The 55,070-nt window shown below is 64.6% G+C and carries 56 protein-coding genes and 1 pseudogene (1 of these 57 running past the window's edge); 24 read left to right on the forward strand and 33 right to left on the reverse strand.

What is annotated here, in order from left to right; genetic code table 11:
* Positions 1-98 precede the first annotated feature (98 nt).
* Positions 99-788 (reverse strand): YggS family pyridoxal phosphate-dependent enzyme, encoded by a 690-nt coding sequence (locus tag AC0L20_RS08730; RefSeq protein ID WP_473288208.1) that lies wholly within the window; start codon positions 786-788, stop codon positions 99-101.
* 108 nt (positions 789-896) lie between these two features.
* Between AC0L20_RS08730 and AC0L20_RS08735 the strand changes: the two genes are divergently transcribed.
* The gene (locus AC0L20_RS08735) at positions 897-2,594 is read left to right on the forward strand and encodes a diguanylate cyclase domain-containing protein (protein ID WP_027566259.1); all 1,698 of its coding nucleotides are present in this window, start codon (positions 897-899) and stop codon (positions 2,592-2,594) included.
* A 3-nt stretch (positions 2,595-2,597) separates the two neighbouring features.
* Here the strand turns inward: AC0L20_RS08735 and AC0L20_RS08740 are convergent, their stop codons facing one another.
* Entirely contained in the window at positions 2,598-3,644 is a 1,047-nt protein-coding gene (locus AC0L20_RS08740; protein ID WP_473288209.1) for a GGDEF domain-containing protein, read from the reverse strand.
* A gap of 192 nt (positions 3,645-3,836) precedes the next feature.
* On the opposite strand from AC0L20_RS08740, the gene leuS reads away from it, so the two are divergent.
* From leuS to holA, 3 genes are read left to right on the forward strand one after another with little or no spacing between them, the layout of a single operon-like run.
* Positions 3,837-6,461 carry a leucine--tRNA ligase gene (gene leuS / locus AC0L20_RS08745; protein WP_473288210.1) on the forward strand — a complete coding sequence of 875 codons (2,625 nt, stop codon included), beginning with the start codon at positions 3,837-3,839 and terminating at the stop codon, positions 6,459-6,461.
* Complete coding sequence (lptE, locus tag AC0L20_RS08750; protein ID WP_456766914.1) at positions 6,448-6,999, forward strand: LPS assembly lipoprotein LptE; 552 nt, start codon at positions 6,448-6,450, stop codon at positions 6,997-6,999. The genes leuS and lptE overlap by 14 nt, the downstream gene beginning before the upstream one ends.
* Positions 7,000-7,046: 47 nt before the next feature.
* On the forward strand, positions 7,047-8,075 hold the full coding sequence (holA, locus tag AC0L20_RS08755; protein ID WP_473288211.1) for a DNA polymerase III subunit delta: 1,029 nt from the start codon (positions 7,047-7,049) through the stop codon (positions 8,073-8,075).
* A gap of 300 nt (positions 8,076-8,375) precedes the next feature.
* Here holA and AC0L20_RS08760 read toward each other — a convergent pair whose 3' ends face one another.
* From AC0L20_RS08760 to AC0L20_RS08795, 8 genes are all read right to left on the reverse strand, one after another.
* Positions 8,376-9,260, reverse strand: coding sequence for a ParB/RepB/Spo0J family partition protein (locus tag AC0L20_RS08760; protein WP_473288212.1), 885 nt, complete (start codon positions 9,258-9,260; stop codon positions 8,376-8,378).
* Positions 9,261-9,442: 182 nt separating this feature from the next.
* Positions 9,443-10,297: a ParA family protein gene (locus tag AC0L20_RS08765; protein WP_473288213.1), complete on the reverse strand. Its 855-nt coding sequence runs from the start codon at positions 10,295-10,297 to the stop codon at positions 9,443-9,445.
* A gap of 29 nt (positions 10,298-10,326) precedes the next feature.
* The gene (gene rsmG / locus AC0L20_RS08770) at positions 10,327-11,100 is read right to left on the reverse strand and encodes a 16S rRNA (guanine(527)-N(7))-methyltransferase RsmG (protein WP_473288214.1); all 774 of its coding nucleotides are present in this window, start codon (positions 11,098-11,100) and stop codon (positions 10,327-10,329) included.
* Between the two features lie 7 nt (positions 11,101-11,107).
* The gene (mnmG, locus tag AC0L20_RS08775; RefSeq protein ID WP_473288215.1) at positions 11,108-12,988 is read right to left on the reverse strand and encodes a tRNA uridine-5-carboxymethylaminomethyl(34) synthesis enzyme MnmG; all 1,881 of its coding nucleotides are present in this window, start codon (positions 12,986-12,988) and stop codon (positions 11,108-11,110) included.
* Positions 12,989-13,438: 450 nt separating this feature from the next.
* Entirely contained in the window at positions 13,439-14,797 is a 1,359-nt protein-coding gene (mnmE, locus tag AC0L20_RS08780; protein ID WP_473288216.1) for a tRNA uridine-5-carboxymethylaminomethyl(34) synthesis GTPase MnmE, read from the reverse strand.
* Positions 14,798-15,108: 311 nt separating this feature from the next.
* Complete coding sequence (gene rho, locus AC0L20_RS08785; RefSeq protein ID WP_007598612.1) at positions 15,109-16,374, reverse strand: transcription termination factor Rho; 1,266 nt, start codon at positions 16,372-16,374, stop codon at positions 15,109-15,111.
* Between the two features lie 247 nt (positions 16,375-16,621).
* Positions 16,622-17,056 (reverse strand): protoporphyrinogen oxidase HemJ, encoded by a 435-nt coding sequence (hemJ, locus tag AC0L20_RS08790; protein WP_473288217.1) that lies wholly within the window; start codon positions 17,054-17,056, stop codon positions 16,622-16,624.
* 177 nt (positions 17,057-17,233) lie between these two features.
* The gene (locus AC0L20_RS08795) at positions 17,234-17,449 is read right to left on the reverse strand and encodes a hypothetical protein (protein WP_473288218.1); all 216 of its coding nucleotides are present in this window, start codon (positions 17,447-17,449) and stop codon (positions 17,234-17,236) included.
* Between the two features lie 66 nt (positions 17,450-17,515).
* Between AC0L20_RS08795 and AC0L20_RS08800 the strand changes: the two genes are divergently transcribed.
* From AC0L20_RS08800 to dnaQ, 4 genes are read left to right on the forward strand one after another with little or no spacing between them, the layout of a single operon-like run.
* Entirely contained in the window at positions 17,516-18,355 is an 840-nt protein-coding gene (locus AC0L20_RS08800; RefSeq protein WP_027514822.1) for a pyruvate, water dikinase regulatory protein, read from the forward strand.
* A gap of 18 nt (positions 18,356-18,373) precedes the next feature.
* The gene (locus AC0L20_RS08805) at positions 18,374-18,982 is read left to right on the forward strand and encodes a Maf family protein (RefSeq protein ID WP_473288219.1); all 609 of its coding nucleotides are present in this window, start codon (positions 18,374-18,376) and stop codon (positions 18,980-18,982) included.
* A gap of 23 nt (positions 18,983-19,005) precedes the next feature.
* Entirely contained in the window at positions 19,006-19,605 is a 600-nt protein-coding gene (coaE, locus tag AC0L20_RS08810) for a dephospho-CoA kinase (protein ID WP_247285461.1), read from the forward strand.
* A 28-nt stretch (positions 19,606-19,633) separates the two neighbouring features.
* A complete protein-coding gene (gene dnaQ / locus AC0L20_RS08815; RefSeq protein WP_473288220.1) occupies positions 19,634-20,350 on the forward strand; it encodes a DNA polymerase III subunit epsilon in 717 nt (238 codons plus the stop codon).
* On the opposite strand, the gene secB is transcribed toward dnaQ, so the two are convergent.
* On the reverse strand, positions 20,347-20,829 hold the full coding sequence (gene secB, locus AC0L20_RS08820; RefSeq protein ID WP_007598595.1) for a protein-export chaperone SecB: 483 nt from the start codon (positions 20,827-20,829) through the stop codon (positions 20,347-20,349). The two genes, dnaQ and secB, sit on opposite strands and share 4 nt — an antisense overlap.
* 414 nt (positions 20,830-21,243) lie before the next feature.
* On the opposite strand from secB, the gene AC0L20_RS08825 reads away from it, so the two are divergent.
* The 3 genes from AC0L20_RS08825 to AC0L20_RS08835 are packed head-to-tail and all read left to right on the forward strand — an operon-like array spanning position 21,244 to position 24,030.
* A complete protein-coding gene (locus AC0L20_RS08825; RefSeq protein ID WP_456766923.1) occupies positions 21,244-21,939 on the forward strand; it encodes a Tim44/TimA family putative adaptor protein in 696 nt (231 codons plus the stop codon).
* Positions 21,917-23,443: a murein transglycosylase A gene (gene mltA / locus AC0L20_RS08830; RefSeq protein ID WP_473288221.1), complete on the forward strand. Its 1,527-nt coding sequence runs from the start codon at positions 21,917-21,919 to the stop codon at positions 23,441-23,443. Before AC0L20_RS08825 ends, mltA begins: the two co-directional genes overlap by 23 nt.
* Positions 23,440-24,030 carry a Smr/MutS family protein gene (locus AC0L20_RS08835; RefSeq protein WP_473288222.1) on the forward strand — a complete coding sequence of 197 codons (591 nt, stop codon included), beginning with the start codon at positions 23,440-23,442 and terminating at the stop codon, positions 24,028-24,030. Before mltA ends, AC0L20_RS08835 begins: the two co-directional genes overlap by 4 nt.
* Here the strand turns inward: AC0L20_RS08835 and AC0L20_RS08840 are convergent.
* From AC0L20_RS08840 to hslV, 5 genes are read right to left on the reverse strand one after another with little or no spacing between them, the layout of a single operon-like run.
* Complete coding sequence (locus AC0L20_RS08840) at positions 24,027-25,151, reverse strand: hypothetical protein (RefSeq protein ID WP_473288223.1); 1,125 nt, start codon at positions 25,149-25,151, stop codon at positions 24,027-24,029. The two genes, AC0L20_RS08835 and AC0L20_RS08840, sit on opposite strands and share 4 nt — an antisense overlap.
* A 28-nt stretch (positions 25,152-25,179) precedes the next feature.
* Entirely contained in the window at positions 25,180-26,484 is a 1,305-nt protein-coding gene (hslU, locus tag AC0L20_RS08845; protein ID WP_473288224.1) for an ATP-dependent protease ATPase subunit HslU, read from the reverse strand.
* A 52-nt stretch (positions 26,485-26,536) separates the two neighbouring features.
* The gene (locus AC0L20_RS08850; RefSeq protein WP_473288225.1) at positions 26,537-27,154 is read right to left on the reverse strand and encodes a DUF2585 domain-containing protein; all 618 of its coding nucleotides are present in this window, start codon (positions 27,152-27,154) and stop codon (positions 26,537-26,539) included.
* Entirely contained in the window at positions 27,151-27,636 is a 486-nt protein-coding gene (locus tag AC0L20_RS08855; protein ID WP_473288226.1) for a GNAT family N-acetyltransferase, read from the reverse strand. The genes AC0L20_RS08850 and AC0L20_RS08855 overlap by 4 nt, the downstream gene beginning before the upstream one ends.
* Before the next feature lie 3 nt (positions 27,637-27,639).
* The gene (gene hslV, locus AC0L20_RS08860; protein ID WP_354172020.1) at positions 27,640-28,200 is read right to left on the reverse strand and encodes an ATP-dependent protease subunit HslV; all 561 of its coding nucleotides are present in this window, start codon (positions 28,198-28,200) and stop codon (positions 27,640-27,642) included.
* Positions 28,201-28,390: 190 nt separating this feature from the next.
* Between hslV and hisB the strand changes: the two genes are divergently transcribed.
* The 8 genes from hisB to AC0L20_RS08900 all read left to right on the forward strand — a co-directional run bounded on the left by hisB (position 28,391) and on the right by AC0L20_RS08900 (position 33,498).
* A complete protein-coding gene (hisB, locus tag AC0L20_RS08865; protein ID WP_106943953.1) occupies positions 28,391-28,984 on the forward strand; it encodes an imidazoleglycerol-phosphate dehydratase HisB in 594 nt (197 codons plus the stop codon).
* Positions 28,985-29,050: 66 nt separating this feature from the next.
* Positions 29,051-29,581, forward strand: a complete 531-nt coding sequence (locus AC0L20_RS08870; protein WP_473288227.1) for a DUF2628 domain-containing protein — start codon at positions 29,051-29,053, stop codon at positions 29,579-29,581.
* The gene (gene hisH, locus AC0L20_RS08875) at positions 29,578-30,228 is read left to right on the forward strand and encodes an imidazole glycerol phosphate synthase subunit HisH (protein ID WP_027514809.1); all 651 of its coding nucleotides are present in this window, start codon (positions 29,578-29,580) and stop codon (positions 30,226-30,228) included. The genes AC0L20_RS08870 and hisH overlap by 4 nt, the downstream gene beginning before the upstream one ends.
* Entirely contained in the window at positions 30,216-30,956 is a 741-nt protein-coding gene (gene hisA, locus AC0L20_RS08880; RefSeq protein ID WP_473288228.1) for a 1-(5-phosphoribosyl)-5-[(5-phosphoribosylamino)methylideneamino]imidazole-4-carboxamide isomerase, read from the forward strand. The genes hisH and hisA overlap by 13 nt, the downstream gene beginning before the upstream one ends.
* 10 nt (positions 30,957-30,966) lie before the next feature.
* Positions 30,967-31,743 carry an imidazole glycerol phosphate synthase subunit HisF gene (gene hisF, locus AC0L20_RS08885; RefSeq protein WP_007604055.1) on the forward strand — a complete coding sequence of 259 codons (777 nt, stop codon included), beginning with the start codon at positions 30,967-30,969 and terminating at the stop codon, positions 31,741-31,743.
* A 106-nt stretch (positions 31,744-31,849) separates the two neighbouring features.
* Positions 31,850-32,176 carry a phosphoribosyl-ATP diphosphatase gene (locus AC0L20_RS08890; RefSeq protein WP_007598445.1) on the forward strand — a complete coding sequence of 109 codons (327 nt, stop codon included), beginning with the start codon at positions 31,850-31,852 and terminating at the stop codon, positions 32,174-32,176.
* 20 nt (positions 32,177-32,196) lie between these two features.
* On the forward strand, positions 32,197-33,153 hold the full coding sequence (coaA, locus tag AC0L20_RS08895; RefSeq protein ID WP_027514807.1) for a type I pantothenate kinase: 957 nt from the start codon (positions 32,197-32,199) through the stop codon (positions 33,151-33,153).
* Positions 33,154-33,258: 105 nt separating this feature from the next.
* A complete protein-coding gene (locus tag AC0L20_RS08900; protein ID WP_085349253.1) occupies positions 33,259-33,498 on the forward strand; it encodes a hypothetical protein in 240 nt (79 codons plus the stop codon).
* A gap of 85 nt (positions 33,499-33,583) precedes the next feature.
* Here the strand turns inward: AC0L20_RS08900 and AC0L20_RS08905 are convergent.
* The 5 genes and pseudogenes from AC0L20_RS08905 to AC0L20_RS08925 all read right to left on the reverse strand — a co-directional run bounded on the left by AC0L20_RS08905 (position 33,584) and on the right by AC0L20_RS08925 (position 39,201).
* A pseudogene (locus tag AC0L20_RS08905) lies at positions 33,584-34,214 on the reverse strand (histidine phosphatase family protein).
* 100 nt (positions 34,215-34,314) lie between these two features.
* Positions 34,315-36,540 carry a PAS domain-containing hybrid sensor histidine kinase/response regulator gene (locus AC0L20_RS08910; RefSeq protein WP_473288510.1) on the reverse strand — a complete coding sequence of 742 codons (2,226 nt, stop codon included), beginning with the start codon at positions 36,538-36,540 and terminating at the stop codon, positions 34,315-34,317.
* 141 nt (positions 36,541-36,681) lie between these two features.
* A complete protein-coding gene (locus AC0L20_RS08915) occupies positions 36,682-37,149 on the reverse strand; it encodes a hypothetical protein (protein ID WP_063992229.1) in 468 nt (155 codons plus the stop codon).
* Between the two features lie 118 nt (positions 37,150-37,267).
* Positions 37,268-37,609, reverse strand: a complete 342-nt coding sequence (locus tag AC0L20_RS08920) for a hypothetical protein (RefSeq protein ID WP_473288229.1) — start codon at positions 37,607-37,609, stop codon at positions 37,268-37,270.
* Positions 37,610-37,662: 53 nt separating this feature from the next.
* Positions 37,663-39,201: a YifB family Mg chelatase-like AAA ATPase gene (locus AC0L20_RS08925; protein WP_456766938.1), complete on the reverse strand. Its 1,539-nt coding sequence runs from the start codon at positions 39,199-39,201 to the stop codon at positions 37,663-37,665.
* 226 nt (positions 39,202-39,427) lie between these two features.
* Between AC0L20_RS08925 and AC0L20_RS08930 the strand changes: the two genes are divergently transcribed.
* Both AC0L20_RS08930 and AC0L20_RS08935 read left to right on the forward strand, forming a co-directional pair.
* On the forward strand, positions 39,428-39,673 hold the full coding sequence (locus tag AC0L20_RS08930; protein WP_007598461.1) for a PilZ domain-containing protein: 246 nt from the start codon (positions 39,428-39,430) through the stop codon (positions 39,671-39,673).
* A gap of 80 nt (positions 39,674-39,753) precedes the next feature.
* Positions 39,754-40,539, forward strand: a complete 786-nt coding sequence (locus AC0L20_RS08935) for a tetratricopeptide repeat protein (RefSeq protein ID WP_473288230.1) — start codon at positions 39,754-39,756, stop codon at positions 40,537-40,539.
* Between the two features lie 23 nt (positions 40,540-40,562).
* Here AC0L20_RS08935 and AC0L20_RS08940 read toward each other — a convergent pair whose 3' ends face one another.
* From AC0L20_RS08940 to rsmI, 7 genes are all read right to left on the reverse strand, one after another.
* Positions 40,563-41,852: a CpaE/TadZ family protein gene (locus AC0L20_RS08940; protein ID WP_106943964.1), complete on the reverse strand. Its 1,290-nt coding sequence runs from the start codon at positions 41,850-41,852 to the stop codon at positions 40,563-40,565.
* Positions 41,849-42,583, reverse strand: coding sequence for a CpaD family pilus assembly protein (locus tag AC0L20_RS08945; protein ID WP_473288231.1), 735 nt, complete (start codon positions 42,581-42,583; stop codon positions 41,849-41,851). The genes AC0L20_RS08940 and AC0L20_RS08945 overlap by 4 nt, the downstream gene beginning before the upstream one ends.
* A 57-nt stretch (positions 42,584-42,640) precedes the next feature.
* On the reverse strand, positions 42,641-44,158 hold the full coding sequence (locus AC0L20_RS08950; protein ID WP_473288511.1) for a type II and III secretion system protein family protein: 1,518 nt from the start codon (positions 44,156-44,158) through the stop codon (positions 42,641-42,643).
* Between the two features lie 10 nt (positions 44,159-44,168).
* Positions 44,169-44,972, reverse strand: a complete 804-nt coding sequence (gene cpaB / locus AC0L20_RS08955; protein ID WP_473288232.1) for a Flp pilus assembly protein CpaB — start codon at positions 44,970-44,972, stop codon at positions 44,169-44,171.
* A gap of 373 nt (positions 44,973-45,345) precedes the next feature.
* On the reverse strand, positions 45,346-46,290 hold the full coding sequence (gene gshB / locus AC0L20_RS08960; RefSeq protein WP_211395035.1) for a glutathione synthase: 945 nt from the start codon (positions 46,288-46,290) through the stop codon (positions 45,346-45,348).
* Between the two features lie 10 nt (positions 46,291-46,300).
* Positions 46,301-46,693, reverse strand: a complete 393-nt coding sequence (locus AC0L20_RS08965) for a YraN family protein (protein ID WP_473288233.1) — start codon at positions 46,691-46,693, stop codon at positions 46,301-46,303.
* Positions 46,680-47,630, reverse strand: coding sequence for a 16S rRNA (cytidine(1402)-2'-O)-methyltransferase (rsmI, locus tag AC0L20_RS08970; protein ID WP_473288234.1), 951 nt, complete (start codon positions 47,628-47,630; stop codon positions 46,680-46,682). Before rsmI ends, AC0L20_RS08965 begins: the two co-directional genes overlap by 14 nt.
* A gap of 345 nt (positions 47,631-47,975) precedes the next feature.
* On the opposite strand from rsmI, the gene AC0L20_RS08975 reads away from it, so the two are divergent.
* A complete protein-coding gene (locus AC0L20_RS08975; protein ID WP_473288235.1) occupies positions 47,976-49,229 on the forward strand; it encodes a penicillin-binding protein activator in 1,254 nt (417 codons plus the stop codon).
* 101 nt (positions 49,230-49,330) lie between these two features.
* Here AC0L20_RS08975 and hemW read toward each other — a convergent pair whose 3' ends face one another.
* From hemW to rph, 3 genes are read right to left on the reverse strand one after another with little or no spacing between them, the layout of a single operon-like run.
* Entirely contained in the window at positions 49,331-50,515 is a 1,185-nt protein-coding gene (hemW, locus tag AC0L20_RS08980; protein WP_473288512.1) for a radical SAM family heme chaperone HemW, read from the reverse strand.
* A gap of 16 nt (positions 50,516-50,531) precedes the next feature.
* Positions 50,532-51,167, reverse strand: a complete 636-nt coding sequence (gene rdgB, locus AC0L20_RS08985; protein WP_473288236.1) for an RdgB/HAM1 family non-canonical purine NTP pyrophosphatase — start codon at positions 51,165-51,167, stop codon at positions 50,532-50,534.
* Positions 51,168-51,178: 11 nt separating this feature from the next.
* Positions 51,179-51,892, reverse strand: coding sequence for a ribonuclease PH (gene rph, locus AC0L20_RS08990; RefSeq protein ID WP_027514789.1), 714 nt, complete (start codon positions 51,890-51,892; stop codon positions 51,179-51,181).
* Positions 51,893-52,072: 180 nt separating this feature from the next.
* On the opposite strand from rph, the gene hrcA reads away from it, so the two are divergent.
* Together hrcA and grpE are read left to right on the forward strand one after the other, a co-directional pair.
* Complete coding sequence (hrcA, locus tag AC0L20_RS08995; protein ID WP_007598483.1) at positions 52,073-53,161, forward strand: heat-inducible transcriptional repressor HrcA; 1,089 nt, start codon at positions 52,073-52,075, stop codon at positions 53,159-53,161.
* A 96-nt stretch (positions 53,162-53,257) separates the two neighbouring features.
* A complete protein-coding gene (gene grpE, locus AC0L20_RS09000) occupies positions 53,258-53,872 on the forward strand; it encodes a nucleotide exchange factor GrpE (RefSeq protein WP_007598484.1) in 615 nt (204 codons plus the stop codon).
* A gap of 140 nt (positions 53,873-54,012) precedes the next feature.
* Here the strand turns inward: grpE and pncA are convergent, their stop codons facing one another.
* On the reverse strand, positions 54,013-54,735 hold the full coding sequence (gene pncA / locus AC0L20_RS09005) for a bifunctional nicotinamidase/pyrazinamidase (protein ID WP_473288513.1): 723 nt from the start codon (positions 54,733-54,735) through the stop codon (positions 54,013-54,015).
* A 125-nt stretch (positions 54,736-54,860) separates the two neighbouring features.
* Positions 54,861-55,070 carry the end of a hypothetical protein gene (locus AC0L20_RS09010; RefSeq protein WP_473288237.1) on the reverse strand. Its footprint extends 732 nt past the window's final position, so 210 of the gene's 942 nt are visible here — the last part of the coding sequence; its start codon lies beyond the right edge, outside the window; the stop codon is at positions 54,861-54,863.

Genomic DNA, 55,070 nt, shown 5'->3' on the forward strand with positions numbered 1-55,070 from the left:
AACCCCGGCAGAGGCCTTCTCCTCTCAACTGTTGCACTTCGAGTGTGAATCCACCTCCTGGCTTTCGCCAGGACGACCAAGAACAAATTCGCCTGTGATCACCGGTGCCCGAAGATCGCACTGCCCACGCGGACATGGGTGGCGCCGAGCATGATCGCGGTCGCATAATCCGCGCTCATGCCCATCGAGAGCTTCTTCAATCCATTGCGCGCGGCGATCTTGGCGGTCAGCGCGAAATGCGCCGCCGGCGGCTCGTCCACCGGCGGGATGCACATCAACCCGGAGATCGTCAGTCCATAGGTGTCGCGGCAGCTCGCGATGAAAGCATCGGCCTCGCCGGGGGCGATGCCGGCCTTCTGCGGCTCCTCACCGATATTGATCTGGACGAACAATTCCGGGTGCTTGTTCTGGGATTCGATTTCCTTGGCTAACGCCTGGCAAATGCTCGGGCGGTCGACCGAATGGATGGCATCGAACAGCGCGACCGCCTCTTTCGCCTTGTTGGATTGCAGCGGCCCGATCAGATGCAGCGCGATACCGGGGTAAACGGAAGTTAACGCGGGCCACTTGCCTTTGGCCTCCTGCACGCGATTCTCGCCGAATACGCGCTGTCCGGCGTCGATGACCGGGGTAATTGCATCCGCGGCGAAAGTTTTCGACACCGCGATCAGCGTCACGGAGGCACGTTCGCGCCGCGCATCCTTGCAGGCGCGCGCGATTTCGGCTTCGACCGCGGCGAGCGCGTTTGGTGAATGGCCGGTTAGCGGCGCGGCGTTGGCTTCGGTCATGATGTCGCATCGGAGCTGATTGTTGCGGAGCTAGTTCTAATTTTACCGAGTTCAAGAAAGAGTTTTTGAACCCTTTGCTTTACCTTAGCCGCGGGGTGGGCAGCGAAGATGGCAAACGTCAGTTTCAACCGCAAACGAGCGAAACTCAAGCAGGTTCTCGGAATCCGGGCGCGGCTTGCGTTGCTCGCGGTAATTCTGGTGACGCCTTTGATGTTCGAGCGCATCCGCTCGCTCGAAGACACGCGCACGCGGCAGATCGCGCAGGCCACCACCGAATTCACCACCGTCGCAAGGCACAGCGCCGATGCGCAGCGCGAGGTGATCTCGTCGGTCGAGACCATCCTGAAATCGGAAGCTTTCATCCGCGCCTCCGCCGGCGGCATCAGCAAGAGCTGCGACGTCCTGCGCGCGAGCCTGCCGTCGAATCTCCCCTGGATCCGCACGCTTCTGATCGCCGGCCAGGACGGACGCATCCAGTGCGCCACCAACAACATGTATGTCGGCCTCGACCTCAGCGACCGGCCTTACTTCCAGCAGGCGCAGGAAACCGGCCGCTTCGTGCTGAGTGACTTCATCCTGTCGCGCCCCGTGCCGACACCGACCGTCATGGCGGTTTACCCGGTGTCCGCCTTCAGCGGCGTAGCGGATGCCGTCGTGCTCGCCACCGTCAACCTCGACTGGATGTCGAAGGTCATGAGCAATCTGGGTGGTCGCGCCGGCATCACGGCCGTGCTGGTCGACAGCGCGGGTACCGTGCTGGCCGCACCGGCCGACCAGCACAGCGCGATCGGACGTCCGCTCGACAACATGCCGCTGATGTCCGCGATCGCCGACAAGGCGCTGAGGTCTGACCAGGACGAAGGCTCACTCTCTTTCCTCGCAGCCGATGGCTCCCGCCGCGCGGTCAGCTTTATCCGCATCGCCGGGACCAATGCCCGCCTGATCGCCAGCATCGACGAGGACAAGGTGTCCGCAGCCGTGAGCCGCGACATCCGCACCGCCTATCTCCAGCTCGCTTTCGTCGTGCTATTCGTGCTGCTCGGCGCACTGATCGCAGCCGAGAAACTGGTGATCAAGCCGATCAGGATGCTCGCCGACATGGCCAAGCGTCTGGGCGAGGGCGATCTGTCGGCGCGTGCCGCGCGCAATCGCCTGCCGTCCGAATTCGTGCCGCTGGCCCGCGCGTTCAACGCGATGGCCGCGCAGCTCAGCCAGCGCGAACGCGAGCTGATGGCCAGCAATGACCGCCTCACGGTGATGGCCTCGATCGACATGTTGTCGGGACTCGCCAACCGCCGCGGCTTCCAGAGCCGGCTCGATTTCGAATGGATGCGCGCGCAGCAATATGGCAGCGACCTCGCGCTTCTGATGATCGACGTCGACCATTTCAAGCTGTTCAACGACACCTATGGCCATCTCGAAGGCGATTCCTGCCTGACCAGGCTCGGCGAGTCGCTGTCCGGCATCGCCGCCGACACGATGGGCTTCGCGGCCCGCTATGGCGGCGAGGAATTCTGCCTGTTGCTGCCGAACACCGACGTCGCGCGCGCCGTCGAAATCGGCGAACAGGCGCGCGCGGCCGTGCTGAAGCTGTGCCTGCCGCACATCACTTCCGACCACATGATCGTCACCGTCTCGATCGGCGTTGCAGCGACAAAGCCCAACGAAAGCTTGCGTCCGGGCGATTTGATCGAAGCCGCCGACGCCGCGCTCTACGCCGCCAAGCACCGCGGTCGCAACAACGTCGTCGAGCACGGCATCACGGTGATCGACAACGGCGCGGCGGAAATGATGATGGCGGGTTGAGGGCTAACCCGCAGCTCCGGTGCGATCGAGTTCGCTCTCGGTGACCACGCGATTGCGGCCGCTGTTCTTGGCGAGATAGAGCGCGCGATCGCAGCGCTCGATGAAATCGGTGATCGCTTCGCCGGGCCGGTACTGCGCAACACCGATCGATACGCTGATATGAGGCAGGACCTCGCCGGTCGACCGGCGCGTGATCCTGCATTCCGCGATCGCGTGCCTGATGCGCTCGGCGATCTCGGCGCAGGCGGCGAGATCGGCATCCGGCAACACTGCGATCAGCTCCTCGCCGCCATAGCGGGCCGACAGGTCCTGCTCGCGGACCTTTTCGCGCAGCACCTTGGCCATCAGGCGCAGCACCTGGTCGCCGACACCATGACCGAAACTGTCGTTGAAGGTCTTGAAGTGGTCGATGTCGAGCATCAGCATGCTGAGCGGCTCGCCCCAGTCCGCAGTCGCCTGCGCCTTGCGCAGGAATTCATCGAGCGCCCGGCGGTTGGCGAGGCCTGTGAGCGTATCGGTCCGGGCACGCTCCTCGGATTTGGAAAGAGAGGCGCGGATCACGTCGAGTTCGCGGGTCTTTTCCGCAAAGCCTGCCTCGAGCCGCGTCGCGCGGGTCGCCGCACGTCCCAGCTCGTTCATGAGCTGGGCGACCAGCGCTTTGGGATCGACACCGGCCTTGCCCTGGTCCGCGACCTCGTTGATCGCCTGCATCTGGGAGTGATTGTCGGCAATCGCAGTCGCAAGAAAATCCTTCGCCGCGCCCATAAGGGTATGGAGCCGCTCGGACGTGTCGACGACGATAGCACTCACCTGGGGCGCGACGTAGGTCTCGAAGAGATCCTGATTGGTCCTGACGTCGAAGGGCCGATTGTGATCGATCAGGAGATCGATCGCGTTGCGCAGATCGTCATGGCTTCCCGCGAAATACTGGAACCAGACGGCGAAATTGGCCGGCGTGGCAGGGATCCGCTGTTCGGCCATGCTCCGCATCGCCCGTTCGGCAACGGACGCGGCATAGTCGTAATCGGGATCGTCGAAGCTGGCGTCCATCACAAGTCTTGAGAATTCTGGTTGGTCGCAAACTCGCATCGCCCCCTTAATCCCGCCCCAACGCGGCCTCAGTAGTTATGCGGTGCAGCACCGAAGGTTCCCAAATTGCGGCAACCCATTGACCCCTTGAGGACTTCTATGGCCTAGTCCGCCGTCTTTAGACGGCCAAATCCACGAAAACCCAACGATTCCATGACCTCCGAACGCTACAACGCCCGCGACGCCGAACCGCGCTGGCAAGCCGCCTGGGACCAACAGGCGATCTTCGTCTCCAGGAACGACGATCCGCGGCCGAAATACTATGTGCTGGAGATGTTCCCCTACCCGTCGGGGCGCATCCATATCGGCCATGTCCGCAATTACACGCTTGGCGACGTACTGGCCCGCTTCATGCGCGCCAAGGGTTTCAACGTGCTGCATCCGATGGGCTGGGACGCTTTCGGCCTGCCGGCCGAGAACGCCGCGATCGAGCGCAAGGTCGCGCCGAAGGCCTGGACCTACGACAACATCGCCGCGATGAAGAAGCAGCTCCGCTCGATCGGGCTGTCGCTGGACTGGAGCCGCGAGATCGCGACCTGCGATCCCAGCTACTACAAGCACCAGCAGAAGCTGTTTCTGGACTTCCTGCGCGAAGGCCTCGCCGAGCGCGAAAAGCGCAAGGTGAACTGGGACCCCGTCGACATGACCGTGCTCGCCAACGAGCAGGTGATCGACGGCAAAGGCTGGCGCTCCGGTGCCGTTGTCGAACAACGGGAAATGAACCAGTGGGTCTTCAAGATCACGAAGTACTCGCAGGAGCTGCTGTCGGCGCTGGATACGCTGGATCGCTGGCCCGACAAGGTGCGGCTGATGCAGCGCAACTGGATCGGCCGGTCCGAGGGGCTGTTGATCCGCTTCGCGCTCGACGCGGCGACGACGCCGGCCGGCGAGAGCGAGCTGAAGATTTTCACGACGCGCCCCGACACGCTGTTCGGCGCGAAATTCATGGCGATCTCGGCCGATCATCCGCTGGCACAGGCGGCCGCCGCCAAAAACCCCGCGCTCGCCGCGTTCATCGGCGAGATCAAGCGGATGGGCACGGCGCAGGAGATCATCGACACGGCCGAGAAGCAGGGTTTTGACACCGGCATCCGCGCGGTCCATCCCTTTGATCCCTCCTGGAAGCTGCCGGTCTATGTCGCCAACTTCGTGCTGATGGAATACGGCACCGGCGCCATTTTCGGCTGCCCCGCCCACGACCAACGCGACCTCGATTTCGTCAACAAATACGCTCTCGGCAACACGCCGGTGGTGTGCCCCGAAGGCCAGGATCCCAAGAGCTTTGTCATCACCGATACCGCCTATGACGGTGACGGCCGCATGATCAATTCGCGCTTCCTCGACGGCATGACCATCGATCAGGCCAAGGACGACGTGGCGAAGCGTCTCGAGACCGAGCTGCGCGGCAACGCGCCGGTCGGCGAGCGTCAGGTCAATTTCCGCCTGCGCGACTGGGGCATTTCACGCCAGCGTTATTGGGGCTGTCCGATCCCCGTCATCCACTGTCCGAAGTGCGACGTGGTGCCGGTGCCGGATGCCGACCTCCCCGTGGTGCTGCCGGAGGATGTGAGCTTCGACAAGCCGGGCAACGCGCTCGATCATCACCCGACCTGGAAGCAAGTGACCTGTCCGCAATGCGGTGGCAAGGCGCAGCGCGAAACCGACACCATGGACACTTTCGTGGATTCGTCCTGGTACTTTGCGCGCTTCACCGATCCCTGGAACGAGAACGCGCCGACGACGCCAGAGGTCGCCAACCGGATGCTGCCGGTCGACCAGTATATCGGCGGCGTCGAGCACGCGATCCTGCATCTGCTCTACAGCCGCTTCTTCACGCGCGCGATGAAGGCGACCGGGCACATCGCACTGGACGAGCCGTTTGCCGGCATGTTCACGCAGGGCATGGTGGTGCACGAGACCTACCAGAAGGCCGACGGCACCTACGTCCAGCCGGTCGAGGTGAAGGTCGAGACCGGCGCCAATGGCCGCCGCGCGACGCTGCTGACGTCAGGCGAAGACATCCAGATCGGCCCGATCGAGAAGATGTCGAAGTCGAAGAAGAACACAGTCGATCCCGACGACATCATCGAGACCTACGGCGCCGACGTCGCGCGTTGGTTTATGCTGTCGGATTCCCCGCCCGAGCGGGACGTGATCTGGAGCGATGAGCGCGTCCAGGGCGCCTCGCGCTTCGTGCAGCGGCTGTGGCGGCTGGTGAACGATTCCGTGGAACCCGGCAAGAGTGCGCCGGCGGCCCGGCCGGCCAGCTTCGGCCCGGACGCCATCTCCTTGCGCAAGGCCGCCCATGGCGCGCTGGACAAGGTCACCACCGGGATCGAGCGGCTGCACTTCAACGTCTGCCTCGCCCATATCCGCGAATTCAGCAATGCGTTCGCGGAGGTCTTGCAGCGTCCCGGCCAGCCGGCCCCAGATTTGGCCTGGGCGATCCGGGAGGCCAGCCAGATCCTGGTCCAGCTGTTCTCCCCGATGATGCCGCATCTGGCCGAGGAGTGCTGGCAGGTTCTCGGCCACAGCGGGCTGGTTTCCGAGGCCAATTGGCCCCAAATCGAACGCGATTTACTGGTTGAAGACAGTGTGACCCTGGTGGTTCAGGTCAACGGCAAGAAGCGGGGCGAGGTCACAGTTGCAACAGCGGCCGAGAATCCGGAAATCGAGGCTGCCGTTTTGGCCCTCGATGCGGTAAAACTGGCCCTGGACGGCAAGCCCGTCCGCAAGGTGATTATCGTCCCCAAGAGGATCGTGAATGTTGTCGGCTAGGATCCGCATCGCAGCCCGCTTGCTGGCGGTCGCCGCACTGGCGGCCATGACGGCCGGCTGCTTCCACCCGATGTATGCCGAGCACACCGACGGCACGCCCGGCCTGCGCGAGAAGCTGATGGGGGTCGATCTACCCCCGATCGCCAAGTCCAATGCCTCGCGCGAAGCCCGCGTCGGCGTCGAAGTCCGCAACGCTCTCGCCTTCAAGCTCTATGGCACCGCCACCGGCATGCCGCCGACCCACCGCCTGGAGATCCGCTTCTCGAGCGGCAAGTCGTCGCTGATCGTCGACCCCAACACCGGCCTGCCGAGCAGTGAAAACTACGGCCTCGACGCCCAGTACAATCTGATCGAGGTCGTCAGCGGCAAATCGGTGATGACCGGCACCACCTTCTCCCGCGTGACCTACGACATGCCCGGCTCCTATCAGCGTTTCAGCCGCAACCGCGCGGTACGTGATGCCGAGGATCGTGCCGCCAACGAGATCGCCGAGAACATCACGACTCGCCTCGCCTCGTTCTTCACCGCGGGCACTTAATTCATCCCGTCATCCCGGTTCGCCCGGACTGACGAATCCCAGGCACCATGGTCGCGCTGCGCGGAAAAGAGATCGACGCCTATCTCGCCCGCCCCGATGCGGGCCGTCCGATCATCCTGCTCTATGGTCCTGACGCCGGACTGGTCCGCGAACGCGCGGATGCGCTGATCGCCTCGGCTGTTGACGATCCCAACGATCCGTTCTCGCTGGTCAAGGTCGATGGCGACGAGCTCTCCGCCGAGCCGTCGCGCCTCGTCGACGAGGCCATGACGGTGCCGCTGTTCGGCGGCCGCCGCGCCATCCGCGTGCGCGCCGGCTCGCGCAGCTTTGCCAGTGCTATCGACACGCTGGCGGAGATGGGCCTCAGGGATTGCCGCATCGTGATCGAGGCCGGTGAGCTGCGCCCGGAATCGCCACTGCGCAAGGCCTGCGAACGCGCCAAGACGGCCGTCGCGATCGCTTGCTATCCCGATACCGAGCGCGACCTCGCCAAGCTGATGGAAGACGAGCTCCGCATCGCCAATTTGCGCATCGCGCAGGACGCCCGCGCGGCGCTGATGTCGTTCCTCGGCGGCGACCGGCAGGCCTCGCGCAACGAGCTGCGCAAGCTCACGCTCTATGCCCACGGCAAGGGCGAGATCACGCTGGATGACGTGATGGCCGTGGTCGCCGATGCGTCGGAGCTGAAACTCGATCCGATCGTCGATGGCGCCTTCGCCGGCCGGCCCGAGATCGTCGAGAACGAGTTTGCCAAAGCCATGATCGCCGGCACCTACCCCGGCGTGATCATCTCCGCGGCGCAGCGCCAAGCGGCGTGGCTGCACAAATCGGCGCTCGCGATCGCCGACGGCACGCCCGCTTCCGCCGTGCTCGACAGCGGTTATCCGCGCCTGCATTTTTCGCGAAAGCCCGCGGTCGAAACTGCACTGCGTAATTTCAGCGTGGCGCGGCTCGCCGTCATCATCGAGCAGCTCGCGACCGCCGCGCTCGACACCCGCAAGCAATCCACTCTCGCCGCCGCCATCGCCCAGCGCACGCTGATGGCGATCGCCGCGAACGCAAAGCGGCGGGGCTGAGCTTCCCGCTCTGTCCACATCATTGCAAGCGAGTCTCTCTCCCCTCGTCATTGCGAGGAGCCCTTGCGACGAAGCAATCCAGAATCTCTCCGCGGAAAGATTCTGGATTGCTTCGCTGCGCTCGCAATGATGGTGTAGAGGCAGCGCGCCAAGCTCTCCCCAAGGTCGTCCCGGCGAAGGCTGGGACCCATAACCACAGGGAGAAGTTTTGACGAAGGCTCGTGGTTCGGTACTGCGGGCTTCCGCAATCGATGGATCACGCAGTATGGGTCCCGGCCTTCGCCGGGACGACACCGTTAATCAGAGCGCGCCCTTCGCCAGCCGCCGCATCACCTCGTCGAGCTGATCGAGGTTGCGGTAGTTGATCTGCACGGAGCCGCCGGGGTCGCGGTGGCTCACCGTGACCTTGAGCCCGAGCGCGTCGCTGACGCGCTTCTCGAGGTCGACCGTGTCGGGGTCCTTTTCCTTCGCCCCCGTGCGTGCCTTCTGCGGCTTGCGCTCCGGCACGCCCTCTTCATGCGCCAGCGCCTCGGTCTGGCGGACGTTGAGGCCCTCCTCGACGATGCGCTTGGCAGCCGCGACCGGATCAGGCACGCCGATCAGCGCGCGGGCATGACCTGCGGTCAGCTCGCCGCTCGTGATCAACGCCTGCACCTCGGCTGGAAGCTTCGTCAGCCGCATCATGTTGGCGATGTGGCTGCGGCTCTTGCCGACGACTTTGGCAATGTCGTCCTGGCTGCGTTTGAACTCATTGGCGAGCGCGTGATAGCCGAGCGCCTCTTCCATCGGGTTGAGGTCTTCGCGCTGCACGTTCTCGACGATCGCGAACTCCAGCGCATCGCTGTCGCTGATGTCGACGGGGACGATCGGCACTTCGTGCAGGCCGGCCATTTGCGACGCGCGCCAGCGCCGCTCGCCGGCGATGATCTCGAAGCGGTCCTGCGCACCCTTTACCGGGCGGACCACGATCGGCTGGATCACGCCGTGCTGCCTGATGGAATCGCTGAGCTCCCTGAGCTCGCTTTCCGAAAAGGTACGGCGCGGGTTGCGCGGATTGGGCTTGATGAATTCGATCGGCACCTTGCGCTGCGCGCGCGGACGATCGACGTGCTGAGCCTCGCCGCCGACGTCACCGATCAGACTCGCAAGACCCCGGCCCAATCGCGAACGCGCTTCGTCGGCCATTGCCAGCTCCCTTGGATTCACGCTGCAGCACTCCAGAACTGAATATCGAATTGTAGAATCGTAGGGTGGGTTAGCCTGCAGATGCGCGAAGCGTATCTGCTCGGCGTAACCCACCATCGTTTCGTTCGAGGCAGTAGACGTGGTGGGTTACGCCTTCGGCTAACCCACCCTACAGCACCTTTCTAATGCGTCGTCCGCAGCTCGCGCTCGCGCTGGATCACTTCGGTGGCGAGCCGCAGATAAGCTTCGCTGCCGACGCATTTGAGATCGTAGACCAGCACCGGCTTGCCGTAGGACGGCGCCTCCGAGATGCGCACGTTGCGCGGGATCATGGTCTTGTAGACCTTCTCGCCCATGAACTGCCGGACGTCGGCAACGACCTGGTTCGAGAGATTGTTGCGCGAGTCGAACATCGTCAGCACGATGCCGTGGATCGACAGGTTCGGATTGAGCGTCGAGCGCACCTGCTCCACCGTCTGCAGCAGTTGCGACAGACCTTCGAGCGCGAAGAACTCGCACTGAAGCGGCACCAGGATTGCGTCGGAAGCCGCCATCGCGTTCACGGTGATCAGATTGAGCGAGGGCGGACAGTCGATCAGCACGTAAGTGTAATCGGCGTCGGGCGAGACGTTGTTGTTGAGCGCGCTGATCGCGTCACGCAGCTTGTACGCACGACCGGGCGTGGTGCCGAGCTCGAGCTCGAGGCCGGAGAGATCCATGGTCGAGGGCGCGATATGCAGTCGCGGCACTGCCGTCGACACCACCGCTTCCCGCAGGCTCGCCTCGCCCACCAGAACGTCATAGGTCGAGCAGGAGCGGTTGCGGCGATCGATGCCGAGTCCGGTCGAGGCGTTGCCCTGCGGATCGAGATCGACGATCAGAACACGTTCGCCGATCGCAGCGAGCGCCGTGCCGAGATTGATCGCCGTGGTTGTTTTTCCCACACCGCCCTTCTGATTCGCCAGCGCCAGGATGCGCGGATGGCCCTGCGGGACGGCGGCGGTCTGTTCTCGCTGCGGTTCGTCAATCACGCTCATCGCAAATTCCCCACTCGGCCCCTGACGCCTCACCCGCGCCGTTCGACGGAAGCCAGCTCGACGATCCAACCGTCGCCTGTACGGCTTTGGTGGAGCTGCGGCTGAATATTCCAATATTTAGTAGCTTCGGTCAATTCAGACTCTACATCTTGACCTTTGAGAAACAACGCTTTTGCGCCCTGGCGCATCAGCGGCTCCGCAAAGCCGATGAGTTGATGTAGCGGAGCCAGTGCACGCGCGGTGACGCAATCGACCGGGCCGGTGATTCTATCCACATTATCCCCGATCTCAGCGAGATGTACGACTCCCGGAGATGTAGTTATGCGGATGGCTTCGCGCAGGAAGGCTGCCTTCTTGGCGATTCGCTCGACCAGATGGACGCTCGCCCCGGCCGTCCCCGCCATGGCGCAGGCCAGGACGACGCCCGGAAAGCCGCCGCCGCTGCCGAGGTCGGCCCAGCGTTTGGCCGATGGGGCGAGAGCGACGAGCTGAAGCGAGTCGGCGATGTGCCGGGTCCAGAGATGCGGCAACGTCGAGGGCGCGACCAGATTGGTCTTGGCCTGCCACTCCCGCAGCAGTGCGATGTAGCGATCGAGCCGGGCCTCCGTTTCATGTGAAACGGCCGCGAGCTTGAGCGCCGCCACCTTGTCGGCTGCAATGACTGAGTCCAAAGACCGGTCGTTGGCGCTGGCCTTGTCGATCTTCGGTATGGTCGGCGCCAGTTCGGAGCGACGACCGACGTCTTCCCCCGCCGAGGGTTTTGCTGATGACGATCTGCCGCCGCCCGGCCCGCGCTGTTTCACGTGAAACCTATGCGATTGCTTTGGAAGTCTTCCGCGCTTCGCGGCGGAGATAAGCCGCAAGGATGCCGAGCGCAGCCGGCGTCATGCCGTCGATTCGGCCGGCCTGGCCAACGGTGAACGGCCGCGCCTTCTCCAGTTTGGCCCGCACCTCGTTGGAAAGACCGGGGACCTGCTGGTAATCGACGTCCGACAACACCATCCCCTCGTCCCGCCTGAAGGCTTCAACGTCGGCGCTCTGGCGCTCCAGATAGACATCGTACTTCGCGTCGATCTCGAGATGGGTGGCAATGATGGGATCAATGGCAGCGAGCTCCGGCCAGATCGCGCGGACCTGGCTCCAGCCGATGTCGGGATAGGCCATCAGCTCGAAGGCCGACCGCCGCTGGCCGTCCCGGTTCAGGGTGAGACCCTGCTTGATGGCCTCATTCGGGGTGATCGTCAGCGAATTCGAGAGCGCTCGAGCCGCATTCAGCGCGTCCATCTTGGCGCGATGATGCACCCTCCGGGCGCTGCCGACGCATCCCAACGCGATGCCCTTCTCAGTTAGACGTTGGTCGGCATTGTCAGCCCGCAAGGTCAGCCGGTATTCGGCCCTTGAGGTGAACATCCGATAGGGTTCGCTGATGCCGCGGGTGACGAGGTCGTCGATCATGACGCCAAGATAGCCATCGGCCCGGTCGAACACCGTCAGCGCGGCGCCGCTCGCAGCCAATGCTGCGTTCAACCCTGCAACGATGCCCTGGCCGGCAGCTTCCTCGTATCCGGTGGTGCCATTGATCTGCCCGGCCAGGAATAGGCCGCGCAAGCGCTTGGTCTGGAGGGTCGGATCAAGCTCACGCGGATCGACGTGGTCGTATTCGATGGCATAGCCCGGCCGGACCATCTTCACCCGCTCCAGGCCGGGAATGGTCGCGAGGATGGCGAGCTGGACGTCCTCCGGCAGCGAGGTCGAGATGCCGTTGGGATAGACGGTGTTGTCGTCGAGCCCTTCCGGCTCCAGGAAGATCTGGTGACCGTCGCGATCGCCGAAGCGAACGATCTTGTCCTCGATCGAGGGACAATAGCGCGGCCCGGAGCTCTTGATCTGGCCGGAGTACATCGGAGAGCGATGGACATTGGCCCGGATCACGTCATGGGTGGCGGAATTGGTCCGGGTGATCCCGCACTGGATCTGTGGCGTCGTGATCCGCTCGGTCATCACGGAAAACGGCTCCGGAGGCTCGTCTCCCGGCTGCATTTCGACCGCCGACCAGTCGATCGTCGAGCCATCCAGCCGCGGCGGAGTGCCCGTCTTGAGCCGTCCAAGGGTGAATCCGGCGCGCTCGAACGAGGCTGAAAGGCCCATCGCAGGCGCCTCGCCGACCCTGCCGGCCGGCCAGTTCTTCTCGCCAAGATGGATCAGACCGCGGAGGAAGGTGCCGGTGGTGACGACGACAGCCCCTGCCCGAAGTTCGCGGCCATCCGCCAGGCGCAGGCCGATCACCCGTCCCTCGACCACGATCAGCTCGTCCGCCTCGCCTTCGACGACGGAAAGGCCCTCGGTCTCCCGGATCGCCGCCTGCATCGCGGCGGCATAGAGCTTCCGGTCCGCCTGCGCACGCGGACCACGCACCGCCGGGCCCTTACGGCGATTGAGGACGCGAAATTGGATGCCGCCGGCGTCGCCGACCCGGCCCATCAGACCATCGAGGGCGTCGACCTCGCGAACCAAATGGCCCTTGCCGAGACCGCCAATGGCGGGATTGCAGGACATCGCACCGACCGTGGAGAAACGGTGCGTGACAAGAGCGGTAGCCGCGCCCATCCGGGCAGAGGCAGAAGCGGCCTCACAGCCGGCATGGCCGCCGCCAATCACGATGACGTCGAAGCTCTCTCGCTCTGTTCGCATGGGCGGACTTCTAGCTCAGAGACGGGGAAGCCGGAAGTGGAAACTGGTCAAGGAAGTCGTTTCACGTGAAACGGACGAAGCCGACCCAAGATATTGTCGCGAAAACAACCCCATGCACAGTAGAGCGGCCCTTGGAAACGTTGTCGTTTTTTGTGAGAGGAAAACGGGTCACGAGGGGAAAAGGCGTAGTCCGAAGGTCAAGACGGGTCGGCGATCGGACCACGACGGCAGGACCGTACCCCAAGGCCCTGCGAGCGGGCCGACGCAATCCAAGACCTTTCCGCGCACCCGCTCCTAAGGTGTTACCGCTTGCAGCGGTCCCCCGGCGCGCAAACCAGCGACTTAGTCGATGAGTGTTTCACGTGAAACCTCTCGGAACCGAGCTGGCCCTGTTTCACGTGAAACACCAAGAAGTGGAACAAAGGCTAGTTCTACAATGAAGAACTAGCGCTACTTTCCAACACAGAATTTCTGGAAAATGGCCCCCAGGACGTCTTCGACATCCACGCGACCCAGCAGCCGGCCCAAGGCATAGGCGGCCGCGCGCAGCTCTTCGGCGGCAAGCTCCTCGCCCTCTTCTACGAGCTCAAGACTCCGGCGCAAGCTGTCCGACGCCCGGCGCAGCAGATCCCGCTGGCGGGCCCGGGTCACCAATGCGCCCTCCGTCGTTCCGAAGAAGTCGGCGGCAAATTTCACCAGTGCATCGACCAGCTCGGGAATGCCGTCCCCCCGGCTCGCCGCAATTCCGAACTCACCGCTCGGTCGGACGTCCCCGACGCCGCCGAGATCGATCTTGTTGCGCACGATCCAGACCGAGCCGCCGGAGCAACTGCCTGCGTTGCCGGACTTCCCCAGCGACGGTATCGCGGCCGGATCGACAGCGCGCCCAGCCTCCACCAGCCACAACACGAGGTCGGCATCTTCGGCTCGGGCTCGCGCCCGGCGAACACCCTCCTGCTCCACCGGATCGTCGGTCTCGCGAATGCCGGCGGTGTCGATCACCGTGACGGGATAACCATCGAGATCGAGCTGCACCTCGATCACATCACGTGTCGTGCCGGCATGCGGCGAGACGATCGCGACGTCGCGGCGCGCGAGCTGGTTGATCAGCGTCGACTTGCCGACATTCGGCTCTCCCGCAATCGCAACCACGAGGCCGTCGCGCAAACGTTCAGCTTGTCCCTGTGCCGCAAGGACTTCTGCAATTTCGGCATGCAGCGCGCCGATCGCCTTGACCGCAGGCGCCATCAACTCGGCGGGCACATCGCCCTCGTCGGAGAAATCGATGCCGGCCTCGATCAAGGCCGAGGCGTCGATGATGCGCTCGCGCCAGTCGCGCGCGCGATTGCCGAGGAGACCCTGCAACTGCCGTAACGCCTGGCGGCGCTGGCGGTCGGTGTCCGCATGAATGAGATCGTCGAGGCCCTCCGCCTCGGTCAGGTCGAGCTTGCCGTTCTCGAAGGCGCGCCGGGTGAATTCGCCGGGCTCGGCGGCGCGCGTTTTCGGAATTACGGAAATTGCGGCAAAGAGTGCGGCCAGCACCGCGCGCCCGCCATGGACGTGAAATTCGGCGACGTCCTCGCCGGTCGCGCTGGCGGGCCCTGGAAACCACAGCACCACCGAATCGTCGATCGGCCGGCCCGCGCCGTCATGAAGGAGCCGGCGGCTGGCCTGTCTCGGCGCCGGCAGCTTGCCCGCCAGCGTCGTCAGCACCAGGCTGGCGCTTGGCCCGGAGACGCGCACCACCGCGAGCGCGCTCGGCGGACGGCCGGACGACAGCGCAAAGATGGTCTGGTCTCGCGGATGCATGGCCTATTTGTCCGGCTGAAAGAGAAAAGGCAAATATCCGTTTTGGCAGACAAATCGCGCGATTATGCTGCACCAATTCCCGCAGCAAAGCCGATGTTGCGATGCAATAAGTTCGCGAGCGTCTGCTGCAAGAACCACTTCCAACGGAATGGGATATGTCCCTCGATTTCGCTATTTTAAAATCATATCAATATGTTAGGCGAGATCCGCTCCAAGCGGCAAACACCCCGCCATGCTGCACCTTCGCTGCAGCAAAGCCGCACAACGAAAAAGGGCGCCCGAAGGCGCCCTTTGATCATGCTGCACCGCAATCAGGTGTTCATCGAGTCGAAGAACTCCGAATTGCTCTTGGTCGAACGCAGCTTGTCGAGCAGGAAGTCGATCCCGTCCATCGTCCCCATCGGATTCAGGATACGGCGGAGCACGTACATCTTCTTCAGGACCACCGGATCCGTGATCAGCTCCTCCTTGCGGGTGCCGGAGCGTGAAATGTCGATCGCCGGGAAGGTCCGCTTGTCCGACACCTTGCGGTCGAGGATCAGCTCCGAGTTACCGGTGCCCTTGAACTCTTCGAAGATGACTTCGTCCATGCGGCTGCCGGTATCAACCAGCGCGGTCGCGATGATCGTCAGCGAGCCGCCCTCTTCGATGTTGCGGGCGGCGCCGAAGAACCGCTTCGGCCGCTGCAGCGCGTTGGCATCGACACCGCCGGTCAGCACCTTGCCTGATGACGGCACCACGGTGTTGTAGGCGCGGCCGAGGCGCGTGATGGAGTCCAGCAGGATTACGACGTCGCGGCCATGCTCGACCAGACGCTTGGCCTTCTCGATCACCATCTCGGCGACCTGGACGTGGCGCACCGCCGGTTCGTCGAAGGTCGAGGACACCACCTCGCCCTTTACCGAGCGCTGCATGTCCGTGACTTCTTCCGGACGTTCGTCGATCAGGAGCACGATCAGATAGCACTCGGGATGATTATGCGCGATCGAGTGCGCGATGTTCTGCATCAGCACGGTCTTGCCCGTGCGCGGCGGCGCGACGATCAGCGCGCGCTGGCCCTTGCCGATCGGCGCGACGATGTCGATCACCCTTGCAGACAGGTCTTTCCGCGTCGGATCGTCGATTTCCATGCGGAAGCGCTGATTCGGAAACAGCGGCGTGAGGTTGTCGAAATTGACCTTGTGCTTGGCCTTTTCCGGGTCCTCGAAATTGAGCGTGTTGACCTTCAGCAGCGCGAAATAGCGCTCGCCCTCTTTCGGGCTGCGGATGTGGCCTTCGATAGTGTCGCCGGTGCGCAGGCCAAAACGGCGGATCTGCGAGGGCGAAACGTAGATGTCATCCGGGCCCGGCAGATAATTCGCATCGGGCGAGCGGAGGAAGCCGAAGCCGTCGGAGAGAACCTCGACGACGCCTTCGCCGACGATGTCGGTCTCGGCGAGCGCAAGCTGCTTGAGGATGGCGAACAGCAGCTCCTGCTTGCGCATGGTGCTGGCATTCTCGACCCCATTCTCTTCCGCGAACGAGACGAGCTCGGCCGGCGTCTTCGACTTGAGGTCCTGGAGTTTGATTTCCCGCATTGGGGTGGTCCTGTGGGGTAACCTGGGAGGGGGGTGCGAGGAGGCTCTGAAATGCGGACGCGAAAAGGTAAGGTCCGCAGGTCTGGCAAGGAGAGCGCCGGTGAGGCTTCAAACCTGATGGGGTGTCCGGCCTCTGGAAAGCTCAGACACGACCACATCCGCCTGCGTTGGGTGGGATATCGCTAATATAGAAAATCGCCTCACACTCCGCAAGCAGAAGCACTGAGCGATTGTTCGCTGCCCCTGCCTAGAACGGCTTCACGATCACCATGATGACGATCAGAATCATCAAGGCGGTCGGTACCTCGTTGATAATGCGATAAAATTTCTGGCTTCGGGGGCGCCGGTCCGCCGCGAAATCCTTCAACCAGCGCGAAAAAAAGCCGTGGATCGCCGACATTGCCAGGACCAGTGCCAGTTTTACGTGCAGCCAGCCGAAAGTGAACCAATGTCCAGCCCAGGCCAGGTAGAGCCCGGCGAGCCAGGTCACGATCATGGCGGGATTGATGATCGCCTTGAACAGCCGCCGTTCCATGGTCTTGAACGTTTCCGACTGCTTCGAGCCGATCTCGGCCTCGCAATGATAAACGAACAGCCGCGGCAAATAGAGCATGCCCGCCATCCAGGAGATGACTGCGATCACATGCAGCGCCTTGATCCAGAGGTAGACGTCTTCAAACATGTCTGGGGTCCGGATTCCTGCCCAGCCGAGGGGGAACGCTGGGGATAGTAAGGAGTCGTTAAGGTCTTGCCTGCACACATATCCGTCCGTAGCGCCCTTCTCCAATAAGAATCTTAGATTCTTAAGGTTTGAGTCTATGTGACGGTGAATTGGACTCACACATTTCCGTCCGCCCGTTCACACGCGCTTGTTCACATCCATCAACATATCCCTGATCGCTCTGGCCGCTTTCGATAAGTCGGTCAGCTTCAAAGGCTTGCGCGTTTCTGTCGGCAGCTTATCAAGAGGGTTATCGACGCAATCCCGTTTCCCTTTCGGAAGGGCGTCGAAGTTGTTCTCAGGGGCAGTGGTGTGAAGAAAATTGGCACTTGTCCCGCCCCCGGTGTCGCACATCCCTTTCCAAGGGGTTAAGCTCCACAGAAATCCACAAACCACACCGGTTTCATACAAAGGGCTTTTGTGCCGACCTCGAGCAATTATTTCCATCTGCACCTCGTCTCCGACTCCACCGGTGAGACGCTGATCACGGTGGCGCGCGCCGTTGCCGCCCAGTACGCCAACGTGACCCCGGTCGAGCACGTCTATCCGTTGGTGCGCAGTCAGAAACAGCTTGATCGCGTGCTCGACGAGATCGAGGAAGCACCGGGAATCGTGCTGTTCACGCTGCTCGAGAAGGATCTGGTCGCCAGGCTCGAGGACAAGTGCAAGGGGATCAATGTTCCGAGCCTGTCGATCATCGGCCCGGTGATGCAGTTGTTCGAGGCCTATCTCGGAGCTGCCACGACCGGCCGGGTCGGCGCCCAGCACGTCCTCAATGCCGAATACTTCAAGCGCATCGACGCGTTGAACTACACGATGATCCACGATGACGGCCAGCATGTCGAAGGTCTCGATGATGCGGACGTGGTGCTCGTCGGTGTCTCCCGCACCTCCAAGACCCCGACCTCGATCTATCTTGCCAACCGTGGCATCCGCACCGCCAACGTGCCGCTAGTTCCAGGCATTCCGGTGCCCTCGCAACTGGAAACGTTGACGCGACCGCTGGTGGTGAGCTTGCATGCGACGCCGGAACGGTTGATTCAGGTGCGCACGAACCGTCTGCTCTCCATGGGCGCCGATTCCAGCAGCGACACCTATACCGACAAGCAGTCGGTCGCCGAAGAGGTCGCATTTGCCCGCAAGCTGAGCGCCAAGCATGATTGGCCGCTGCTCGACGTCACGCGGCGCTCGATCGAGGAAACCGCCGCGGCTATCATGAAACTCTATAGTGATCGCCAGCGTAACCGGCCTTCTGAATAGCTTTTGGAACAGTTCGCGATGAGTCTGTGGCTCGGCAAATCTTCGTTGATCCTGGCCTCGCAGAGCAGCGCGCGAAAGATGCTGCTGGCCAATGCCGGTCTCGAGTTCAAGGCGATCACGGCTGATATCGACGAGCGCGGCATCCAGGCCGCCTCCGGGCTTTCTGGTCCGCGCGAGATTGCGTTGCTGCTGGCGCGCGAAAAGGCCAGAGCAGTCTCGGCCCATCACGCTGGAAGCACCGTCATCGGTGCGGATCAAACGCTGGCGCTTGGTGATTGCCTCTTCAACAAGCCTGCGGGCCGCGCCCAGGCGCTGGCGCAACTGCGCGATCTCGCCGGCCATAGCCACGAGCTGAATTCCGCAGTGGCGATAGCACGTGATGGCGAGATCATCTTCGAGGACGTTTCGGTTGCACGCCTCACCATGCGGCAGATGACCGAGGCCGAGCTTTCGGCCTATCTCGACATCGCCGGCGATGCCGTCACCACCAGCGTCGGCGGCTATCAGCTCGAAAGCCTGGGGATCCATTTGTTCGAGCGTATCGAGGGCGACCATTTCACCATTCTCGGTCTGCCTCTGCTGCCGCTGCTTGCGTTCCTGCGGCGCGAGCGGCTAGTTGCGGTGTGAATAGCAGAGATGGCTGGGCGCTGATGCGAATCCTGGGACTGACCGGCTCGATCGGGATGGGCAAATCCACCACCGCGAAATTATTCGCGGAGGCTGGTGTCCCTGTCTACGATGCTGATGCGGCCGTCCATCAGCTCTATGAGGGCGAGGCTGCGCCCGCGATCGAGGCCGCCTTCCCCGGCACCACCGCGAACGGCAAGGTCGATCGGCCAAAACTGTCGGCGCGTGTGGTGCACGATGCTGCCGCCATCAAGCAGCTCGAGCAGATCGTCCATCCGATGCTCGGCGCTTCCCGGAAAAAATTCTTCGCCGACGCCGAAGCCGCCAACGCGCCGGTCGTGGTACTGGACATTCCGCTGCTGTTCGAGACTGGTGGCGAGACGCGGGTCGATGCCGTGGTCGTGGTGACCACATCTCCGGAACTGCAGCGTGAGCGGGTGCTGGCGCGCGGCACGATGGACGAGGCCAAGCTCGACGCCATCATCGCCAAGCAGACACCCGATGCGGAAAAGCGCAGGCGTGCCGATTTCGTGGTGGATACGTCCCATGGACTCGATCCGGTGCGCGCCCAAATCGCGCACATCCTCGCCGAGGTCGTTAAGATGCCGCAGCGGCGAGCCTGATTCGCCGCCTGACACGGCTTCTCAGATCATGCGCGAAATCGTTCTCGACACCGAAACCACCGGCCTCGATCCGCTGCGGGGAGACCGCCTGGTCGAAATCGGCTGCGTCGAGATGCTCAATCGCATGCCGACGGGGCAGAGCTTCCACGTCTACATCAATCCCGAAAGGGACATGCCGGCAGAAGCCTTTGCGGTGCACGGGCTGTCGGCCGAGTTTCTGGCGACCAAGCAGCTGTTCCACGAGGTCGTGGACGATTTTCTGGAGTTCATCGGCGACGCGCCGCTGGTGATCCACAATGCCTCGTTCGACATCAGCTTCATCAATGCCGAGCTCGACCGGATCAAGCGCCCGGCGATCCCGCGTGAGCGGCTGGTCGATACGCTGCTGCTGGCACGGCGCAAGCATCCCGGCGTGTCGAACCGGCTCGACGATCTCTGCTCGCGCTATGCGATCGACAATTCGCGCCGCACCAAGCACGGCGCGTTGCTCGACGCCGAGCTGCTAGCGGAAGTCTATGTGGATCTGGTCGGGGCGCGGCAATCGCAGCTGCTGCTGGCTTCGGAATCCGAGGAAACTCGCGCCAATGGGGCTGCCGATGCGCCTCGGCGGCAACGGCCGGCGCCGCTCACCCCGCGGATTTCAGACGCCGAGCGCGAGGCCCACCGGACCTTCATCGCAACGCTCGGCGACAAGGCGATCTGGAACGAGTTCTTGCCCGCTCCAGCTGCCCCTTTGGCTGGTTAAGCCTGGCCGCTCGGCTGAGCGGCCATTTGCCGCTCCATGTTCTGGCGATAGAGGCCGACGAAGTCGACCGGATCCAGCATCAAAGGCGGGAACCCGCCGTCACGCACGGCCGTGGCGATGATCTCACGGGCGAACGGGAACAGCAGTCGCGGGCATTCGATCATGACCAGCGGATGCAAATTGTCCTTCGGCACGTTGGAGATTCGGAACACGCCGGCATAAGCGAGCTCGAACGAGAACATGATCTTGCCGGCGGTCTCGGCCTTGCCCTCGACCGACAACGTCACCTCGAACTCCTGTTCGCTGAGATTGTTGGCGCTGACATTGATCTGGATGTTGATCTGGGGCGGCTGGCTCTGCTGCTGGAGCGAGCTGGGCGCGTTCGGATTTTCGAACGAGAGGTCCTTGGTATATTGCGCCAGGACGTTGAGCTGGGGAGCCTGGGCCGCCTCGGGAGGGGTGCCGTTACCGTTGGTCATAAGAGTGTCTCCTTACCCGATTGGGCTGAATTTCGCGGCGGTTGGCTAACATAGGGCTACCTCGTTCCACAAGGACGAACGGTCCCGGATGGGGAATTCCGGCCACGCTCACAACTATGGCGTTCACCCCGTCGATCCGGCGTAACCGCGGCTTAAACGATTGAAGATGCGCGATTTCCGGGCAGGATCGGGTTTCCCCTTAAGCATAAAATGCGCTACACTCGGTGCTGTGCCAAAAGGCGCCATTGGCCGGGCAAGATTTCGTGCCTACATCCCACGGACCTGACGCGCGGACCCGAAATGGTGATGTAGACTTGCCGTTCCGGTATGGAACGGTCTACTGGCCGGATCGATTTTCCCGGCACGACCCCTTCGAACGGCCCCTTCTACAGACGACCAGAAAGCGAATACGACGTGGACATCTACACCATCATCTTCCTGGCGCTGGCGGTCTTCATCTTTCTGAGGCTGCGCAGTGTGCTGGGGCAGCGCACCGGTAACGAGCGGCCGCCGTTCGACCGCAACGCGCTCCAGGGTGCCCAGGACAAGAACGTCGTCACCATGCCGGGCAAGGTCATCGACCAGGCCCCCTTGGCGCCGACGGCCGAGCCGACCCCGCCCTCCGACCGCTGGAAGGGCCTGACCGAGCCGGGCACCGTGCTCGCCCAGGGTCTCGACTCCATTGTCGAAAAGGATTCCACCTTCGATCCGCGCCATTTCATCTCCGGCGCCCGCGGCGCCTATGAGATGATCGTGCTGGCCTTTGCCAATGGCGACCGCCGTTCGCTGAAGGACCTGTTGTCGTCGGAGGTCTATGACAGCTTCGATGCCGCGATCAAGGAGCGCGAGAAGAACGAGCAGAAGACCGAGACGCGCTTTGTCTCGATCGACAAGGCCGAGCTCGTCGGCGCCGAGCTGCGCGACCGCACCGCCCAGCTCACGATCCGCTTCGTCTCGCAGATGATCTCGGCCACCCGAGACAAGTCCGGCAACATCGTCGACGGCAGCGCCGACACGGTCGCCGACATCACCGACATCTGGACTTTCGCCCGCGACATCACCTCTCGCGATCCGAACTGGAAGCTGGTTGGCACCGGAAGCGCGAATTAAGGCTTTCCTGAAGACCAGCGCGACGGCGCTTTGCGCAGGTGCCGTCGCGCTGTCGTCGTTTTCACTCGGCGCCGAGGCGGCGCGGCGCCACTATCGCAGCCATCACCATCATCTCCCGGAATTGCCCGCCGCGCCGCCGCGCGCCTTGCCGTATCCGCAGCTTCCGCTGCCGTTCGAGATTCCCGGCGCGCAATATCTGCCGCTGGCCTGGGCCGACGTGAAGGGCTGGGGCGATGACAATCATCTCGCCGCCTATAAGACCTTTCGCGCCAGCTGCCGTCCGATCAGCGCGCAGACCGGCGCTCCCGAACCGAAGGCCTTGGGCGCCTCGCTGGCCGAACCCTGTCGGGTCGCCAAATCGCTCGAGCTTACCGACGACGCCAGGGCCAAAACCTTCTTCGAGGAGAATTTTGCGCCGCTGCGGATATCTCGCCTCGGTGAGCCCGATGGTTTCGTCACCGGCTATTATGAGCCGGTACTGGAGGGATCGCGCACGCAGACCGACGTCTACAACGTCCCGGTCTATCGCCGCCCCTCGAATCTTTTCGTGCGCGGCTACAAGCAGGATTCGGTCAGCCTGCCCAACAAGGGCCCGGTCTATCGCAAGATCGGCCGCCGCAAGCTCGTGCCCTATTACGACCGCGCCGAGATCGAGGACGGCAAGATCGCCGGCCGCGGACTCGAGATTGCCTGGCTGAAGGACCTGACAGATCTGCTGTTCGCCCAGATCCAGGGTTCGGCGCGGATCAAGTTCGACGACGGCGGCACGGTCCGGCTCAATTACGACGCCTATAACGGCTATCCCTACACGGCGGTCGGTCGCATCCTGATCGAGCGCGGCATCATTCCAAAGGAAGAGATGTCGATGCAGAAGATCAGGGAGTGGATGGCCCAGACTCCCGACGGCGCCAAGGAACTGCGGCGCCAGAACCGCTCCTACATCTTCTTCCGCGAGGTCAATCTGTCCGACAAGGAAGAGGCGGTCGGTGCGCAGGGCATTCCGCTGACGGCCGGCCGCTCGATCGCGGTCGACAAATCGCTCCACGTCTACGGCACGCCGTTTTTCATCGAAGGCGAGCTGCCGATCGAGTCCGAACGCGCGAAGACGCCGTTCCATCGCTTGATGATCGCGCAGGACACCGGCTCGGCCATCATCGGGCCCGCGCGCGCCGATCTCTATTTCGGCGCGGGTCAGGAGGCCGGCCGGGTCTCCGGTCGACTGCGCCATGCCATGCATTTCGTGATGCTGGTGCCGAAGGGCGTCGATCCCACGGCGCGCGCCGCGCGGCTCCCGGTGCCGGACCCCAGGCCTTCGGAGAAGATCGCAAAGCTGTTTCCGCAAACGGAGACCGCGAAGGAGAAGCCGGCGGCAGCCGTGGCGCAAAGCACGAGCGAGACCGTCGCTGTCGCCGGTCCAGTCCCGCTACCGGTGCCGCGTCCCGTAATCGAGCCAGTTCAGGAGCCGCGGCGGCCGGTGAAAAATCGTTCCCATCGGCAGCAATGAAGCGATCGTCCCGTCTGCCCGTGCTGGAGCCTCGTCCCTCGCCGCGCCGTCGCGCGCTGAGCGAGGAAGAGCGCGCGCTGTGGGATGCGATCGCCAAGCAGGTCAAGCCGCTGAGGAAGCATCGTGCCGCCAAGGTGCAGGCCGCACCGCGCACCGAGCCTTCCCCTGCAGCGCCCGCCATGCGGCCTACGTCATCGCCACGTCCGATTGCCGCTGCCCCGGCACCGCGTGCAGCGAAGCCGGCCGTGCCGCCGCTGGCGCCGCTCGGCAAACGCGAGCGCACAAAGCTGTCGCGCGGGCGTAGCGAGATCGAGGCGCGGCTCGATCTGCACGGCATGACCCAGATGCGCGCCCATCGCGCACTGACCGGCTTCCTGCACCGCGCCCATCATGACGGCCTGACCTTCGTGCTCGTCATCACCGGCAAGGGCCGAAGCGGCGGCGAAAGCGGCGTGCTGCGCCGTCAGGTGCCGGAATGGCTGAGCCTGCCGGAATTCCGCGCCTTCGTCGTGGGGTTCGAGGAAGCCGGCATCGGCCATGGCGGTGAGGGCGCGCTTTACGTGCGGATCAGGCGGGCGAGATATTAGAACGGCCGCACGATTCCGACGCGGGGGATCAGGGTGAGGATCAGGCCGAAGATATTTGTCTTCCGATCCTCGGCCGGTATCAGCGGCGTCTCGCGCGCGGCGGGAAGCATCTTCACCGCGTGCAGGATCAGGAACATGCAGACGGCCCAGTTCGAGATCCAGCGCGAATAGTCGAACACCATCGCGAACATCACGAGACAGGCGAGGCTGATGCCGGCGAGCGCCGCGACCACGAGACGGCGATGCGTGTCGTTTGCGAGCGCAGCGATGAGGTTCGCAAAATAGCGCCACAGCGGTGTGTGCAGCCAGATCAGCAGCGCGAACACGGGCACGCCGAGGATGTTGTGGGGCAGGCGGCCCCAGGTGTCGGAAATCTCCCGCGCCAGCGGCTGATACCAGATGTAGGCGAACTGCAGCAGGTCGGTCCGCGACGGATCGGCCATCCGGCTCTTCAGATAGGCAACGAAATCCGCCTCCGGGATCGGCATCGTTCCCCAAAATTGCGCGGCGAAGAACAGCGCGGAGACGGCAACCAAGGCAATGATGCCGAACGCGACATCGGTGCGACCGCAGCCGTGCGTCAGATAGTGCCTGATCACGACGATGGTGACGATGGTCGGCACATACATCAGGAGATGGATGTGGTGGATCAGGACGAGAACCACCGAGAACAGCGCGGCGAGCGCCACGAACAGCAGCGAGCCAGCCGGCACCAGCAGCAGGATGATCGCCAGCGCGCAGCCATAGATGTCGAAATGGCCGAGCGTGTGCACGAAATTCTTGAGGAAGAACGGCGAGCCCGCGATGAAGACGAACAGCGGCAATGTCTTCGCGGTGAAGCCGAACGTCCGCTCGAATAGTCTTACATAAAGACCGAGCGTCACCAGCCATGTCGCGCCGCCGAGCGCGAACACCAGCCATAGCGGCACCTTGTCGGTGAACAGGGCGACGATCGCACCGATCAGCGCGCGCTTGATGAAGCCGAAATGATAATCGACGAGGAGGTGGATGTAGGGGACGTAAGGCGGCAGCTGGATCTTGTGAACGAAGACGCCGACGATGACCGCCGCGTTGATCGCGAGCAGGATGCGCCAGGGGTTTTGCAGGATGCGTGCGGTCACGCCGCATCCATAGCGCGGCCGCCCGGATTTACAAAATGAACCGGCTCAAATCCGCGTTCTTGGCGAGGTCGCCGACGTGCTTCTGCACGAAATCGGCATCGACCCTGACGGTCTCGCCGCTGCGGTCGGGGGCGGTGAAGGAGATCTCGTCCAGCACCCGCTCCATCACCGTCTGCAGCCGCCGCGCGCCGATGTTCTCGACGGTGGAATTCACGGCCACAGCGACGTCGGCCAGCGCGTCGATGGCGTTGTCGGTGATGTCGAGCGTGACGCCCTCGGTCTGCATCAACGCGACATATTGCTTGATCAGCGAGGCCTCCGGCTCGGTCAGGATGCGGCGCATGTCGTCGCGGGTCAGCGCCTGCAGCTCGACGCGGATCGGCAGGCGGCCCTGCAGTTCCGGCAACAAATCGGACGGCTTTGCGACGTGGAAGGCGCCGGAGGCAATGAACAGAATGTGGTCGGTCTTCACCGCGCCGTGCTTGGTCGAGACCGTGGTGCCTTCGATCAGCGGCAGCAGGTCGCGCTGCACGCCCTCGCGCGAGACGTCGCCGCCGGCGCGGCCTTCACGGGCGCAGATCTTGTCGATCTCGTCCAGGAACACGATGCCGTTGTTCTCGACGGCGCTGATCGCCTCCATCGTCAACTGATCGCTGTCGAGCAGCTTGTCGGATTCCTCGTTGACGAGGATCTCGTGCGAGCTCTCCACCGTCAGCCGCCGTGTCTTGCTGCGTCCGCCAAGCTTGCCGAAAATGTCGCCGATCGAAACCGCGCCCATCTGCGCGCCGGGCATGCCCGGGATCTCGAACATCGGAAAGCCGCTGCCGCCGCCTTGCGTCTCGATCTCGATTTCCTTGTCGTTGAGCTCGCCTGCGCGCAGCTTCTTGCGGAAGGAGTCCCGCGTTGCGGCGCTGGAATTGGCACCGACCAGGGCGTCGAGCACGCGCTCCTCGGCGGCGAGCTGGGCGCGTGCCTGCACGTCCTTGCGCTTGCGCTCGCGGACCTGGGCGATCGCGACCTCGACGAGATCGCGCACGATCTGCTCGACGTCGCGGCCGACATAGCCGACCTCGGTGAATTTCGTCGCCTCGACCTTCAGGAACGGCGCGTTGGCAAGCTTGGCGAGCCGCCGCGCGATCTCGGTCTTGCCGACGCCGGTCGGGCCGATCATCAAAATGTTCTTCGGCAGCACCTCTTCGCGCAAGGAGCCTTCGAGCTGCTGTCGCCGCCAGCGGTTGCGCAGCGCGATCGAGACGGCGCGCTTGGCATCGGCCTGGCCGACGATGAAACGGTCGAGTTCGGAAACGATTTCGCGGGGAGAAAAGTCTGTCATGGGACCTTAGCTAGGATCAGATGCGTGGCGGGACAAGCCGCTTTTTTTGCCGTCAGATGATCGGCGGGCCCGATTGCCATTGTTTCACGGCCTCGACCGGATGGATCAGCATCAGGATATTGAGCGTCAGATTGTCGCGAATATGGAGCGCCAGCATGATTTCGAAGGCGAGCCCGAGCAGGACCGTCACTGATACAGGCAGCAGGCGCGCGGCGGTGAAGCCCAGCATCATGGACAGATTGTCAGAGACCGAATTGACGATGCTGTCGCCGAAATAATCCAGCGAGATCGTGCCGGCGCGGTAGCGTTCGATGATGAAAGGCGAGTTCTCGACGATCTCCCAGGCGCCCTCGATCAGCATGGCGACGATCAGGCGCGCGGGCCAGGACAGAGACACGAACGGCAGCCGCGCGAACAGCAGCCAGGTCAGTCCGTAGAACAGGAAGCCGTGCAGGACGTGCGAAAAACTGTACCAGTCGGCGATGTGCTGCGAATTTTCCGAGCTGTTCACCACGCCATGCCACAGCTTGACATAGCCGCAAGTGCAGATCGGCACCCGGCCCATCGCAAGCAGGATCGAGGCCTGCATCGCCAGCAGCAGCAGCGCGATGCCGACCCAGGCGAGCGGTGGAAACGCGGCCTTGCTCTCATGCGTGGTTGCAAGGGTCATGGCTCGCGCACCATCAGCAGCGCTGCTCCGTCGGGCGTCTCGACCATGCGGTCGCGGACAAAGCCGGCCTTCTCATAGGCACGCACGGCGCGCGCGTTGAGCGGATCAGGATCAGTGACGATGCGGGGCAGCCCCTGCCGCAACTGCGCGTCGGCGAATTGGCGGATGAATGCCGAACCGTGCCCGCGCGCGATCATGTCGCTTTCGCCGATGAATTGATCGATGCCACGCGTGCCCTCCGGTTGCGGCCCAAGACCCGTATTCCAGGCGGTCAGGCGGTAGCATTGAAGATAGCCGAACGGCTTGCCGTCGGCCAACACGATGAACTGGTCCATGTCGGGCTCATCGAGGTCGCCGCCGACAAGCGCGAACTGCTCGTCCGGATCGCCCCACCATTCCCGCACATGCGCTTCGCCCAGCCATCGCCGAATCAGCGGCAGGTCGGCCGCGGTCATCGGGCGGAAGGTGTAGGCGAGGGCCATGCCCTACCCGGCGGACAGCGCTTCGACGGTCACATTGCGGTTGGTGTAGACGCAGATGTCGGCAGCGATGTCGAGGGAGCGGCGGACGATGGTCTCGGCGTCCTTGTCGGTGTCGAGCAGAGCGCGGGCGGCCGCCAGCGCATAATTTCCGCCCGAGCCGATCGCCATGACGCCGGCTTCGGGCTCCAGCACGTCGCCGGTGCCTGTCAGCACCAGGGAGACGTCCTTGTCGGCCACGATCATCATGGCCTCCAAGCGCCGCAAATAACGGTCGGTGCGCCAGTCCTTGGCGAGCTCGACGGCAGCCCGAGTCAATTGCCCCGGATATTGCTCGAGCTTGGCCTCCAGACGCTCGAACAGCGTGAAAGCATCCGCCGTGGCGCCGGCAAAGCCGCCGATGACGTCGCCCTTGCCGAGTTTCCGGACCTTCCTGGCGTTGGACTTGATCACGGTCTGGCCGATCGAGACCTGGCCGTCGCCGCCGACCACCACCGTGCCGCCCTTGCGGACCGTCAAAATCGTGGTGCCGTGCCAGACCGGCGAGCTGTTCTGGGAAGCCTGCATGAATGATCCTCGTTGTCCGGCTGATTTAGGCGGTCGGGAGCGGGGGCACAACGGGCCGCTCCGGGACCAATTTCGCTCACCATAGGCAGAAGTAGAGGCCCGGCCCGCCGTTCCCGCAGTAGCGAAGGCGTCATTTGGCTGTTAAAAGACCGGCGTTTTCGGCCCCGAACGAGGATGAAAGCCAGTTTTGATGCGCACCGCGACGATCAAGCGCAAGACCAAGGAAACCGACATCGAGGTCACCGTGAACCTCGATGGCACCGGCGTGTCCAATATCGCGACCGGCATCGGCTTTTTCGACCATATGCTCGATCTCCTCGCCCGCCATTCCCGCATCGACCTCACGGTCAAGGCGGTCGGCGATCTGCACATCGATCATCACCATACCACCGAAGACACCGGCATCGCGCTCGGCCAGGCCCTCAAGCAGGCGCTCGGCAACATGGCGGGCATCACCCGCTATGCCGGCGTGCACATGCCCATGGACGAGACGTTGTCGCGCGTGGTCATCGACATCTCGGGCCGCCCGGTCCTGGTGTTCAAGGTCGACTTCCCCCGCGACAAGATCGGCGAGTTCGACACCGAGCTGGTGCGCGAGTGGTTCCAGGCCTTCGCCATGAACGCGGGCGTGACTCTTCACGTCGAGACCCTATATGGCGATAACAGCCACCATATCGCCGAGTCCTGCTTCAAGGGTCTGGCGCGGGCGCTGCGCACGGCGGTCGCGATCGACCCGAAGGCTGTGGGCGAAATCCCGTCCACCAAGGGCTCGCTCGGCGGCTGACATCTTTCGGCCCGCGGCCCGCGCCGTTTGCGGTATCACTGAATTCCTAGGGAACGGGGCATCGCCATGTCCGTCTACACAGTTCATGCTCCCTCACCTGCCGGAGCCGATCTGCGCGCGACCGACAAGTTCGTCTTCGTGCGCGACGGCTTCCATTTCTGGGCGATGATCTTCGGACCGTTCTGGCTGCTGTGGAATCGACTGTGGCTGGCGCTGATCGGCTGGCTGATCTTCGTTGCCGCCTTCAATGTCGGGCTGTCCAGCCTCGGCGTCGGCCGTTCCTCGATCTTCTTCGCCGACATCATCGTCGCGCTGCTGATGGGATTCGAGGCCTCCAGCCTGCGCCGCTGGACGCTGTCGCGCGGAAAATGGCGGCAGCTCGACGTGGTGATTTCCGACGACGAGGACACCGCCGAGCGCCGCTTCTTCGAGCGCTGGAGCCAGAAGCAGCGCGGCATCGTCAACGATCAATGGGCCGTCGATCGCGGCGGCCCGCCGCCGACCCGCAACGTGCCGGGTCAGCAGTTCTCCAACCCGCCGCCGATGCCGGCGGGTGGCATCATTGGTTTGTTTCCAGAACCGGGAGGGTCAAGATGAGCGTCGCCATCATCGATTACGGTTCCGGCAATCTGCATTCGGCCGCCAAGGCGTTCGAGCGCGCCGCGCGCAGCATGGACAACCCGCAAAAGGTGTTCGTCACCAGCGATCCGGACCAGGCCTACAGCGCCGACCGTCTGGTGCTGCCGGGCGTTGGCGCCTTCGCCGATTGCCGGCGTGGGCTTGATGCGGTCAACGGCATGGTCGAGGCGATCACCGAAGCGGTGCGGGTCAAGGCGCGGCCGATGTTCGGCATCTGCGTCGGCATGCAGCTGTTCGCCACCCGCGGCAAGGAGCATGTCATCACGCAAGGCCTGAACTGGATCGGCGGCGATGTCGAGAAGATCACGCCGCGCGACGAGAGCCTCAAGATCCCGCACATGGGCTGGAATACGCTCGATGTGCTGCGCGAGCACCCGGTGCTAGACAAGCTGCCGCTCGGCCCCAAGGGCCAGCACGCTTATTTCGTGCACTCCTACCACCTCAACGCCGCCAACGAGGCGGACGTGCTCGCGCGCGCCGATTACGGCGGGCCCGTCACCGCGATCGTCGGCAAGGATACGGCGATCGGGACGCAGTTTCACCCCGAGAAGAGCCAGCGCTTTGGCTTGGCCCTGATCTCGAACTTTTTGCGATGGAAACCGTGATTCTCCTTCCGGCGATCGACCTCAAAAACGGCCAATGCGTGCGCCTCGAACAGGGCGACATGGCGCGCGCGACCGTGTTCAATCTCAATCCCGCCGCGCAGGCCGAGAGCTTCGTCGCGCAGGGCTTTGAGTATCTCCATGTCGTCGATCTCGACGGCGCGTTTGCCGGGAAGCCTGTGAATGCGCAGGCCGTCGAGGCGATGCTGAAGACGATCACGATTCCGGTGCAGCTCGGTGGCGGCATTCGCGATCTCGCGACTGTCGAAGCCTGGCTCGACAAGGGCATCACCCGTGTCATCATCGGCACCGCCGCGGTACGCGACCCCGAATTGGTGAAGGCGGCCGCCAGAAAATTCCCCGGCCGTGTCGCGGTCGGGCTCGATGCACGCGACGGCAAGGTCGCGGTCGAAGGCTGGGCCGAGACCTCGCAGGTGACGGTATTGGAGATCGCACAACGGTTCGAGGATGCCGGCGTCGCCGCCATCATCTTCACCGACATCGCGCGCGACGGCCTGCTCAAGGGCCTGAATCTCGATGCGACCATCGCGCTGGCGGATGCCATCTCGATTCCCGTGATCGCCTCCGGCGGCCTCGCCTCGATCGAGGACGTCAAGGCGATGCTGACGCCGCGCGCGAAAAAGCTCGCCGGCGCGATCGCCGGCCGCGCGCTTTACGATGGCCGGCTCGATCCCGCAGCCGCCCTTACCCTGATCCGCGCCGCGGCCTAGGAGACCTCCGATGTTCAAGGTGCGCGTGATCCCCTGCCTCGACGTCAAGGACGGCCGGGTCGTCAAGGGCGTCAACTTCGTCGATTTGCGCGACGCCGGTGACCCCGTCGAAGCGGCGATCGCCTATGACGCAGCCGGCGCCGACGAGCTCACTTTCCTCGACATCACCGCGACTCATGAGAATCGCGGCATCATGCTGGACGTGGTCCGGCGCACCGCTGAAGCCTGCTTCATGCCTGTGACCGTCGGCGGCGGCGTGCGTGAGGTCAACGACATCAAGACTCTGCTGCGCGCGGGCGCAGACAAGGTCTCGATCAACAGCGCCGCGGTGTCACGGCGCGAGTTCGTCAAGGAAGCCGCCGAGAAATTCGGCGGGCAGTGCGTGGTGGTCGCGATCGACGCCAAGCGGGTCAAGCGCGCCGGTGGCGGGGAGCGCTGGGAGATCTTCACCCATGGCGGCCGCAACTCGACCGGCATCGACGCCATCGAATACGCCCAGGAGGTGGTCTCGCTCGGCGCCGGTGAAATCCTGCTCACCTCGATGGACCGCGACGGCACGCGGCAGGGTTTCGACATCCCGCTGACCCGGGCGATCGCCGACAGCATTCCCGTTCCCGTGATCGCTTCGGGCGGCGTCGGCAATCTCGACCACCTCGTCGACGGTATTCGCGACGGCCACGCCACCGCCGTGCTGGCCGCCTCGATCTTCCATTTCGGGGAATTCACCATCCGCGAAGCCAAGGAGCACATGTCCCGGCGCGGGCTGCCCATGCGCCTCGATGCCTGATGCCTGACGACTCCCGTCCCTAAAAATGCTACATGATCGGTGGGGACGGCTTATCCCGCCGGATAGACGGCCAATACCGGCCGAGGCGCGTTTTCCGAGTATTTGTATGCCGCGTTTCACGATCCACGATCTGGCCGAGACCATCGACGCCCGCGCGGCGGCGGGTGGCGAGGCGTCCTATACCCGCAAGCTCCTCGACAAGGGCGCCGAACATTGCGCCAAGAAGTTCGGTGAGGAAGCAGTCGAAACCGTAATCGCAGCAGTCGAAAACGATCGCGCGCATCTGATCGCCGAAGGCGCCGACCTGCTCTATCATTTCCTTGTGCTGCTCAAGGCCCGCGGCGTAAAGCTGGAAGAGGTCGAGGCCGCATTGGACAAGCGGACCAATATGTCAGGGTTGGAAGAAAAGGCGTCGCGCAAGGGCGGCAGCTAGCCGAGGTGGAGAGTCGCGTCATGGATATCCGCGCACCCGAGCAGCAGTATAACCCGTACCGCGTCTATACGCGCGAGGAGTGGTCGCGACTGCGCGACGACACGCCCATGACGCTGGAGCCGGGCGAGTTCGACCGGCTGCGCTCGCTGCACGACCGCCTCGACTTGCAGGAGGTCGAGGACATTTACCTGCCACTGTCGCGCCTGCTGTCGATCTATGTCGATGCGATGCAGCGGCTCTATTACGCGGAGCGCCAGTTTCTCAATATCCGCGACCGCAAGATGCCCTACATCATCGGCGTCGCCGGTTCGGTCGCGGTTGGAAAATCCACAACGGCCCGCGTGCTTCAGGCGCTGCTGGCGCGCTGGTCGCCGCGTCCCAAGGTCGAGCTGATCACCACCGACGGATTTCTGTATCCCAACGCCGTGCTGGAGCGGCAGGGCATCATGCAGAAGAAGGGTTTTCCGGAGAGCTACGACCTGCCGCTGCTGCTCAGCTTCCTCTCCGACATCAAGGCCGGCCGCCGCCATGTGCGCGCGCCGGTCTATTCGCATTTGACCTACGACATCGTGCCGAACCAATGGGCCGAGATCGACCAGCCCGACATCCTGATCGTCGAGGGCGTCAACGTGCTGCAGACCGGCAAGCTGCCGCGCGACGGCAAGGCCGTGCCCGTGGTCTCCGACTTCTTCGATTTCTCGGTCTATATCGACGCCGACGAGGCCGCGCTGCGGCAGTGGTACATCAGGCGCTTCCTGTCGCTGCGCGACACCGCGTTCACCAATCCAAAATCCTACTTCAACCGCTACGCGCTGTTGTCGGACGAGGAAGCCACCGCCACCGCGATCGCGATCTGGGAACGCACCAACCTCGCCAATCTCGAGGACAACATCCTGCCGACCCGCCCCCGCGCGACCCTGATCCTGAAGAAGGGCGCCGACCACACGGTGTCGAGCGTGGCGCTCAGGCGGCTGTAACAGCCTTGATGAACGCAGCCCTTGTTAAATTTCGGGCTGAGTATCTTTTGTTGCAGACCGGCGAGGGGTATTTGGTTATGGCTTTCGGAAACGCACACGGGCCCCATGGTTGATCGTCTCAGAAGCGCTGCCGAGCAGCTGGAAGCACCGACCTGCCCGGATTGCCATATCGAGATGAAGTGGTTCCGTTCCGAGCTGCTGGCGGACGAGCCGGCCCCGATCATCGCGCATCTTTTCGTGTGCCCGCATTGCAAGCGCGCGGCCCAGGCAGACACCAAATTCAAGGGCACGCCAGCGCCGCCGGCCAAGCTGTCCGCGCCGCGGTTTGCTGCTCACGCCGCGTAACGGTTCATCCCGCCAGAGCGCGCAGGTGATGCTGGGCGCCCGGCCTGCTCCGCACTGAAGCTGACGTACGGAGCAGGCAAGTGGCTCACTTGCCTGCCTTCGCGGTCCAATCCGCAGGCTTGATGCGCCCTGCGAAAGCCGCCGCACCGGTGGTGCTTGCCCGGTAGACGAAAGCTTCGCCTTCCTGCACGTCCCCGGCCTCCTTGCCGAAGGCATCGGCGATGTTGGTCTTGTGGGTAACCAGGAAGGTGTTGGTGCCGGCCTTGGGCGGCGCATCGACGAGCTGCCGCACGGCCTGGCCCGCCTTTGCATTGGCACCGGTGGGATTTGCCATGCCAGACGCGCTCGCGTTGCTGCTGTCCGTCAATGCATCGACCGGCTTGACCTCGCGACCGGAGATCAGTCTGCCCGCCTCGATCGCGCGGTTCAGCTCGCTCGTGTAGACGTCGCCGATCGGGATCGCGAGTTCCTTGATGGCCGTCCCGATCTGGCGCGCCATGTCGCGGCCCTTTTCACTGAGCTGACGCTGGGCCACTCATGTCGTCGAACTTGAAAGGGTAGACATCCTTTTGGCTGTCGTCGGTGGCGGTGTGGCGAAACACCAGCACGTAGCCGCCTTCCTTGAGCGAGGCGATCAGCTGCGAGCTATCGGCCGCGGTGGCAGGGGTGGAACCACAGAGAAGGATCACAAAGGCGAGGCGGCAAAGCATGTTCATGCGAAAACCTCTGCTTAATGCCCCAGAGGATGGTGACGCGCGCCGCGGTCGATTTCAATTGTCGATTGCCGGCCGAGATCGGGTTCCCAAGAAATCCGGATCAAACCGCCAGCTGCCGCGCCGCCGCCAGCCCGGCCAGCGCCTCTTCCAGCTTCTCGCGATCGAGCGGCTTGATCAGAAACCCGTTCATGCCCGCTTCAAAGCAGGCGTAGCGATCTTCCACCAGCGTGTTGGCGGTGAGCGCGAGGATCGGCGTGTGGTGGCCGCCTCTCACTGCCTCATGCGCACGGATTCGTTTTGTCGTTTCGATGCCGTCGAGCTGCGGCATCTGGATGTCCATCAGCACGAGATCATAGGGCGTGCCGGCCGATGCCGCGCCGAGCCAGGATTCCAGCGCGGCCTCGCCATTGATCGCGATGACGACGCGGTGGCCGAGTTTCGTCAGCAGCGAGCGCATCAATAGCGCGTTGATCTCGTTGTCCTCGGCGACGAGAACCGACAGGCCTTTCGCCGCTACCGCGCCCGTGGATGGGGCCGACGGCTCCGGCGCGAGATCGGGCGAGGCGACCTCCGGGGGCAGCGCGAGGCGTGCGGCGAGTGAGGCCGCGCGCAGCGGCTTCACCAGGAAGCCGGTGAAGGCCGGCGAGAGTTTCTCGTGGCGCGAGCCCGACGTCAGCAGCACGAGGCGCTGCGTCGCATGGCTGCGTGCGGCTTCGCCGAGGCGATCGGCGATGGCAGCGCCGAGCGCGCGATCGATCAGCACCGAATGCCATGAGCGTTCCGGCAGCAGCGCTTCCGCCACCGCCGCGTCCGTCACCATGCAGGTCTGGCCACCCCAGCGCTCCAGCCGCCGCGCGATCAGCGAGGCCTCGATGCCGTCGGCGATCAGCAGGATCGACTTGCCCGTGAGATCAGGACTCGGGAACGCCGTCGGTTCCGCGTCGACGGCGGATGACACCAGCGGTACCGCGACCTCGAAGGTCGCGCCCTTGCCCGGCTCGCTTGTGAGCGTGATGCGGCCGCCCATGCGCTTGACGATGCGCTCGCTGATGGCGAGACCGAGGCCGGTGCCGCCATGGGTGCGGGCGACGCGTTCGTCTGCCTGCTCGAATTCGCGAAAGATGCGCTGTTGCGCTTCCGGTGCAATGCCAATGCCGGTGTCGCGCACCAGAAAACTGATCTCGTTCGGCCAGATGCCGGGCTCGACGATCAGCGCGACGCCGCCGCTCGCAGTGAACTTGATGGCGTTGCCGGCGAGGTTGAGCAGCACCTGGCGCAGCCGCGCGGCGTCGCCGACCAGTTCGAGCGGCAGCCGCTCGTCGACATAGGCGGCGATCTCGAGCTGCTTTGCCTGCGCGCGCGGCGCGAGCAGCTCGGTGATGTCCTCGATCAGGGCCGAGAGCGCGAAGGGACGCTGCTCGAGATCGAGCTTGCCGGCTTCGATCTTGGAATAGTCGAGCAACTCCTCGATCAGCGCCATCAGCGCTTCGCCGGAGGTCTTCACGGCCTTGGCGTAGGTCGACTGCTCCGGCGTCAGCGTGGTGTCGAGCAGCAGCCCGCCCATGCCGATGATGCCGTTGAGCGGCGTGCGGATCTCGTGCGACGCCATCGCCAGGAAGCGCGATTTCGCCCGGTTGGCGGCGTCGGCCTGGTCGCGGGCCTCGGACAGCGCACGCTCGGTCTCGGTGCGGTCGGTGACGTCGCGTCCGACGCTTTGCAATTCGGCGGGTTGGCCGGCGTCGAGGCGGACATAGCCTTCGCGCCAGGCGATCCAGCGCGCGCCGAGCGGGGTTGCGATCTTCTGGTCGTGAATGCGCGTGCCGTTGCTTTCGCGGGCGCTGTCGCCCTGCTCCAGCACCTCGAAATCAAAGCGCGCGCCGACCAGGGCGCCGCGCGCCTGTCCGGCAAGCGCGCAATAGGCGTCGTTAGCGAAGGTGATGCGGCCGCTCGTGTCGCGCAGCACGATCAGATCGCCCTGCTGTTCGAACAGGCTGCGAGCGCGTTCTTCCGCTTCCTTCAGCTCCCAATTGCGGTCGATCAGCGTTTCGTTGTGGGCAGCCAGCGCACGCATCCGCTTGTTGACGAAGCGCAGGCGCATGCTGAGCGTGGCTAGGCCGAGGCAGGCGAGCGCGAACAGGAAGCTGACGCCGATCGCAAACGCATTGGGATCGTAGCCGGACGTCTCGGATCGGCTGCCAGAGACAAACCCATAGGCGCCGCCGAAGGTCGCCGAAAAGATCATGGTGGAGCGGATCGCGAAGGCGACTCGGGGGTACTGTCGCCTGAAGCGGCGCATGCGCACCTTGATCCGGAACGTCCGATCCATCGCCACCGACCCGACTCTTTTCGTAAAAACGCTGTGCTCGCTGTCAACGACGATGTGCCGTCGACCTTGCGAACAGTTTGAGGCCCTGCGACCGCCTCCAAACAGGGTTGACGAGGTGTTAACGGCCCAAAGCGAGGCGGTTCAAAGCGAAGCGGCCTGGAGATGGCGGTGGCCGCCGCGGGCGCCGACGATCAGCGCCGCCGCCTCGCGTTGGGAGAAGGTCTTCGAGCGTACATAGACGCGGTAATCCGCCGGCCCCTCGCTGGAGAGATAGATCACCTGACCGCCGTCGACGGGCTGCGCCGCAATCGAGATCAGGCGCGTCGAGGGGTTGGCCTGGCAGGACTCCGATTCCGAACCGGGGCCGTCGTCGACGACCGCGAAGTCAGCCGCGTCCGCATCCTCCGTGATCTGAACCCGCACCGTGGCACGCGCGGGATCATCGGTGAAGGCGACATGCACGCCGGCGGTCCAGAACAGCGACGTCAGCTCGACCGAGGTGTCGCCGAGGGCGATGCAGGGATGCGAGACCGATCCGATCTCGCTGCGGGCAAACACCGCGGCCGCCAACAGGGGAACAACCGAGGCCAGGATCTTGAAACGCAACATGACACGCTACTCGCCAGGCCCTGTACGGGAACTGATGGGCCTTATGGTTTGCAGAGCGTAAAGGAAACTCGTTACCGCCGGGTTGATGCCGGTATCGGAGGATGAGAGTCGCGATCGGTTAGGCGCTTTTGTCGGTTTTTCGCTCGACTTCAGTGAGAACCAAATAGCTGTTCTTGCCAAAGCTGATCGCCCACAGCGCCGCCCAGGCACCCCACCTGTTCCTGACCTCGATCTCGAGGGTTTGGCCGGGACTGGTGCGAACGACGAGCGGCTGGCTCCTGCCCCAATCAATGCTCGCATCGATCGTGCAGGTGCCGGCCGGCAGCGTGATCTCCAACAAATCGTTGCGTGCAAGCTTCCCAACGCTGGTCCCGTTGACCCACAGCTCGTACGACCTCAGCCAATCGGCATATTGGGACGCACGAACAAATCTGATGGTGCAGGCATTCGCATCGGTCATGATTCAATCTCGGGCATGGTGATGTTGTCGAGAAAGCTGCGGCGGCGCATCGCTCACGCCAGCTGCCGCACATCCTCCGCGAGCGCGCGGTAGGACAGCGCCTCGGCGAGATGCAGCCTGCCGATCTTGTCGGCACGATCGAGATCGGCCAGCGTGCGCGCCACCCGGAGCACGCGGTGATAGCCTCGCGCCGATAGCCGCATCGTCTCGGCGGCGTCGCGCAGCAGCTTCTGGCCTTGCGCATCCGGCTTGGCGATCTCCTCCAGCACCGAGGCCGGGGCTTCGGCGTTGGTGCGAACCTTCGGCAGGCCGGCATCCGCGTAGCGCGCGAGCTGGATGTCGCGGGCGGCGGCCACGCGCGCGGCGACTTCGGCCGAGCCCTCTGCCGGCGGCGGCAGGATCAAATCGGCGGCGGTCACCGCGGGAACCTCGATGCGCAAATCGATGCGGTCCATCAGTGGCCCCGAGATGCGGGCCTGGTAGTCGCCGGTGCAGCGATCGATGCGGCCGCGCTTGCAGGCATAGCCGGGCTCGAACGCATTGCCGCAGCGGCAGGGATTCATCGCGGCGACCAGCATGAAGCGTGCGGGATAGGTGACGCGGTGATTGGCGCGGGACACCGACACCTCGCCGTTCTCCAGCGGCTGGCGCAGCGAATCCAGCACGCGCGGATCGAATTCGGGGAGCTCGTCGAGGAACAGCACGCCCTGATGCGCGAGCGAGATCTCGCCGGGCCGTGCGCGCATGCCGCCGCCGGTGAGCGCGGCCATGCTGGCGGAATGATGCGGCGATCGGAACGGCCGCCGCGCCGTCAGCGCGCCGCCCTCGATCTCGCCGGCAACAGAAGCGATCATCGAGACCTCGAGCAACTCGCCCGGTGACAGCGGTGGCAGGATCGAGGGTAGGCGTGCCGCCAGCATCGATTTGCCGGCGCCGGGCGCGCCGATCATGAGCAGGTGATGGCCGCCGGCGGCCGCGATCTCCAGCGCCCGCTTGGCACTCTCCTGGCCCTTGATGTCGCGCAGGTCGAGCGGCGAGCTTGCTGCTTCATGCACCTTCGGCACAGGCCGCGACAGCACCTGCGTTCCCTTGAAATGGTTGGCGATCTGGATCAGCGAACTCGCGGCGATGATCTGGATGTCCGGGCTCGCCCACGCCGCTTCCGAGCCGCAAGCTGCCGGACAGATCAGCCCCTCCTCGCGCACATTGGCGCCGATCGCGGCCGGAAGGACACCGGCCACCGGCGCGATCGATCCGTCGAGGCCAAGCTCGCCCAGAACGGTGAAGCCGGTCAGCGCATCCGGCGGGATCGCGCCGATCGCCCCCATCAGCCCAAGCGCGATCGGCAGGTCATAATGGCTGCCCTCCTTGGGCAGATCGGCGGGCGCGAGATTGACGGTGATCCGCCGCGCCGGCAGCGCCAGCCCCGAGGCGATCAGCGCCGAGCGGACCCGCTCACGCGCCTCCGACACCGCCTTGTCCGGGAGACCGACGATCGCGAAGGCCGGAAGACCCGGCGCGACCTGCACCTGCACGTCGACCGCGCGGGCCTCGATCCCCTCAAAGGCGACGGTAGAAACCCGCTGAACCATGCCCGAACCAGCCTGCCCTTTTGCACAATTAGGGGTAGCAGAGCGGGCCGGTTCTTGCAAGAACAATACAGGAACATACTCAGGAGCCGGGAGGCCCTAATCGATCGTAAACACGACGAAGACACTACGCCTCGAATGCAAGCTGCTCTGCTCAGCACATCCCAACGAATGTCCGCTACTCCTAGGGGTGCGGGATGGGCCGTGGTCTAACGGGTGAACAATTCAAATGCTTGCAAATCGCCGGAGAAGCGAACGACGGATGTGCACGCGGCTCGCCAAGATTCATTTTGGCGCGGGTTCGCTGCCGCGGGACTGCACGATCACCGATATTTCGGATGGCGGCGTGAAAGTGGTGGCGGAATTCCTGGAAGTGCCGCCGCAATTCACCATCATCTTCGCGCCGGACTATTCCCGCCAGTGCCGCCTGCGCTGGCGCATCGGCTGCGAGTTCGGCGCTGAATTCACCGACTGAGCTATCGGAAGCTCCCCGCCTTAACGGGACTTTAGCGTTAATCGGTAAGCATCTCTGATCAGTCGCCGAGTGATCAGAGTATGTCCAAGCGTTTGTCCGTCGCCTCTCCTCCGGCGAGATATCTGTTTTCCGCGCTTCTGATCCTGGCCCTCGGCGGCTGTCAGACCACTGGCATCGAGGACATCACCGGCGCGCTCGGCGGAAAGTCGGACACGGCTGGCAGGGCCGACGCCAAGCCGGACGTGAAGCCGGACATGGACGCGCTGCGCGAGCGCTACCGCGCCAAGCCTGGCGATCCCAACGTCGCGCTCGAATACGGCAAGGCGTTGCGCCAGACCGGCCAGCGCGCGCAGGCGCTCGCGGTGCTGGAGCAGGCCGTGCTCGCCCATTCCAGCAACAAGGCGCTGCTCGCCGGCTACGGCCGCGCGCTCGCCGACAGCGGCAGTTTCCAGCAGGCGTTCGACGTCCTCGGCCGCGCGCATTCGCCCGAGGATCCCGACTGGCGTATCCTGTCGGCGCAGGGCGCCGCGCTCGATCAGCTCGGCCGCAACGAGGAAGCGCAGCAATATTACGCCGCCGCGCTCAAGATCGTGCCGGACGAGCCGTCGGTGCTGTCCAATCTCGGACTGTCCTACATGCTGCAGAACAATCTGCCGCGGGCAGAGGAAACGATGCGCCGGGCGCACGCGCGCAATCCCGCCGATTCGCGCGTGCGCGCCAATCTCGCGCTCGTGCTGGGACTGGAAGGAAAGCAGGCGGAGGCCGAAACCATCGTCAAGGCGGACCTGCCGCCGGATCAGGCGGCGGCAAAGGTCACGGCGCTTCGGCAATTGCTGGTGAAGAAGCAGCAGCGGGCGGAGAAGTAACCGCGCGCGTCAGAATGCCTTGGTTACGACGCTTTGCGATGCGGGGCTGACCCGCGCCCCGACCTGCCCTTCAGCTTCTTCAGCAGCGGCCCGAGCAGCGAGCGCTTTGGCTTCTTCACCTCGCCGCGCCCGGCGAGGCGGTTCGCCATGTTCTGGAACAGCTCGGTCGTGCGGTGGCTCTTGGAGACCTCCGCGATCATCTGGCCGTTGTTGGCCGCGGTCGAGAACAGCTTCGAGTCGAACGGGATCACCGCGATCGGCTGGCTCTCCATGGTCTTGGCGAAGGCCTTGACCTCGATCTCCGCACGCTTGGGCATGCCGACCTGGTTGATGCAGTAGAGCGGTGGCCGGTCGTTCGGCCGCGCCGCCTTCAACACGTTCAGCATGTTCTTGGTGTTGCGCAGGTTCGCAAGATCGGGCTCGGCCACGATCACGATGTCGTCCGCGTTGACCAGCGCGCGTCGCGTCCAGCCCGACCATTGGTGGGGAACGTCGAGCACGATGCAGGGCGTGGTCATCCGCAGCGTGTCGAACACCGCATCGAAGGCCTCCGCGCCGAAATCGTAGACGCGGTCAAGGGTGGCAGGCGCGGCAAGGAGGCTGAGACGCTCGGTGCATTTGGAGAGCAGACGCTCCATCAGGGCCGTGTCCGGCCGATCCTGCGACAGCACCGCATTGGCGATGCCCTGCACCGGGTCTTGGTTGTAGTCGAGACCGGCGGTGCCGAAGGCGAGGTCGAGATCGATCACGACGGAATCGAGCGCGAGGTCGCGGGCGATGGTCCAGGCCACATTGTGCGCGACGGTGGAGGCACCGACACCGCCCTTGGCGCCGACCACCGCGATGACGCGGCCGGTGATGATGGTTTCGGATGCCGAGAACAGGCTGCAGATCGAGCGGACGACGTCGAGCGTTTCGACCGGTCCCACCACATAGTCGTTGACGCCGCGGCGGACCAGCTCGCGATACGGCGCGGTGTCGTTGGGATTGCCGATCACGACCACACGGGTGCCGGGATCGCAGACGCCGGCGAGGTCGTCGAGGCCCTCGAGGATGTCGCGCGTGCCGTCGGATTCGATCACGATGACGTTCGGCGTCGGCATCGTTTCATAGACTTCGATTGCCGCAGCTAAGCCACCGTCCTTGGCGGTGAGGTGCGCCTTGGCGAGACGGCGATCCTGCCCGGCCGCGGTCACCGCGGCGAGCGTCTGCTCGGTCTCGCAAAAGGCCTGCACGGAGATGCGAGGAACCGGCGCAATGTGTTCCTCGGGGTGCTGCGGATCGTCCGCTTCTTCGTCGTGGACGCGTGTCATCTGCCTGTATCGCTGAGTTTGGCCTTGTCGGCGTCTGGATTGGTGGTCCCGATCGGCGTGCCCTTGCGATAGCGCTCGAAGGCCATGTCGCGCCGTGCGTTGTAGGCCGGCGTCTCCGACCGCGGCTGCTCGAGGTCGGCCGGATTGTCGATCATTGCCGCGAGGTTGCGCTGGCTGGCGCAACCCAGATTGAAATAGGGCCGGTTCTCGTTGTAGCCGGGGTCGAGGATGGAGGGGCCGAGATCTTCCGGCCACAGCCAACGGGGGCCCGCGACCGCGGCGATCCGGGAATAGCTCAGACGGATGGTGGGCAGCAGTCCGGGATCCTCGGGCCGATAGGGATGCTGGACGATGGCACGCGAGGGCACGCCGACGGATGCGAGCACGGAACGGATCTCGTGATAGGTCGCTGCCGCCGCGCGCGAATTTGCAGCGTTGACGGGGACGTCAACGACGACCGAGCCGGTACCTTCGCGCACCCAGTCCCGGGCGATGCCGGCGACGTCCGCGTGCTGCGCGGCCGAGAGGCCGCCGCGAGCCTTGCCGACGAAGATCACGATCGACTTCTTGGCTTCCTCGACCGCGATTGGGTGACGCTGACGATAGTCGGTCGGCACCGTCTGGGTGACGATCTCGCCGGTGGTGTTGCAGGCGCCCAGCATGACGGAGAGCCCCGTCAGTGCCAGCGCCACGCTCAACTTGCGACGTCGATCGGCCATGGTCTTCGTCATCGCTTCATCCCCTCGTGCCCCGTCTCTTGTCCCGTTCCCCAAGCCGTCCGTTCGTCATCAGTCGATGATGAAGCCGAAATCACCGGGCGTGCCCGCGATCGGATCGACGCGGCGCGCGATGCCATAGAGGCGGTTCATGCGGCCGAGCAGCGCCGTCTGGGCGTCGGACGCCGGCGCGAAGCCGTCGTCGGGCCGGGAGAGTTCCTTCTGAGCCACCGCGCGCACCACATAGGGCGTCACGATCACCATCAGCTCAGTCTCGTTGTTGACGAAGTCCTGGCTGCGGAACAGCGCGCCGATGATCGGCACCTGGTCGACGCCGGGCAGGCCGTTGATCGCCTGTTTGGTCTGCTGCTGGATCAGGCCGGCCATCGCCATCGAACCGCCCGAGGGAATTTCCAGTGTCGTTTCGGCGCGGCGGGTCTGGATCGAGGGAATGGTGATCGAGTTGGTCGAGCTCGACGACAGCGCCTGGGTCACCGTGATGGCGCTCTGGTTCGACAGCTCGGACACCTCGGTCATCACGCGCAGGCTGATCCGGCCCTCGCTCAATACGACCGGGGTAAAGTTCAGGGAGATGCCGAACTTCTTGTAGGTGATCTGGGTAGTGCAAACGTGGGTGACGGGATCGCAGGCATAGCCCGACGGAATGGGGAATTCGCCGCCGGCGATGAAGGTGGCGGATTCGCCGGAGATCGCGGTCAGGCTCGGCTCGGCGAGCGTGCGCATGACGCCCGCGCTTTCCATCGCGCGCATCGTGGCGCTGACGGTCGCGAAGCCCTTGGTGAGGCCGGCGACACCTAATCCGTTGTTGCTGACGATCGGTCCGCCGCTGACCGAGAACGGGTTGGAATTGTTGAAGTTCACCACCGCGGTGCCGGCATTCAGGCTGGCACTGAGATCGACGCCCAACTGCTTGACGATATCGCGGCGCACTTCGCCGACGACGACCTTGAGCATCACCTGGTCGCGGCCGCGCACGACGATGTTGTTGACCACCTTCTCGGAGCCGCCGACCAGTTTGGCGGCGACGTCGCCGGCCTGCTGGGCCTCGACCGGGCTCGACACCGAGCCGGTGAGCATCACGCTGTCGCCGACACCTTCGATCTGCACGCCCGGCAGCGACTGACGCAGCGCCGTGCGCATGCCGTTGAGATCGCGCTTCACCGCGATGTCGTAGGCGGCCACCTGCTGGCCGTCGGCGGCGAAGAACACGACGTTGGTCTGGCCGACCTGTCCGCCGATGATATAGGCGCGTTGGGCCGAGCGGATCACGGCATTGGCGATCTTGGGATCGGCGACCAGCACGTCCTTGACGTCGCGCGGCAGGTCGATCACGGCGGACTTGCCGACGCCGAGCGACAGGAAGCGCGTCTTCGCCGGTGCAATCGTCCCGACCGGCGACACGTCGAGATCCGCTGCCTGCATGGGCGCCTGGTCGCCGACCGGCGCATCCGCGGCGCTGACGACATCGGGGGCTGCGAGCAGCCCCAGGATCAGCATCGTCCCCGTCCAGACCGAGCACGCGCGATTCCCCCGAATGCGCATGCCCGTCCGATCATCCCCAAAGTTCATCATATCCCCATCACTTCTGTGACGTCAGTTGCCGCGCCTGTACGCCGTAGCGGATCACGTTGACCCCGCCGGACCGCTTGCTCGCCTGGTCCTCGGGCGCGCTGTCGACCGAGTTGGCATCGACGATGCTGCGCAGCGCGAGTGTCAGCGTGCCGCCCTGGCGCGCTGCCGAGAGCGTGGCGACCTGGTCGGGCTTGAGCTCGAGCGTGACGGTCCTGCCGACGACGGCGTTCTGGCCGTCCTTTTCCTTCGGCGCCTGGTCGATCGCGAGCACGCGGATATTGGTCAGGATCGCCTCGGACAGGATGAGGTCGTTACCGGCCGCCCCGTCGGGATTCTTCAGGCGGCGGGTCAGCACGATGTCGACGCGGTCATTCGGCAGGATGAAGCCGCCGGCGGCAGTCTCGGCTGAAATCTCGGTGGAGACGGCGCGCATGCCCGACGGCAGGATCGCGGCCATGAAGCCGGAGCCGTCGGCCTTGACCAGCTTCTGCTCGCGGATCGGCTCGCCCTGCATCAGCGGCACGCGTGCGATCGAGCCTGCGATCTGGATCTGCGCCTCGGGCCTGTTGTCGCGGCGGATGAAGGCGCTGCTCGCGGTCGCCGCCGGCCAGACCTGCCATTGCAGGTCCTCGGGCTTCACGGCTTGACCGAGCTGGATGTCGTTCTTGGCGACCAGGACCTCGACCGTCGGCAGCTTTTCGGCGACGGGGAGAACGGGCGCGGGCTTGTTGTCATAGCCGCTCGCCAGATACGCAGCGACGCCGCCGGCGCCCAGTGCGATGACGAGAACGACAATGCGTGCGGTGTTCATACGCTTCTACTCTTACGCGGGGCACTCGAACCGCACCTGGCGGGTTCCCCAACGTCGATGAGTAGGCAGTAAAAGTATAAGCGGTGTTGCGAGGCCGAATGCGATCGACAGCCGCGCTGTGGTCTTTCGGCAGATGGTGAACGTCGCGTTAGCCGGTCGGCCACTGGCCCCGTAGTTTCACGCAGTCGCAGCCCGTGCGTTCGAATGATGCGCGCCGCGTCATGGTGAATGCGTGGTTAGTGATGGGTGAGGTGATGCCGCGAATGCATCACGTAGCCCGGATGGAGCGCAGCGCAATCCGGGGCCGTTGAATGTGGCGTGGGATCCCGGATTTCGCTGCGCTCCATCCGGGCTACGAGCTACGGGCCGATGCCTACTTCGCCCGCTTCTGCTCGATCACGTCCCAGAGCTTTGCGGCAACGTCCGGTCCGCCGAGCCGCGCGATGGCGCGGATGCCGGTCGGCGAGGTCACGTTGATCTCGGTGAGGTTGCCATTGATGACGTCGATGCCGACGAACAACAGCCCGCGCTCGCGCAGCGCCGGGCCGACGGTGGCGCAGATCTCGCGCTCGCGCGGCGTGAGCTCGGTCTCCTGCGCCGCGCCGCCGCGCACCATGTTGGAGCGGAGGTCGTCGGCGGCCGGCACGCGATTCACCGCGCCGGCGAACTCGCCGTTGATCAGGATGATGCGCTTGTCGCCGTGCTTCACCTCGGGGATGAACTGCTGGATCACCCAGGCTTCCTTGAATGTCACCGAGAACATGTCGAACAGCGAGCCGAAATTCATGTCCTGCGGCATCACGCGGAACACCGCCGCGCCGCCATGGCCGTGCAGCGGCTTCATGACGACGGCGCCGTGCTTGTCGCGAAACGCGTTGATCTCGTCGAGGTCGCGCGAGATCAGCGTCGGCGGCATCAGCTGCGGGAAGTTCATCACGAACAGCTTTTCCGGCGCGTTGCGCACCGAGGCGGGATCGTTGACGACGAGTGTCTTCGGATGGATGCGTTCGAGCAGATGCGTCGAGGTGATATAGGCGAGGTCGAACGGCGGATCCTGGCGCAGCAGCACCACGTCAAAACCGTTGAGCGCCTCGCGCCTGGGCTCGCCCAGGGTGAAATGGTTGCCGGGCTCGTCGCGCACGGTGAGCAGCTGGACGGGAGCGACGATCTCCTCGCCGACCATCGAGAGCTTGTCGGGCGTGTAATAGGACAGGCCGTGGCCGCGCTTCTGCGCCTCCAGGAGCAGCGCAAAGGTGGAATCGCCCTTGATGTTGATGCGGGCGATGGGGTCCATCTGGACGGCGACGTTCAGTTTCATGGTCTGCCTTTCAGGTCGAGGCGTCGAATGCCGCCAACACATGGCGTGGAAGTGACCGCGGCGCAATCAGCATGGCATCGAATCGCATTTCGAATTCCGCATGCTCGGGATGCGCGACGAGCCAGCCTTGTGCGGCGTCGATGATGCGCTGCTGCTGGCGCGGTGTCACGGCGAAGGCGGCATCGTCCAGCGTCGCGCGCGCCTTGACCTCGACGAAGGCGATCAAATTGCGGCGGCGCGCCACGATGTCGATCTCGCCATGCGGCGTGCGGAAGCGCTTGGCGAGGATGCGGTAGCCCTTGGCCATGAGATAGGCCGCGGCGCGGCTTTCCGCGGAGATGCCGGTGCGGAAGGCGGCGACGCGCTCGGGCGAGGGTTCCGGCGGGGCCTCAGTCTTCGCCATCGCCGCCCCGCAGATCTTTGGCAAGCTCGAGCGCGCGGGCATAGACCTCGCGGCGCGGCCGGCCCGAGAGCGCGACCGCATGCGCCACCGCATCCTTGACGCTGTTCGCGGCGAGCTGCTCGCGCAGGACGTGGTCGAGCGCATCCGATGTCAGCATCTCGGCATCCGCCGCAGGTGGAGCGATCACCAGCACGAATTCGCCGCGCGTCTCCAGCGTGTCGGCACCAAGCGCCAGCTCACGCAGCGTCGCGCGCGAAATCTGCTCGTGCAGTTTCGTCAGCTCGCGGCAGATTGCGGCTTCGCGGGTCCCCATGATCTCGGCGAGCTCGGCGAGCGTGTCCTGCACGCGATTGCCGGAGTCGAACATCACCAGCGTCGCATCGATGCGCGCAAGCTCAGTCAGGCGCGATCGGCGCGCGGCCGATTTCGCCGGCAGGAAGCCTTCGAAGAAGAAGCGGTCGGTCGGCAGCGCTGCGACCGACAGCGCTGCCAGCACCGAGGACGGGCCGGGCAGCGCGTAGACCGCGTGGCCGGCGGCGCAGACCTCGCGCACCAGCTTGTAGCCGGGGTCCGAGATCAGCGGCGTGCCGGCGTCCGACACCAGCGCGATCGAGCCGCCCTGCGAAAGCCGCTCCAGGATTTTTGGACGGGCCGCTTCCGCGTTGTGCTCGTGATACTGCTTGAGCTGCGCGGAGATGTCGTAGCGCTCGGTCAAACGCCGCGTGATCCGGGTGTCCTCGCAGGCGATGACATCGACCCCGGCGAGGGTCTGCAGCGCCCGCAGCGTGATGTCGCCGAGATTGCCGATGGGGGTCGCGACCAAATGCAGGCCCGGCGCGGCCTTTGGCGCCGCAAGCCGATGGGCGTCGATGGCGAAACCGCGCGAGGCGGGCTCCGTGATCTCGGGTGTATTTATCGGGGACGGCTTTGCGCGCATAATCAGACGAACTTAGGCATGATCCCCGGGACTGGGAACCGGTCCCCGGAAAAAGATCGTGCCTGGGCGAGGCAAGGGGCAAGGAAGGACTGGAATGTGATCCATTCGGCATCACATTCCCCAGGGAATGAAGCGTCAGCGCCATATTCGCGGCGGAAACGCCGCCTTGATGCTGGGTGATGGACGGCGGACAGCTAGCCAGAACTTGAGAGGAAGCCGCGTTAAGCGGGCATTATCCTTTTGTTTGAGTTAACTATTTGCCGACAATATGCCTGAATCCATGGCCGGTGTCGTGGAAAGAATGTCGTGACCGGCTGGCGACGGTCGGTCAGAAGAGAAACTGTCATGACGGGCCCACGTGATCCCAGATCTCCCTTTTCGGAGGAGTCTCCCGTTCAGGGGCCCCTGATATCGGGGGCGACCCGGCGGAGCGCGCTCGGCTTGTTGCTCGGCACGCCCCTGCTGTCGGCCTGCGCCGGCGTGCAGCAGAGCCTCAGCCAGTTCTCCAATCCGTTCAGCAGTTCCTCTCCGCCTCCGGCCCAGCCGGCCGGCCCGCCACAGCAGGCGACGACCGCCGGCACCGGCGGGGTGAAGGTTGCCGTGATCCTGCCGCTCTCGGCATCCGGCAATGCCGGCCTCGCCGCGCAGTCGATGCGCAATGCCGCCGAGATGGCGCTGGCCGAGTTCCAGAATCCCAACATCCAGCTCCTGATCAAGGACGACAATGGCAGCCCGCAGGGCGCGCAGGCGAGTGCGCAGCAGGCGGTCGACGAGGGCGCCGAGATCATCCTGGGGCCGCTGTTCGCGCAGTCGGTGCCTGCGGTGGCGCAAATCGCGCGCACGCGTGGCATCCCGGTGATGGCGTTCTCGACCGATTCCAGCATCGCCGGCCGCGGTGTCTATCTGCTGAGCTTCCTGCCGGAGTCCGACGTCAACCGCATCGTCGAATATTCCGGCAGCATCGGAAAGCGCTCCGTCGCCGTTCTGGTGCCGGACAATGCTTATGGCAACGTGGTCGAGGCCGCGGTGAAGGCGGCGGTGCCGCGCCGCGGCGGGCGCATCGTCGCGTTCGAGAAATACGGCGCCGATCGCGCCACGCCGGCCCGGACCGTGGCGCAGCAGCTCGGCAGCGCCGATGCGCTGTTCATCGCCGATGATGGCGACGCCGTCGTCTCGGTCGCCGATGCGATGAGCGCGGCGGGTGCGAATTTGCGCAATATCCAGCTGCTCGGCACCGGCCTGTGGGACAGTCCGCGCGTCTATGCCAGCCCAAGCTTGCAAGGCGGGCTCTACGCCGCGCCGGACCCGGCCGGCTTCCGCGCCTTCTCCGGCCGCTATCGCACCAAATACGGCGCCGAGCCCGTGCGCACCGCAACGCTCGCCTATGACGCCGTCGCCCTGGTTGCCGCGCTGGCGCGAACGCAGGGCACCACGCGCTTCTCGTCCGACGTGCTCACCAATCCTTCCGGATTCGCCGGCATCGACGGCCTGTTCCGCTTCCGCGCCGACGGCACCAACGAGCGCGGCCTCGCGGTGATGAAGGTCACGACCGGCGGCGGCGTGGCCGTGGCGGGCTCGCCGAAGAGTTTTGGGGCTTGATCACTTCGTAGCCCGGATGGAGCGGAGCGCAATCCGGGTTCTGTCCGCGTGGCGAGACCGTCCCGGATTGCGCTGCGCTCCATCCGGGCTACGAGATCTCGCTACGCCGCGAGATCGGCGACCACCGCGTCCAGCACCGGAAAGCCGCTGCTGGTCACGCGCAGGCGTCCGGTTGCATCCACCGTGATCGCGCCTTCTTCGCGCAGCAGCGTGATGCGCTTGGGATCGAGCGAGCGGCCTGACAGCGCGCGGTAGCGCTCGGGGTCGATGCCCTCGACGAGGCGCAACCCCATCAGCAAAAATTCGTCGGCGCGTTCTTCGCTGTTGAGGAGATCATCGGTGACGACGCCGTGGCCGTTGGTCTCGACCCGCATCACCCAGGCTTCGGGACGCTTCTCGGTGGCGGTCGCGTGCCTGATACCGTCGATGTCGAGCCGGCCATGGGCACCGGGGCCGATGCCGGCATATTCCTCGCCGCGCCAGTAGACCAGATTGTGCCGGCACTCGGCGCCGCGCCGCGCGTGATTTGAAATCTCGTAGGCGGGCAGGCCGAGCCTGTCGCAGGTCTCCTGCGTGACGTCGTAGAGCGCGCGTGCGACCGCTTCATCCGGCGTCTTCAGCTTGCCGGCCTGATGCAGGCCGAAGAACGGCGTGCCTTCTTCGATCGTCAATTGATAGAGCGACAGATGCTCGGCCGCCTCGCCGATCGCGAGACGCAATTCATCGGCCCACATCGCCGGCGTCTGGTCGGGACGGGCGTAGATCAGGTCGAACGAATAACGGTCGAACGAGCGGCGCGCGATAGCGACGGCATCGAGTGCCTCGCGCGCGCTGTGCATGCGGCCGAGCGCTTTCAGCGAGGCATCGTCGAGCGCCTGCACGCCGAGCGAGACGCGATTGACGCCGGCGGCGCGATAACCGGCAAAGCGCGTGGCTTCGACACTGGTCGGGTTTGCCTCCAGCGTGACTTCGACGTCTTTCGCCACGGTCCAGTGCTTGCCGATGGCGTCGAGCACAGCGCCGACGGTTGCAGGCTGCATGAGCGAGGGTGTGCCGCCGCCGAGAAAGATCGAGGTGACTTCGCGGCCGGGCGCGCGCTCGGCGGTCGCAGCGATCTCGCGCGCGAAAGCCGACGCAAAGCGCGCCTCGTCGATCGCGGCGTGGCGGACATGGCTGTTGAAGTCGCAATAGGGGCACTTCGACAGGCAGAACGGCCAGTGCACGTAGACGCCGAAGGCTTCGGATTCTTGTTTTGACGCGTTTTCCTGGCGCGAACCGGTATCCACTTCGCTCGAAAACGCTCTAGCGCGGCTCAAGGCAGATCTCCGCCAGTTTCACGAAGGCGCGGGCACGGTGCGACAGGCCGAGACCGAGCGGCGGCAGGCCGTGCTTCTCGAGGCTCTCCATCTCGCCGAAGGTGCGGCTGTGGCCGTCGGGCAAAAACATCGGGTCGTAGCCGAAGCCGGCGGTGCCGCGCGGCGGCCACACCAGCGTGCCGTCGACGCGCGCCTCGACCTGTTCGAGATGATCGTCGGGCCATGCAACGCAGAGCGCGGAAACGAAATGCGCCTTGCGCTTGGCAGGCGTCGTTGCGCCGCGCTCCTGCAACAGCCGTTCGATCTGCGCCATTGCCGCGGCAAAATCCTTGTTCGGGCCGGCCCAGCGCGCCGAGTAGATGCCGGGCGCGCCGTCGAGCGCGTCGACCACGATGCCGGAATCATCGGCGAAAGACGGCAGCTTTGTCGCCTGCGCTGCCGCGATCGCCTTGATCGCGGCGTTGCTGCGGAAATCGTTTCCGGTCTCGTCCGGCTCGGGAAGGCCGAGCTCGCCGGCCGAGACCGCATCGATGCCGTAAGGCGCGAGCAGCTCCTTCATCTCGGCGAGCTTGCCGGGATTATGGGTCGCGATGACCAGCTTTCCGGTGATTCGGCGATGCATCGGCCTATTGACTACGCTACCGCCAGTTTCTGCAAGTCCACCAGACGCGCCACGCCCTTGCGCGCCAGCGCCATCAGCGCGAGGAACTCGGCTTCGGTGAACGGCTCGCGTTCCGCGGTGCCCTGGACTTCGATGATGCGGCCATCGCCCGTCATGACGAAATTGGCGTCGGTATCGGCTTCGGAGTCCTCGGCATAGTCGAGGTCGAGCACGGGCGTGCCCTTGTAGATGCCGCAGGAGATCGCGGCGACGTTGTCGCGCAACACATTGGCTTTGACCATGTTGCGCGCCTTCATCCAGGTGATGCAATCGGCGAGGGCGACCCAGGCACCGGTGATCGAGGCCGTGCGGGTGCCGCCGTCGGCCTGGAGCACGTCGCAATCGACCGTGATCTGGCGCTCGCCGAGCGCTTCGAGATTGATGATGGTGCGAAGCGAGCGGCCGATCAGGCGCTGGATTTCGACGGTGCGGCCGCTCTGCTTTCCGGCGGAGGCCTCGCGGCGGGTGCGTTCCGACGTCGCGCGCGGCAGCATGCCGTATTCGGCGGTGACCCAGCCGCGGCCCTGGCCTTTGAGCCACGGCGGCAGGCGGTCTTCCAGCGTGGCGGTGACCAGCACGTGGGTGTCGCCGAATTTCACCAGGCACGAGCCTTCCGCATATTTGACCACGCCGCGCTCCAGCGTCACGGGGCGCAATTCGTCGGGCGCACGGCGGCTTGGCCGCATGGGAAATCCTCCAAAACTCTCGGAAAAGGGCTGTTGGCGGTGCTTGTAGGGGGGGTGAGGGTGGGCGGCAAGGGGGAAGATCGAGCCTTATTCACCCCCGATTTTCAATCCGCGAACGCCGCGCTTGTCAGAAGCCCCGGGGATAGACAAATTAGCTGTATCTGAGAGGAGTTACGGTCTGTGGCCCATCACGATCCGATCCATCTGATCGCGCCGCGCGCGGGCCTCGCCCAGCTCAACGAGCGTTCCCGCGACATCTTTCGTCAAATCGTCGAAAGCTACCTCGCGACCGGGGAGCCGGTGGGCTCGCGCAATATTTCGCGCCTGATCGCCATGCCGCTGTCGCCCGCTTCAGTCCGCAACGTCATGGCCGACCTGGAACAGCTCGGCCTGATCTACGCCCCGCACACCTCCGCCGGCCGGCTGCCGACGGAACTCGGCCTGCGCTTCTTCGTCGATGCCCTGATGCAGGTCGGCGACCTCAATGACAGTGAACGGCAGGCGATCCAGAGCCAGTTGACCTCCGTGGGCCACGCGCAATCGGTCGAGGCTGCGCTCGAGGAGGCATTGACGCGGCTTTCCGGCCTGACCCGTGCGGCCGCCGTCGTGCTGACGCCGAAATCCAATGCGCGGCTGAAACATATCGAATTCGTCCGCCTGGAACCGGAAAAGGCGTTGGTGATCCTGGTCGGCGAGGACGGGCAGGTCGAAAACCGCGTCTTGACGCTGCCGCCGGGAGTTCCATCCTCGGCGTTGACCGAAGCCGGCAACTTCCTCAATGCGCGGATCCGGGGCCGGACCCTGGCCGAGGCGCGGCTGGAGCTCGAGACCGCGCTCGGAGAGGCGCGCACCGAGCTCGATCAGTTGACGCATAAGGTGATCTCGGCCGGGATTGCCAGCTGGTCCGGCGGTGAGAACGAGGACCGGCAGCTCATCGTCCGCGGCCACGCCAATCTGCTCGAGGATTTGCATGCGCTAGAGGATCTCGAGCGCGTTCGCCTGCTGTTCGACGATCTCGAGACCAAGCGCGGCGTGATCGACCTGCTCGGCCGGGCCGAGACCGCGGAAGGCGTGCGGATCTTCATCGGCAGTGAGAACAAGCTGTTCTCGCTGTCGGGCTCGTCCACCATCATCTCGCCCTATCGGGATGCCGCCGGCCATATCGTCGGCGTTTTGGGCGTGATCGGGCCGACGCGGCTGAATTATGCCCGCGTGATCCCGACCGTGGACTACGCTGCCCGCATCGTCAGCCGGCTCCTGGGGGGCTGACCGGCGTCTCCCCCGATCACGGGCGCTTGATTTTCGGCGCCCGAAGCACGATATGCGGGCCAGAAACCCCCTGAGATGAATGCGAAAAGAGAGCCGATGACCGATCGAGACCGGCAACCCGAAGACACGAGTGCTGCGGCCGGCGAGCCCGTGGTGTCAAAACCCTACATCATGCCCGACGATCCCGAGCCCGGCTCGGTCGAGCTCCTGCAGAAGGAAGTCGCCGAGGCGCGCGACCGCATGCTGCGGACGCTGGCCGAGATGGAGAATCTGCGCAAGCGCACCGCCAAGGAGGTCGCTGACTCCAAGCTCTACGGCGTCACGGGCTTTGCCCGCGACGTGCTCGACATCGCCGACAACCTCCAGCGCGCGCTCGATGCCGTTCCGGCCGAAGCCCGTGCGGCGGCCGATGCCGGCCTCGCCTCGCTGATCGAGGGCGTCGAGCTGACCGAGCGCTCGCTGCTCAGCGCGCTGGAAAAACACGGCGTGAAGAAGTTCGACCCCCTGGGCCAGAAGTTCGACCCGAACTTCCAGCAGGCGATGTTCGAGGTGCCTGATGCATCGGTGCCCGCGGGCACCGTCGTGCAGGTCATGCAGGCCGGCTACACCATCGGCGAGCGGGTGCTGCGTCCTGCCTTGGTCGGTGTTGCCAAGGGCGGCGCCAAGGCCGCGCCCGCCAACAGCAACGAGCCGAACGGCGCGGCGAACTGATCGATCCTCATGGTGAGGAGGCGCGTCAGCGCCGTCTCGAACCATGCAGGCCGAACTGCTGCAGCGGGGCCTTCATCCTTCGAGACGCGCGCGAAAATGCGCGCTCCTCAGGATGAGGGATTGGCTGTTCTCGACGTTGCCTACGCGCTCGCCGCGATATCCGCAGACTGAATCCGCTTCACGCCGGCCTTGGCCATATCGGCCCAGGCTTTTGCGAGCGAACCCTGATTGTCGATGCCGCGGCAGGCGTCTTCCACCACATAGACCTCGAAGCCTGCCTTGCGCGCGTCGAGAGCGGTCCAGGCCACGCAGAAATCCGTCGCCAGCCCGACTACGAAGATGCGCTTGATCTTGCGCCCCTTCAGATAGCCGGCAAGGCCGGTCGAGGTCTTGCCGTCGGCTTCGAGAAAGGCCGAATAGCTGTCGACGTCCTTGTGAAAACCCTTGCGGATGATGAGCTCGGCGTGCGGGATCGCAAGGTCTTTCGACAGCGCGGCGCCATCGGTGCCCTGCACGCAATGGTCGGGCCACAGCACCTGGTTGCCGTAGGGAAGATCGACGGTCTCGAACGGCTTCTTGCCGGCGTGGACCGACGCGAAGGAAACATGGCCTTGCGTGTGCCAGTCTTGCGTCATCACCACGTTCGAAAACGCTTTCGAGATCTTGTTGATGACGGGCACCACCTGCTCGCCTTCCTTCACGGCAAGGCTGCCGCCGGGCAGGAAGCAATTCTGCACGTCGATCACGAGCAGCGCGGATGCATCGTCCGGCTTGATCGATGTGGCCGCCAGAATCGCAGTTGGCGCGAGCGCCACGAGCGCGCTCGTCCCGAGCGCCGCCAAGACTTGTCGCCGATCCAGCATCATTCGCCTCCCTCCAGGATGAACTCAACGGAAGGGGAGCCTAGTTCCGTTCGTATACGAACAGAAGCCCGAAAATGCAGCCGGCTTTGGCGAGTGGTTGGGCTGCTGACCGGATGAGTGTCGGACTAGCCTTTCGGCTGGATGCCGTCGCGGACCGCGCGGAAGCGGGTGAAGGCGGCCGGCCATTGCTCGCGCGGGGCGCTGGCGATGATGCGCAGCGAGGCGCCGCCGCTGCTGAAGCGGATCCATTGCACCACGGTCACCGGCGTCTTGTCCTTGCCGCTGACGCCGTCGATCCGGGTCTCGAAACCCTGCTGGCCGCTGATGCGGATCGG

This window comes from Bradyrhizobium sp. Kon58, assembly GCF_055807455.1.

What these genes read in the sequence shown, in the direction of transcription:
- AC0L20_RS08730 (WP_473288208.1), bottom strand. Translation starts at nt 788, where the DNA reads ATGACCGAAGCCAACGCCGCGCCGCTAACCGGCCATTCACCAAACGCG.
- AC0L20_RS08735 (WP_027566259.1), top strand. Translation starts at nt 897, where the DNA reads ATGGCAAACGTCAGTTTCAACCGCAAACGAGCGAAACTCAAGCAGGTT.
- AC0L20_RS08740 (WP_473288209.1), bottom strand. Translation starts at nt 3,644, where the DNA reads ATGGACGCCAGCTTCGACGATCCCGATTACGACTATGCCGCGTCCGTT.
- leuS (WP_473288210.1), top strand. Translation starts at nt 3,837, where the DNA reads ATGACCTCCGAACGCTACAACGCCCGCGACGCCGAACCGCGCTGGCAA.
- lptE (WP_456766914.1), top strand. Translation starts at nt 6,448, where the DNA reads ATGTTGTCGGCTAGGATCCGCATCGCAGCCCGCTTGCTGGCGGTCGCC.
- holA (WP_473288211.1), top strand. Translation starts at nt 7,047, where the DNA reads ATGGTCGCGCTGCGCGGAAAAGAGATCGACGCCTATCTCGCCCGCCCC.
- AC0L20_RS08760 (WP_473288212.1), bottom strand. Translation starts at nt 9,260, where the DNA reads ATGGCCGACGAAGCGCGTTCGCGATTGGGCCGGGGTCTTGCGAGTCTG.
- AC0L20_RS08765 (WP_473288213.1), bottom strand. Translation starts at nt 10,297, where the DNA reads ATGAGCGTGATTGACGAACCGCAGCGAGAACAGACCGCCGCCGTCCCG.
- mnmG (WP_473288215.1), bottom strand. Translation starts at nt 12,988, where the DNA reads ATGCGAACAGAGCGAGAGAGCTTCGACGTCATCGTGATTGGCGGCGGC.
- mnmE (WP_473288216.1), bottom strand. Translation starts at nt 14,797, where the DNA reads ATGCATCCGCGAGACCAGACCATCTTTGCGCTGTCGTCCGGCCGTCCG.
- rho (WP_007598612.1), bottom strand. Translation starts at nt 16,374, where the DNA reads ATGCGGGAAATCAAACTCCAGGACCTCAAGTCGAAGACGCCGGCCGAG.
- hemJ (WP_473288217.1), bottom strand. Translation starts at nt 17,056, where the DNA reads ATGTTTGAAGACGTCTACCTCTGGATCAAGGCGCTGCATGTGATCGCA.
- AC0L20_RS08795 (WP_473288218.1), bottom strand. Translation starts at nt 17,449, where the DNA reads ATGTGCGACACCGGGGGCGGGACAAGTGCCAATTTTCTTCACACCACT.
- AC0L20_RS08805 (WP_473288219.1), top strand. Translation starts at nt 18,374, where the DNA reads ATGAGTCTGTGGCTCGGCAAATCTTCGTTGATCCTGGCCTCGCAGAGC.
- coaE (WP_247285461.1), top strand. Translation starts at nt 19,006, where the DNA reads ATGCGAATCCTGGGACTGACCGGCTCGATCGGGATGGGCAAATCCACC.
- dnaQ (WP_473288220.1), top strand. Translation starts at nt 19,634, where the DNA reads ATGCGCGAAATCGTTCTCGACACCGAAACCACCGGCCTCGATCCGCTG.
- secB (WP_007598595.1), bottom strand. Translation starts at nt 20,829, where the DNA reads ATGACCAACGGTAACGGCACCCCTCCCGAGGCGGCCCAGGCTCCCCAG.
- AC0L20_RS08835 (WP_473288222.1), top strand. Translation starts at nt 23,440, where the DNA reads ATGAAGCGATCGTCCCGTCTGCCCGTGCTGGAGCCTCGTCCCTCGCCG.
- hslU (WP_473288224.1), bottom strand. Translation starts at nt 26,484, where the DNA reads ATGACAGACTTTTCTCCCCGCGAAATCGTTTCCGAACTCGACCGTTTC.
- AC0L20_RS08850 (WP_473288225.1), bottom strand. Translation starts at nt 27,154, where the DNA reads ATGACCCTTGCAACCACGCATGAGAGCAAGGCCGCGTTTCCACCGCTC.
- AC0L20_RS08855 (WP_473288226.1), bottom strand. Translation starts at nt 27,636, where the DNA reads ATGGCCCTCGCCTACACCTTCCGCCCGATGACCGCGGCCGACCTGCCG.
- hslV (WP_354172020.1), bottom strand. Translation starts at nt 28,200, where the DNA reads ATGCAGGCTTCCCAGAACAGCTCGCCGGTCTGGCACGGCACCACGATT.
- hisB (WP_106943953.1), top strand. Translation starts at nt 28,391, where the DNA reads ATGCGCACCGCGACGATCAAGCGCAAGACCAAGGAAACCGACATCGAG.
- AC0L20_RS08870 (WP_473288227.1), top strand. Translation starts at nt 29,051, where the DNA reads ATGTCCGTCTACACAGTTCATGCTCCCTCACCTGCCGGAGCCGATCTG.
- hisH (WP_027514809.1), top strand. Translation starts at nt 29,578, where the DNA reads ATGAGCGTCGCCATCATCGATTACGGTTCCGGCAATCTGCATTCGGCC.
- hisA (WP_473288228.1), top strand. Translation starts at nt 30,216, where the DNA reads ATGGAAACCGTGATTCTCCTTCCGGCGATCGACCTCAAAAACGGCCAA.
- hisF (WP_007604055.1), top strand. Translation starts at nt 30,967, where the DNA reads ATGTTCAAGGTGCGCGTGATCCCCTGCCTCGACGTCAAGGACGGCCGG.
- AC0L20_RS08890 (WP_007598445.1), top strand. Translation starts at nt 31,850, where the DNA reads ATGCCGCGTTTCACGATCCACGATCTGGCCGAGACCATCGACGCCCGC.
- coaA (WP_027514807.1), top strand. Translation starts at nt 32,197, where the DNA reads ATGGATATCCGCGCACCCGAGCAGCAGTATAACCCGTACCGCGTCTAT.
- AC0L20_RS08900 (WP_085349253.1), top strand. Translation starts at nt 33,259, where the DNA reads ATGGTTGATCGTCTCAGAAGCGCTGCCGAGCAGCTGGAAGCACCGACC.
- AC0L20_RS08910 (WP_473288510.1), bottom strand. Translation starts at nt 36,540, where the DNA reads ATGGATCGGACGTTCCGGATCAAGGTGCGCATGCGCCGCTTCAGGCGA.
- AC0L20_RS08915 (WP_063992229.1), bottom strand. Translation starts at nt 37,149, where the DNA reads ATGTTGCGTTTCAAGATCCTGGCCTCGGTTGTTCCCCTGTTGGCGGCC.
- AC0L20_RS08920 (WP_473288229.1), bottom strand. Translation starts at nt 37,609, where the DNA reads ATGACCGATGCGAATGCCTGCACCATCAGATTTGTTCGTGCGTCCCAA.
- AC0L20_RS08925 (WP_456766938.1), bottom strand. Translation starts at nt 39,201, where the DNA reads ATGGTTCAGCGGGTTTCTACCGTCGCCTTTGAGGGGATCGAGGCCCGC.
- AC0L20_RS08930 (WP_007598461.1), top strand. Translation starts at nt 39,428, where the DNA reads ATGCTTGCAAATCGCCGGAGAAGCGAACGACGGATGTGCACGCGGCTC.
- AC0L20_RS08935 (WP_473288230.1), top strand. Translation starts at nt 39,754, where the DNA reads ATGTCCAAGCGTTTGTCCGTCGCCTCTCCTCCGGCGAGATATCTGTTT.
- AC0L20_RS08940 (WP_106943964.1), bottom strand. Translation starts at nt 41,852, where the DNA reads ATGACACGCGTCCACGACGAAGAAGCGGACGATCCGCAGCACCCCGAG.
- AC0L20_RS08945 (WP_473288231.1), bottom strand. Translation starts at nt 42,583, where the DNA reads ATGACGAAGACCATGGCCGATCGACGTCGCAAGTTGAGCGTGGCGCTG.
- AC0L20_RS08950 (WP_473288511.1), bottom strand. Translation starts at nt 44,158, where the DNA reads ATGAACTTTGGGGATGATCGGACGGGCATGCGCATTCGGGGGAATCGC.
- cpaB (WP_473288232.1), bottom strand. Translation starts at nt 44,972, where the DNA reads ATGAACACCGCACGCATTGTCGTTCTCGTCATCGCACTGGGCGCCGGC.
- gshB (WP_211395035.1), bottom strand. Translation starts at nt 46,290, where the DNA reads ATGAAACTGAACGTCGCCGTCCAGATGGACCCCATCGCCCGCATCAAC.
- AC0L20_RS08965 (WP_473288233.1), bottom strand. Translation starts at nt 46,693, where the DNA reads ATGGCGAAGACTGAGGCCCCGCCGGAACCCTCGCCCGAGCGCGTCGCC.
- rsmI (WP_473288234.1), bottom strand. Translation starts at nt 47,630, where the DNA reads ATGCGCGCAAAGCCGTCCCCGATAAATACACCCGAGATCACGGAGCCC.
- AC0L20_RS08975 (WP_473288235.1), top strand. Translation starts at nt 47,976, where the DNA reads ATGACGGGCCCACGTGATCCCAGATCTCCCTTTTCGGAGGAGTCTCCC.
- rdgB (WP_473288236.1), bottom strand. Translation starts at nt 51,167, where the DNA reads ATGCATCGCCGAATCACCGGAAAGCTGGTCATCGCGACCCATAATCCC.
- rph (WP_027514789.1), bottom strand. Translation starts at nt 51,892, where the DNA reads ATGCGGCCAAGCCGCCGTGCGCCCGACGAATTGCGCCCCGTGACGCTG.
- grpE (WP_007598484.1), top strand. Translation starts at nt 53,258, where the DNA reads ATGACCGATCGAGACCGGCAACCCGAAGACACGAGTGCTGCGGCCGGC.
- pncA (WP_473288513.1), bottom strand. Translation starts at nt 54,735, where the DNA reads ATGCTGGATCGGCGACAAGTCTTGGCGGCGCTCGGGACGAGCGCGCTC.